The following is a 57,671-nucleotide window of genomic DNA, read 5'->3' on the forward strand; positions in this document are numbered from 1 at the left end:
ATAATGCTCAGGTTGGTGAAACCTACGCCATGATTAAAGCGTTGAATAAGCTCACAGGGTTAGGTATGCCTAAAACGATAGAAATAGCCTAATAATCACCCATACTGGCCGTTTCTATCTGAGATCCAATTAGGAAACAAAGCCCAGAAAAGTAGTAAGAATCACACAGAATTAACCGAGTGATTACGCTCACACACTTAAAGACTTAACATTACAAATTCAACTCCCTACAGATTGTTTACAGTTTTGAAGCTCGAAAACGACGACAAACAATACATTTTGCTTAATCCTTGATCGCGCGATCGTTTGCGTTAAAAAATGTGATGAAAGTCTCACTTAACTGTTTATACTTCTCTTCCGGTTTTAAGCCGGTGCTTAGCCAATACAAGCCGTCACATGGATATGTGAATGACCCCACGGACCGGACCAGCTACGTTCCACTGCTTGTATAAGGTGATTTTTTACATGAACAACTCGTTGTTACATTCGCTAACCCTGTTAGCTCCTTCATCGCGTAGCGTTTTGCTTGCGGTTCTTTGTCCTGTTCCTTTGATGTCATTTGCTTGGCTCATGTTCACTCTTTAAGGATTACTAGGACACATTATGAATATTCTATTTGGTTTTGTCGGTGTTCTTGCACTGATTGCTTGCGCGTACCTGTTATCTGAAAGTCGTTCTTCAATTAACTGGAAAACGGTCTCTCGTGCACTATTACTTCAAATCGGTTTTGCAGCCTTAGTATTGTATTTCCCTTGGGGACAACTGGCGTTAACAAGCCTAAGCAATGGCGTTTCGAGTTTGCTTGGTTTTGCAGACGTTGGTATCGCTTTCCTATTTGGTGATCTGGCTACTGAAGGTTTCATTTTCGCGATTCGCGTACTTCCAATCATTATCTTCTTCAGTGCTTTGATCTCTGCGCTCTATTATTTAGGCGTTATGCAGAAAGTGATTCAAATCTTGGGCGGAGCGGTGCAAAAACTGCTGGGTACAAGTAAAGCTGAATCTCTGGTTGCTACAGGTAATATCTTCCTTTCTCAGGGTGAGTCTCCTCTTCTTATTCGTCCCTTTTTAAAGTCTATGACTCGTTCGGAACTGTTTGCTGTAATGGCAGGTGGTATGGCGTCGGTAGCGGGTAGTGTACTTGGTGGTTATGCTGGCCTTGGTGTTGAGCTTAAATACCTTATCGCTGCAAGCTTTATGGCGGCTCCGGGCAGTCTGTTAATGGCGAAGATCATTGTTCCTGAGCGCAGCACACCAAGTGATTACGACCATATCGAACTAGATAAAGCTGACCAAAGCAACGTGATTGATGCATTGGCAAGCGGCGCGATGAACGGTATGAAGGTTGCGGTAGCGGTTGGTACTATGTTGGTTGCATTCGTGAGTGTGATTGCGATGGTCAACACTGGCCTAGAAAGCCTAGGTGAAACGTTCGGTTTTGCGGGTATTACGCTACAAGCTATCTTTGGTTACCTGTTCTCGCCTCTTGCATGGCTGATCGGTATCCCAAGTGACGAAGTATTGATGGCGGGTTCTTACATCGGTCAGAAGATCGTTATGAACGAGTTTGTTGCTTTCATCGACTTCGTTGAGAACAAAGCTCTGTTATCTGAACACAGCCAAGTGATCGTGACTTTTGCTCTATGTGGCTTTGCTAACATTGGTTCTATCGCGATTCAGTTAGGTTCAATCGGTGTTATGGCACCAGAGCGCCGTGCTGAAGTTGCAAACTTAGGTTTGAAAGCTGTAGCTGCTGGTACGCTAACAAACCTAATGAGTGCATGCTTAGCGGGTATTTTCATCCTGCTTTAAGCTATATTCAGTTAAAGCGGACACTTTACTTACGGAGTTAACGTAAGGAGGGTGTCCGCTTTTTTGTGCCTGTTAATCAGGCGAAATCAGGTTTTGGCCGTCGACTGTGATTTGTCTATCGTGAGTAAAAGCTCACTCGGAAGAGTAATAGAGCCAGTTCCTTTTATCCGATATACTTGAATATCATCAGGTTGCGATTAATAACATTCGGCTTCGATTAAGAACATTCGATTTCGATTGAGAACATTCGGTTCCGACTAAGCATATCCGCTTTCGATTAGGAACAATGGCAACCAAGCTAAATTAATCAAGGGTCTCTCCATGAACATTCGCGTTCTCATCGGTCTTATTGTTACCTTCATTGGCTTGTTTGCGATGGTTTACCTAATTGCTGGCGGCGCTCAGTTTCCTATCTACCAGTGGCCAAAAGAGGCTTATCTCGGTTTGGTGTTCAGCGTGGTGTGGGGGGCTGGTGTCGCAGCGTCTGTAGCGTATTTCTTCTCGGCATTGGTGTTTGTTACTGTCGCCGTGGTTTGCTATGCGATCGGTTATAAAATCGGTGGGCTCTTTTCTTCAAGTTCTAAAGCTTAATCTTATCAAGGTGTGCTGATGTTCATTGAAGTAGGGCTGATTTGAATGCACTGGCTCGATCGTTGGAAGGTGTATCGCTATCATCGGAAACAAACTAACCGCTCGAATGGCGACAAGGCTAAAGCTTTAGGTTGGACTAGCGAAGAGAGTCAATTGTGTCGCTTTGAAGTAATCGCTCGTGCGGCGGACTTCGAAAAGAAGAGTGTTTTAGATTTGGGTTGCGGCTATGGCGAGCTGTTTGAACTGCTCGACAGCATCTATCGTATTCAATCTTATACCGGCGTTGACCAACACGCAGGCTTTCTTAAGAAGGCGAAGCAAAACTACACAGAAGATCGTTGTCAGTTTTTGGCGGGTGATATGAGCAAAATGAACCTTGAGGCGCACGACATTGTCATCGCTAGTGGTTCACTGAACTACATCTCTCGTGATTCTGATTATCTGACAAACATGATTACTCGCATGTATGAACTGGCGAATCAGACGGTGATTTTTAATCTTCTCAACTCAAGCCAGTATCCTTCGCGTAATACCTTGATGAGTTATCACCCTCAAGGTGTCTATGGTTTCTGTAAAACGCTCTGCGATGATGTCTCTTTAACGGAGGGCTACGCAGAAGGGGATTTTACGATAGTGATGAACAAAGCCGTGTCAGGAGCTTGATGTCGTCTTTGTTTTTATCTTTACGCAGGTTTTGATATTAACAACTTTTGATACGAGTACTGACGTAGTAAACAGCAAAAAGCCGCAGCCTTGAAAGGTATGAGGCTTTTTGGGTTCTATGATGAACCTAGGCTAGGTATGTTGCTAGTTCTTCGGTGGTTGGTTTTTAATGAGTCCGTAAGGGATGTTAGTAAACACCTTAGGGTTGCCTTCATAAGTCGGCGCTTCATTCACTTGCTGCCAATCGAGTAGCATGATTGCTAATACGTTGCGGTGTTCACCGTACTCAAGGTCAAAATCGCCAGTAATTGAAGGGATCATGCCTTGTTTCTCATCGATTGAAGCTTGAATCGCGAGTCGAGTTTTCTCTAGAACTGGGTCATCTTCTAAACCTGCCAATAAGAAGGTTAATCCAACCTCAGCAATTACATCTTCTTTCGCACGCAGCAGAATCGTATCGATGTTTTCTCTAAAGTAATCGTAGATCCATTGATGGTCTTGTTCGCTTACTTGATGTTGGTAATATTCTGAGTCGCCGAAGATGACGTGTGTCATACCATAGATCTTATTGCCGAATTGCTGGCTTGAGAGTTTTTTGTCTTTATCGTCTGGATACGCTTTTTTGAAGGTATCGACAAACTCATCAACGATATCCTGCTCACCCAGTTGGCGCAACCAGTAAACCTGATTCGCTAATTGAGCGGCCCACGCTTTCACCATGTCTTCATTGGTCACGTATCGTGAGAAGTCATAGCGACGAATGATTTCGCGTAGCTTGGCATCGTTCTTGTGTTCTAAACCGTATTCGTTAGCACGAGCCATAGAGCCTAGAAGGTCAACACCAAGGTAAAGGTATTCAGGCATGTGCTTGGTGATGTTGTAGCGTCGAATACTGCGCTCATCGTTATCACCAATATAAGATGCAACTCGCTTCTCTGAGTAGAGTACGATTTGTTCCATGGTTTGAACGTCATTCGACAGGGTGCTGAGCTTGCTTGCCACTCGAGCCATGTCGCTCCACACCGCCGCTGAATACTTATCGTCTAATGTTTGACGATACATGCGCAGCCCGTAGTGACCTTCTTTGAATGCAGGCAGGGTGTAAAGCTGGCTTTCGTAGGTGGTGCGAATTAGGTCTGCAGATTGCTTGAAAGATTGTTCTTGAGAATTGAGCGAATCTGCTTGGGATTGAACGTTCACTGCGGTTGGCGCTTGAACGTTTTCTTGTGCGTGAACGGCAACCGAGGCTGATAGCAATGTACACAGTGTGATAGTTTTTAACTTCATGTCGTGAGGTACCAAGCTGATTATTAGTCTATGTAAAATAACATTGATGAATCCTTCAATGTAAGCGTTGAGTCAATACAATGTAAGCTTTATAAGGTTCACTAACCCTTTTTGATTAAACCATTCGTTTAGTAAAGAAGTTTGAAGTGATGGATCACTCAATATTTGATAGATAGTCGACGTCAGTATGGATTTTTAATGACTTAGCGGCATACTGGGGCAATAAGCCAGAAATGAGCCGTTATAAGGCAGTATATAGAACAATAGTGTTAGAGGTTCGTAAATGCCAAGTGGTTCTAGCAAGCAGTGGTCTGCCAGAGTAGTATCTTTTCTTTTTTTCCTTGCGATAGTAAGCGCAATTGAGTTCTTTCATGCCAAGCAATTAACTTTTCTTAAAAACGAATCGTATTCAGAGGCAAAAAAGCAACTATCCATTATTCGTTCTCGGATTGAAGCCGCGATCGTGTCAGATATGTATATCCTCAATAATTTCTCGACCTTAGTGACCATCAACCCCGATGGTGAGGTGAAAAATTGGGATAAGATTGCTGAGAATATCATTCAAGATGGCTTCCATATTCGACTTATCGGACTCGCCAAAGACGACATTCTAAACTTTGTTTACCCGATGGAAGGTAATGAGCAGATTCTCGGTATTAATTATCGTGATCACCCAAATCAATGGGAGTCTGTTGAGATAGCCCGTAATCTTGGCAACACCTTTATTGCCGGTCCTTTTGAGCTGTTTCAAGGTGGACAAGCCCTCATTGCACGCACTCCGATCTTCCGAGACCCGCCTTTCAATCAAGATTACTGGGGTGTCTCCAGTGCTGTTATCGGTTTAGATGAGCTGTTTGAAGATGTTGGAATCGGCAAGATAGAGAACAAGTATGAATTAGCAATTCGTGGTGCAAACAGTTCAGGGAAAGATGGCGCTGTCTTTTATGGCACTCAGGATGTGTTCGATAATGCGTTCGCCACTGAACAGGTGAGTTTCCCATACGGGGGTTGGTACCTTGCTCTCTCCGGTAACGAACATGTATTGATGGATGAGCCTTGGTATCGAATCCAAGCGGTAAGGCTGGTAGGCTACTCCATTATATTAGTGTTGGCGTTTGCCTTCTTTACTATTTATCGTCTGTACCGGATTGCAGATAGCCGCTCTATGCATGATGAGCTAACGATGTTACCGAATCGTCGATACTTCATGTATAGCCTCAAACAGGCCTTCAAAACCACTCAAAAACAGAGAGCGAGAACCTTTGCCGTTGTAAATATCGACCTCGATGGGTTTAAAGCAATCAACGACACTTATGGTCACGCGGCAGGCGATCAGGTATTGATTGAGTGTGCTAACCGCATAAGAAGTGAGCTGCGTGTTTCAGATATCGTTGCAAGGATAGGCGGTGATGAGTTCTTGGTCTTGTTGCCGCGCATCATCGATGATCAACACGTATCTTCAATCGTGACTAAACTACGAAAGGCGATATGCTCGGCGCCAGTTGTGTACGAAGCGCACTCTATTTATCTCAGAATCAGTGTGGGTTGGGTTATTCACAATAGTAACTACAATGATGTCGATGCGCTCTTGAAAGCCGCTGATGAAAAAATGTACGAACAGAAGCGACAAGTTATCTAGGTTGAATTTTAGCTGCGATTAGAATTTAGTTGCTGAATGGGGGGAAAAGCCTCAGAATACCGCGCTTTGCTCCGTATCAATGTATTTGATGAGCAAAAGCTGAAGCAACGCACTTTTTAACGTGTTGCTCATACTAAATGTTATTCAACTGAGAAAATAATCTATGAGTTTTACCTCCCTTGGCCTTTCTGAACCGATCCTTAAAGCTATTGAAGCACAAGGTTACGATAAGCCATCACCAATACAAGAGAAAGCCGTGCCAGCTGTCCTAACGGGCAAAGATGTTATGGCCGCTGCTCAAACAGGTACAGGTAAAACTGCAGGCTTCACGCTACCTATTCTTGAAATGTTATCGAAAGGTACTCGCGTACGTCAGAACCAAGTTCGTGCGCTCGTGCTAACGCCAACTCGTGAGCTTGCTGCGCAAGTGAATGGCAGCGTAGTGAAGTACGGTATTAACTTACCGCTGACTTCGACGGTAGTGTTTGGTGGTGTGAAGATTAACCCTCAGATGCAAAAACTGCGTAAAGGTAGTGACGTGTTGGTGGCAACACCTGGTCGTCTACTTGACCTATACAACCAAAATGCAGTGCGTTTTGACCAACTAGAAATCCTAGTGCTAGATGAAGCGGACCGCATGCTAGACATGGGTTTCATCCGCGATATTCGTAAGATCTTAGCTTTCTTGCCTAAGAAGCGTCAGAACCTACTGTTCTCAGCGACGTTCTCTGATGATATCCGCAGTTTAGCGAAAGGCTTAGTGAACAATCCTGTTGAGATTTCAGTAAGCCCTGCAAACTCGACGGCAAAAACGGTTGAGCAAAGCATCTACCCAGTAGACAAAAAGAAAAAGAGCGCAATGCTAGCGAAGCTAATCAAAGATAACGATTGGCGACAAGTGTTGGTGTTCAGCAAGACGAAACACGGTGCGAACAAGCTTGCTCGCTTCCTTGAAGAGCAAGACATCACTGCTGCACCTATTCATGGTAACAAGAGCCAAGGTGCACGTACTAAAGCCTTAGAGAACTTCAAAACAGGTAAGGTACGAGTACTTGTTGCAACTGATATTGCTGCTCGTGGTATCGATATCCCGCAACTGCCTCAAGTAGTTAACTTTGATCTTCCTCATGTATCAGAAGACTATGTACACCGTATCGGTCGTACTGGCCGTGCTGGTGAAGTAGGTAAAGCGATTTCATTGGTTTGTGCGGATGAAGTGGGTGAATTGTTCGGTATTGAACGCCTGATTCAACAAGTGCTAGAGCGTCGTGAACTGGAAGGTTTCTCTCCAGTAAACAAGTTGCCTGAGTCTCGCTTGGATTCACGTCCAATCAAGCCTAAGAAGCCGAAGAAAGCAAAACAGCCACGTGAGCATGCCGATGGTCAACGTTCTGGTGATAACGCTCGCGGGCACAAGCCAGCAGGTAAGAACAAGCGTCATGTAGCTGGCAATGGCTCAGCGCCAAAACGTAAGCCAACGTCTGGAAAGAAGCCGGCTGAAAACAACTCAGCCGCGACAGCTGAAGATAAATCAGTAAGAAACAACGGCAGCAACTTTAAACGCGGTAGTGCGGGCAATAAACCTGCTGCAAATAACGCAGGTGCTCAGAACACTCTGAGCAAACCAAGCGGTGCGGGTAAATCTAACGGTACTGGTAAGCCAAACAACGCGGGTAAACCTGCAGGCAAACCTAAGAAGTCTGGTTACGGCGGCAGCTACGGCCCAAGCAAGTCGTCAAATAAGCCGACAAGCAACAAACCTTCGACAAACAAACCGTCTCGAAGCCGTTCTAAGCCAGCTCCTCAGAAGTAATCTTTTCTGAGATATTGAAAGAGCAACGAACATGAGTCGCTTTATAAAAAGGCGTCTCGTGGGTTAAGTTCTTTCTGTCATAGAAATCGAATAAGCGCGAATATTGAATCTCAATGTTCGCGTTTTTTTATGGGCGTTGTTTAGGGTGTTGTTTATGTTGAGTAACCGTATAGCTTGAGTAAGCTAGGGGAGGTTTATTGCTGTTTAAAGTGATTGAATCTAAGGGAAATATGACATTTTTGGGAAGGGTAATGAATCTTTAATTATTCATTAATAATAACATAATCACTAGCGTTTTTGTTGAATTTTGCAATTTGCAATTCCAGTTTGCAAAACAAACAAGGATATCCGGCCAATACGTGTCCAGATGCGTAGTAAATACGTGTTTTAAAAGTTGGCACGCATGCTGCATTAGTAATGGTGACCCTTCTTAAGCCGAGGGTCACCTAGCCAACTGACGTTGTTAGTGAACCTTTCTTGTTCACACAAAATATATGACCAATCACCCTTATTGTGATTGGTTTTTTTTTGCCTGAATTTTAGGTTCTATTTTTTGTTATTACTTTTTTACTCACCACACTTCGAGTAACAGCTTGGTTGGCGTGGGCATTCTCCACCTCTGGAGCAGATAAGCCTCGCCTCTGTCTCAATCCCACGTTCAATCCAATTTATATTTAGAATCTTGGCTATTGTCGTGAGATCTTTTTTGATGTTACGCGGAATTGCCACAGAGCCACCATTGTTAACGCATGACGCTTTAAGCTGCTCTGCTATGTCTCTTGAATTACCGCCTTGAGCATCAATTGCAGGGTTGAGATCTATACCAGCACACAACACACGATTGTTACCCGCAGGATCCGTCATATTGATGGATTCACAGCAGTAGATTCTTGGCTCATCACCCACGTTCAAAATGGAGATTTGAGCCGAGCTTCCCGCTCGAGGTTCTGATAATCGACGGAACACAGCCCAATGTTGACATGGGTCAGCGACCGTTCTCATATTTCCCCAAGGTAGCGGAATCCCGTTCCCGCGATATACCGCCTTGAGTTTCCCCGGCCCATAAGCATCAAAGTAGTGCCAGTGAGGGTAGGGCGATACTACAGTCATTCGACGCATCGCAACAGAGGGGGAAACCCCTGCTCTTTTGTGAACGTCGATTTCGTAACCAGTGCGGTCAAGTAGCTGCCTAAACGGTACTTTCGGGCACAGAAGTGCGCCAGCAAAGAAGCTGGATTCAAAGTCTCGCCATGCTTGAAGAATATCTTGGGAGTTGAGCTGTGAAGAGCCTGATACCTGGTTGTCGTCCCACGTGTTGTTGTTACCGACCGACAACACACTCTTTAGGCCTTCTTTGCTGTGCAGAATGCAATGACCGATATAAACCGAAAGGTCGTATTTCAGACGAGTTGGATACTCTTTAAGAATCTCGTTTAAGAAGATAGTACCGGGAGGCTCAAAGAAGGAGGTCACTAACTGCTTAGCGTTAATTCCGAGCTCATCGACTACGTCTTGCGGCGTGCGCGTCACCCAGCGGATGTTGATTCCTAGGCTTCTAGCGATGTCTATCAGGTCTTCTACGCTGAGGTTAAGACGTTTTAAGCCTACCTCTTCCGCAGCGCGCTCAAGGTCAGGGAAGTGGTTCTGGTTGCTCTCTTGGTGTGCTCGAATCAAGAGGTGCGCAAACTGGCGGCCTGAAATGCCCGTTTGTGACAGCATCTCAGGAATCGCAATTTGCAGGATGTCGTTTGAGAATAGGAAGCTCGGCTCGAGCGCCATGCCACTTATCCCACCACGATTCCCCTTATCAGGAGCAATGGCTTGTTGTTCAGATTCGTCGTCGAGGAACCACGTCGGATTCTTCTGAAAGACCTGTGCAATCACTTCCAGCATATCGATGCTCGGAACCCGCTTTCCACGTTCAATCATTGAAAGGTAAGAAACGGAAGGAGCACATTCTGGGTCGATTCTAATACAACGCGCAGACAGGTCTTCCATCGTTAAATGGTTACGTTTTCTTAGGTTACGTATTTTCGTACCTAGGAAATGTGACTGACGAACTAAACTTTTTGACAAGGCCATATTTGTAAAATTCACATTGTAAAATTTTTGTTGTGAAATTGTATGTAAAAAAGCGCTAATCTACAAACTAAGCAATTCACAAAATGACAAATAAATTAAACGTTAGTTTGGAATAATTGCTCTAGGACACATTTTTGCTGTAGAAATCGGTGGTTATCACCGGACTGGTCAAGAGGGAAAGACTATGAATATGCTTACATTCGATAAAACAGAAATCCAAAAACAATCAAAGCCATTTATCGCTGAAGCTGTCTTTGCCGTGGAGACAATCAATGCTAATCAGCAAACTGAAAAGCAAGTGAAAGCAAAGCAGCTGCTTGATCGACTATTCCCACTAGAGAATGGCTCACATCAAGACGTAACTAGCTACGTAGTCGATTACCGCCATATTATGGCTTACTTTAAAGACGGTCAGCACAGCGGTCTGAAGCACCCTAAGCAGTTTGTAGCGTACATGGGTGAGAAGAACGACCCAGACTCTATCTTGTTTCGAGATGGCAGTGGCAGCCACCTAGAGGTGATGTTTGGTTGCCACAAAGGGACAGGTTGTATTGAGCTAGTAGAAATTGATGATATTCAGTTGGAGTCATGCACCACGTTTGGCCAATCACCAATGGAAGCAACAACCACAATGCGTGAAGAGACCATTGCAGCGATGCGCCACTGGATCAGTTTGATTCAAGGTGACGCAAAGGGTAAACCAAAGGCATGCAGTGAAGATAAAGAGTTCAGAGCAAAGAGTGGTGAAGACTACTGCTTGAATTATTGCTTCCAGATCTAACGGTGAATCCTAGTTAGCTAAAGTAATTTATACAACTAAAGAAAAAGCCCCGAAGATAATGTCTTTGGGGCTTTCTAGTCTCAATACGAGCCGACTAATATGTCGATAAGAGCATTGTTGGTGTGTTTTACAAAGGCATGACTCGGTTACGGCCAAGTGATTTCGCTTCATAAAGTAGCTTATCAGCACGTTCAATCAGCGATTGAGCTGATTCGCCGGGTTCAAGTTCAGCGACACCAAACGATGCAGTGATACTGCCGACTTGTTGACCACTGCGGCGATCTTTAATCGACAGCTTTTCTAGAGAGCGACGATTGGTATCAGCGAGTTGACGAGCAATACGCAAAGACTTGTTAGGCACAATCAGCGCGAACTCTTCACCACCAAATCGATAGGCAGAAATACCTTCACGGCAACTTAACTTCAGCTTGCGAGCGATCGCTTTAAGCACCATATCGCCAAACAAGTGGCCATAGGTGTCGTTGAAATTTTTAAAGTGGTCGATATCGAGAAGAATCAGACACAAAGATTGTTGTGCTTCACACAGGGTTTCTATGTCACGGTCGAAAGAGCGACGGTTATAGAGTGTGGTTGTACTATCGAAAAGCGCATCTTTCTGAACTTCTACTAACTGGGTTTTTAGCTTGGTGATCTCTGAGGTTGCAGAGTTTAGCTGAGAGTTTAAAAACTGAGTAGAGTGACGAATATGACGGGATTCAGACACCAGCTGTCGAACTAAGGACATGACTTCATCAATAGATAGGCTTTCATTATCAACACGAGCCAAGTCCTCGAAGCTTTTATCGATCATGTCAGAAAAAGCGGAGGTGTCGGTCAGGGTGTCATTCATTGAATTGGAAACTTCAGAAACTAACAGTTCCAAATTAGCGCGAAGGTCATTGATATTGGTTTCGGATTTGCTGGCAACATAATTGTTGTATAGCTGCTCACCAACGGCAGGAGGACAAATACCGTAGTGTTCTAAAACACCATCCATGTCTTGAGTCAGCTGGGGAATAGCGTTATCGACATAGGTGTACCAAAGTGCGTAATTTGCAGGTGTCGTTGACACCCTGTTCTTCATCATAAGAGGCACCGCTTTTTTTAGATTTGCGGTGGATTTCTGAAATTCGTCTTTGTTCATTATTTTTACTGCAGATACCAAAACAACTAAGCCACTTGCGAACAAGGTTAGCGGATTTCGAAGGTCTTTGCTTTAAAAATTATATGATTAGTGGATGAGGGTTGGATAAATAACTCATTTTTATTATGAATATCGATTGCGTATTCATAAGCGTAATCTAATGGATTGTTCTTTAACCATATTTGGGCTTATCAAACTTTCGGCGTAGCGTGAGTTAGTATCAAAAGATTACTGAGAATTAAGTGTTGTCTAGGGAAGTGCATACAAAAAGTGACGTAAATTGATCGTTGAGCTTTAATTGAGAAAGTCTAGGTTGAGGACGCTTGGCTGGTGATTTGCATTTGTTCAGAGTTTACGGGGGAAAGCCTGTATCGAGAGGGGAAATGTTTATAAGCAGGCATAAAAAAGCGCCGATAAAAATCAGCGCTTTAAAATTCTTTTTAGCTATAAGAGCTAATTATTGAGCAACAACGTTTGCTGCTTGTAGGCCTTTTTGACCATTTTCAACTTCGAAAGAAACCTTTTGGCCTTCTTTCAGAGTTTTGAAGCCTTCAGAAACGATTGCACGGAAGTGTACGAATACGTCAGCGCCGCCGTTGTCTTGAGAAATGAAACCGAAACCTTTCTCTTCGTTAAACCATTTTACAGTGCCAGTATTTGTGTTAGACATAATTTGTCCCTTATTCATAAATTTTCTAAGTTGTTGATTGCATTTAATGCAATGCGCTGATAATTGAATTATTTAATATTGCTAAGAAATAAGGAAAAACTACTTACAAAAACGGGTAACGATTTTACATGTCAATTTTTTACTATTCATCTAACTTAAATAACTCCGGCTAACAGAGCGAGAGCATGTTAACACAGTCTTTTGAGATGTACACGCATTGCTTAAGAAATTTGTGCTTTTTTTTGTCATACCGTGCGAATGTACAAGATTTACACTGATTTAGTGATAGTTTTGTCGCTTCGTCCAACACAACAAAAGGAAGCATCTCAGCTTCCTTTTGATCATTAGTATAGACGATATTAACGCTTAAAGTTGATATCTTCAGTTTGATCTAAATTTATTTTTGTTTTCGCTGGTTGAGTCTCTGCAATCACCTTACCGTGGCGTATTGAGTACTGCACTGGTACTTGGCGGCGTACTGCATCAAAGCCATTGTCAGCAGGAAGAATCAGCAAGCTACCTGGCTTACCTTCTTCGATACCGAAGTTGTCTTGAATGTTCAATGTGCGAGCAGAGTTCTTGCTGATCAAATCAAGTGAGTTGTTGATTTGGTCGTAGCCCATAACCTGTGTTACATGCAGTCCCATGTGCAGAACTTGAAGCATGTTCGCTGTGCCCAGTGGGTACCATGGGTCAAACACATCATCGTGGCCAAAACAAACGTTGATGTCTGCTGCTAGCATCTCTTTAACGCGCGTTACACCGCGGCGTTTCGGGTAATCGTCGAAACGGCCCTGTAAGTGAATGTTCACTAGCGGGTTTGCCACGAAGTTGATACCTGACATCTTCAATAGACGGAACAGGCGAGATGTGTAAGCACTGTTGTACGAACCCATTGCAGTGGTGTGGCTAGCAGTTACTTTCTCGCCCATTTCAAACTTATGAGCAAGGGCTGCTAATGTTTCCACAAAGCGAGACTGTTCGTCGTCGATTTCATCACAGTGAACGTCGATCAGACAGTCGTACTTGCGTGCAAGCTCGAACACATAATGCAAAGATTCAACCCCGTATTCACGAGTGAATTCGAAGTGAGGGATAGCACCGATAACGTCAGCGCCGATCTTCACTGCTTCTTCAAGCAACTCTTTGCCGTTAGGGTATGAAAGAATACCTTCTTGAGGGAATGCAACGATCTGGATGTCGACCCACTCTTTCATCTCTTCACGAACTTCAACCATCGCTCTTAACGCAACGAGTGTTGGGTCAGACACATCAACGTGTGTACGAACGTGTTGAACACCGTTAGCTATCTGCCATTTCAGTGTTTGCTTGGCACGAGACTTTACGTCTTCGATTGATAGCAGTTCTTTGCGCTCAGCCCAACGCTCAATACCTTCAAACAAAGTGCCAGAGATGTTCCAGTTAGGCTCACCAGCAGTTTGAGTAGTATCTAGGTGGATGTGCGGTTCACAGAAAGGAGTAACTGCAATGCCACCTTCAGCATCAAGGATGTCGCCTTGATGATTGATTTGCGCGCCATTATCGAGAATGCGAGAAAATTGACCATTTTCAATCAGAATCTGTTTCAAGCCTTCTTGGTCTTGAAGTTTCGCGTTCTTGATTAATAAGGTTGTCATAGTGTGTCCTTAAGCGGCCTGAGATTTCAGAGCTTTTTTGTTCAATAGAGGATTAAGCACGAGGTAACTGATTGCACCACCTAACACTGCGTTCAAAGGAACAACGCCAGGTAGGAAGTGACCAGCGGCTACGCCTGTTGCTACCGCGATAATGCCAGCCCAGTTAACGGTTTGGAACTCTGCATTTGCAAAATCTTTGTAACGTTTACGGTTCGCGAAGAAGTCGGCGATGATTACGCCACCAATTGGTGGAATCGCCAGCGAAAGGAAGGTTAACCAACCAACGAAGTTGTTGTATAACCAAAGTGCGAAAATCGTACCGATAATGCCGTTAATGATTGACATTGTAGTACTTGAGCGACCAGTGATGTTAGATAAACCCAAACCGGATGCATAAAGTGCATTTTCATTGGTTGTCCAGATATTCAAGCCAAGCACGATGATGGCTGGAAGCAGCAGACCTTGCGCGATCATCACATCTGAAATATCAGCCTGACCGGTTGCTGCTGCTCCTGCTGCGCCGAAGATAAACATCAGCGAGTTACCGATGAAGAACGCAACCATAGTAATTAATACTGCGCTTGCTGGCTTTTTACCAAAGCGAACGAAATCGGCCGTTAACGTACCCGCACTTACGAACGAACCTACAACCATTGCAAGAGCCATTGAAAAGTCCATTGGCGTCTCTGGTTTAATAAGTTGCAATTGCTCTAGTCCACCAACACTGTCTACCGCAGTCAGTACTGAGTAACCACCCAGAATCGCAATCGCAGGCACTGCAATCGCTGAAAGCACCATTAGCGCTTGAATGCCGAAGTACACTGTACCCGTCATCAATAAGCCAGATACGATAATCAAGGTGTTGGTATCAATGCCCGTTGCTTTTTGTACTGGAATAGCAAACATCGCAACACCCACACCAAACCAACCGACTTGTGTACCACCAAGTAAAGCAGAAGGAAGCCATGAGCCTTTAGTACCGAAAGAGAAACGAGCAAGGAGGTGGGTAGAGAGGCCAGTAGATGAGCCGATGTAGCCAAGAAAAGAAGTGTAAATACCGAGGATTAGGTTACCGATGAGAACGGCGAGGAAGAAATCGTTGAATGAAAGACCTGTCCCGAGTGAACCACCTGTCCACATACTTGCAGAGAAGAAAGTGAGTCCAAGCATTACCATGGTGAGTGAAGCGACTCCTTTCCTAGCCGATGTAGGAACCGGCCCTAGACTGTAGTTATTATCAGCAGCCATTTTTTACCTCCGCAAATGATCAAAATTAAAATTAACGGTCGCCGTATTGCAGGCAAACTTGCGCATTATGGTGATATAAATCACATAGTCAATGCTAATTTTGTCAATAATTGCCCATAAAAACCAGTTATTGCAGTAATTATCTTGTAAAACATAGGGTTATTTTCTGTCTTTATTTAAAAAAAACAAATAGAAAACGTTTTCTATAATGCGTTGGTTATCTGCTGTTCTTGGTTGGCTATGAATGCTTATTATTATACGTCTGAATGGGTGTCTGTATCGAAAAAGAGGGCGGTTGGCCAAACTGCAGGCAAAAAAATAGCCAATCGCAATAATCGCAATTGGCCTATATATTTTGTGAACAAGAATAGGTTCACTAACAACGTCAGTTGGCTAGGTGACCCTCGGCTTAAGAAGGGTCAATATATACATTGCAGTTAGTGTGCCAACTTTTAAAACCACGTAAAACGGCAGTTTTATAGCAATCTGGTGCGTATTTGAGCGTTTAATTTGCGTTTTTGAAATACCCAATTGCAAAATGCAATTGCGATTTGCAACTTTAGAGTGTTTATTCGTTTTTCGGGTTTGTGTTCTTTCTGGCGACGAATGGTGAAATAAACAAAAAGCCCGTGCGATCTAAGAGCGCACGGGCTTGGGTATTGTTTCACCAATAGGAAGTATTAGATGGAGTAGAAGAAGTACAGTTGAGACTTCATTCTAATGATGATCCCGCGTATTACGTCTAGGAACGCCATAAAGCTGATAGGCTTCTCACCGCTTACCCACGCTAATCCGACAGAGCCAACAGGAATATCGTAACCCTCTGCCTCATCAATTTTTAAACGAACAAAGTGGTGCTTGTTCTGAAGGTTTTTGCCTGTGGTAACACGAACCTGCTCATCGATACCCAGCAAACTTGCTTGCGCTTCACCAGTGGCTTCTACAATGCCTTCTACGGTTGCAGAGAACACTTTTCCTGGGTATACCGCTGTCGCAAATTCCGCAGGTTGACCGACCTTAATATTACGAATCGCTTGGTGGTTAACTCGCATCAGCACGTACTTCTCTTCGGTATACATCTGGATACGAGGCATCATTGAAACGCGCTGACCTTCACGAAGAATAAAGTTCGTTACAAAGCCGTCAGTCGGTGCCGTGACTTTGGTGCTGTTCAAGTCCCATTGTGCTTGTGTCAGTGTTGCCTTTGCTGAATCGACCTCAGTTTGCTTCTTGCTCACATTGGTTTCAGCTTTGTGGATGTTCAACTTCGCATTCTCGGCATCGACTTCTTTCTTGCTAAGCTGAGATTCCAATGTCGTAACGTTATACGTCGCTAAGTCTACCTTTGCTGTTTGTTGGTCGATGTCAGTTTCAGTGATCGTATGTTCTACCACTTTGTTTTGCTTCTGGTAACGATCAAGCGTCTTTGACTGCAGTACTAAGTCTGTTTTAGCCGAATCTATTTGTGCGACTGAAGCTTTGATGTCTTCAAGCGCCGATTGATAGCTGACTTTTGCAATGCTCACTTCTTGACGAGCTGTGTCTAAAGCGACCTCTGCAGATTCAGGTTGAACGCTGGCTTTGTCTCTTGCGATGACATATTTAGTGTCATCAATTTCGTAAATTAGCTGTCCTTCAGTCACATCCTGGTTTGGGTCGATGTGGACTTTGGAAGTTTTTCCCGACACATTAGTTGAATCGGGACGCAGCTGAATATGTGGAGACTGAACCACTGAGCCTCCCGATATTATCTTGAAGCTGGCTGATAGAGTGGATATTGAAAGGCTAGGTCCTCTCTCTAACTGGTTTTTCTCGGGGCACGATCTGGCGTCGTCTATACGCCGAGTTAACATCGGGTTGCACTGTTTGCAGTCCGGGGCTTTTCTATATGGCGCTCAAGTCGGTAATTTCATCAAATGGTGCTACGACAATCCTGCTTATACTGAGGTGGGTAAAGTTCATGACTCAATTCGAGTTGCCATCTTTATGATGAAGATATTAAGGCGTTACTTGGGAGACGACTTTACTCCCGCAGCCGTCTCTATCGCAGGTTATCGCGAGAACACTCAACTCTATCAAGAGTATTTTGGGTGCAATATTCAGTGGGGCCAGCCACGAACTGAAATCTGGATACCAAGCCAGTCGAGGTTATCGAGCAATCAAGCCCCTTCTAGCGGCAAGATGAGCTTGGCAATGAACTTTCATGACTTAGATAATTACCTCAACATGCCTGATGCCGCGGATGAGCATAAGGTGACCTATGAGATGATCAATTACAGTCGCCATTTCGGCCTGCCAACACTGCATAAAGTGTCGAGTTTGCTTGGGTTATCTGAACAGCAATTTCAACGTCGATTGCATAACTTAGGCATCAACTTTTCTACCATTATGGGCTATGCGTTAAGTAATGTGGCGGTGGAGTTGTTGATGTATTCAGTGCCAATAGATAAAGTCGCGACGAGGCTCGGCTATACCAATGTCGCGAGCTTTAATCGGATGTTTAAGAAACATCGAGGTTTGACACCCAAGCAATATGTTGAGCGCCTAAAAACTGGCCTTTAACTATTCAGAGCTAACTTATGGTTCGTTTATGGATCAGGCTGGACAAGTAAACCATCCCCCAAGTACTCAAAATGAAAGGGGCGGTGAGTGGTAACAGTGACAGTTCATGAAAACCAAGTGTGATGAGACAGCTTAACAGCATGCCTAATAGGATTAACGGCCAACGGATTCGCGGATAGGGCACAAGTGCTAAAGTGGCAAGAATGGCGTTGTACCCGTAAAGACCTTGGGCTACCAGTTCGTTAGAAGCGCCAATCAACCCGCTAAATACGGTGCTAATTATTACTGCGAGCATAACCCAAATGGCATGCTTGATATTGTTGAGTGCGATGGCGACTAAGATAACGAGCCCCGACAACGCATTTTCGATGAAGCTGACTTGGCTTATCCCTTTTAACAACGGGATCACCACTGTCGGCAGGTTGAACCACGAGTTAGCCTCAATACTGATGAGTGGCATCAGTGCGGAATCAGGTGCAGAAAACGCTGACAGCTCAAAGGTTGATTGGATAATATAAATCAGCCAAGTGGTGAGGATAAAGGCGCTAGTGTAACCGCGATATTTCTCAAAACTGAATACGATGTGGGCAATCGGCACCGTGAGTAATGCACCTAACGCAGTCACTAAAGCCAATAATGGTGTCACACCAAAAAAGTTACCGATAAATAAACCAATCAAAGCGCCATTTAGCGCGTACATTCCACTATCAATGTCGTCAACTGACTTGTTGGTGTTGGTGTTGGTGTTGGTGTTGGTGTTGGTGTTGGTGTACATATAGCCATAGAAAGCTAATGCATAGCTGCAACTGGCGCCAAGTAAGGTAAGAAAAGCCAGCGCCAGTGACTCAATAGAAATGGCAAGCAACAGCAAAGTCGACGTCATGATAGACGGTGTGAAATAGACTTGCCCAATGCCATTGAGCAAGCCTTGAAACGGCAGAATATCCTTGTTCGTTTTCATCGTCTGATTACATTATTGAGTCATGTTAAATTTTTGTAATTCAGATTGTATACAATTTTATCAAGTTCACCATCTTCGAGTGTTAATTCTGATACCAGCGTTCACCATAAGCTTGTTGGTAATCTGGTGTTTCAATGATGCCTTCTTGTTCTGGAACGGTTTCTAACGGCCCAACAACAGTTCTATAGGGTAATACGCCAGCCCAAACTGGAATGTCCATATCGGCTTTATCATCATTCACTCCATGTTTACCAATCTTCACGGAAGCTTCTGTTAAAGGTATCGCCAACAACTCGGTCGCAGTGAGTTCTTTTTCATTACTGAGCCTCACTTCATCGGTTCTGCCCGGTGCGATTTGCTCAATAAAGATATTCAACAAGCGACCCTTTTCTTGATTGTCATCGATGACTGAAAATGACCCCAATACCACAGCAGAACGATAATGCGCACTATGATGAAATGCCGAACGAGCCAGCACCCAACCATCGAACAAGGTGAACGTTAAACAGGTTGGTTCTCCCTTTTTTAGTCCTTTTAGTAGGCGACTGTTTTTAGCTCCATGAATGTAGACTATATCACCCACTCGCCACGCGAGCATCGGGATGACCATTGGTCCTTGTTCGCCCTGCAATGCAATGTGTGCGATTAAGCTCTCATCAATAATTTGGTGCAGTTTCTCTTGTTCAAATACGGCTTTGTGAGCCCCTTTTTTAATCGTGGTTCTTTTCGTGTTAGATAACATAATCGCTCCTTAATCATTGCCTTTTAATTAATGTAGCGATTAACTGGTCTATTAAATAGAGCCACTTTTAAACACTATTTGGATCCAGTTATGCAGCCTATCGATGTCGGTGATCTACAGTTAGACGAACAACACGGCACGCGTCAAACCGCCTTGTTCCACGCGATAAGAGAGAAGATCGTTCAAGATTTATGGAGCAAGGGCAGTAAGTTACCTTCAACACGTAAGTTGGCTGTCGAGTTATCGGTGAGTCGAAATACGGTGATTTATGCGTACGAACAACTGGTTACTGAAGGCTATATCGAGAGTAAGCAAGGCTCAGGGTTTTATGTCTCGGTTGAACAACCAGAACACTTTCTAAGTTTGTCTAAGCCAAACAGTGTTCAGGATCCGAAGGTCAAACAAACAGTCAGTAAACCGAGTACAAACATAGCGACACCTAACGACAATAACCGCAGCTTTGCCCCAGGAGTTCCTGACTTAGATGCGTTCCCTTTTGCGAAATGGCAGAGGTTGCTGCAACGTCACTCTACACGTCAGAACATTGCGGGCAATCAAGAGGTTCAGGGAAGCTCAGCCTTGAGGGAAGCGTTGAGTGGGTATCTTGCAAGCAGTCGTTCCGTTCATTGTAATGCCGACAGAATCATCATCACCGCAGGTGCGCAGCAAGCCATCTCAATCGGATTAATGGCAACGTTAGCGATGGGCGACAAAATCCTCGTGGAGGAACCCGGTTATCGACAAGTACATAAAATTATCGATCTGTTGAGACTAGAGTTAGAAGGTGTAAGTGTGCGTGAAAAGGTGGGGTTGGATATTGAGAAAGTGTTGGCCAGTAATGCTAAGGCTCTGTATGTCACACCGAGTAACCAATACCCAATGGGCACGACTTTAAATACTGAGCAGCGCCTTAAACTGATCGATTGGGCCAATCAACATCAGTCATGGATCATTGAAGATGACTATGACAGTGAGTTCCAGTTTGCTCATCGCCCTTATACCTGCATGCAAGGGTTGGCGGGAAAGTTGGGGTTCGATGATCGCATCATCTATGTCGGCTCTCTGAGTAAGGTTATGTTCAATGGCCTTCGATTAGGGTACTTAGTGGTACCAGAAAGTCTGGTGGCGAAGTGTCTTGAGATCAAAGACGCGCTTACTGGAGACACGGCGTCCCACACACAGGAAGCTTTGGCGGATTTTGTTCGAGAAGGCGACTTGCTGCGTCATATTAGAAAGATGCGTCGGTCATACAAACTCAAGTATGAAGCCATGATAGAAGCGATTGAAAGCGAGTTTAACGGTGATCTTGAAGTGATCAGTCAGGCAGCAGGGCTACATGTGACCGTGAAGTGGTATCAAGGTATATCTGAGACTGAATGGAGTCATAGAGCTGAGCTTGAAAATATCATCATTCGTCCGTTTGATTTTTATGAATATGGATCAAGTGATGCTCGTGATTGGAGTGGGGTGGTGTTGGGGTTTGGAAATATCCGATTGGCTGACATAAAGCCGAAGATCAAACAGATCGCTCGGCTTTTTTATCAGTAATATTGGTAGGGCTTGTTTACCATTTTCTGATTCATCACGAATCGAGTTACAACTTGTCGATAGAGACGGTGGGTTTACCTTTACCTAGCCACTTCCGCCAAGGGAGTGACAATGTCACAAAAACAGTCACAGCATAGAGCATCGACCAACTTAAACAGATAAACACCAAGGTACAGATGACCAATGAAAGCATGGCAGTGTATCTAGATGCGCCTGTTAGTAATCGGCAAGCGGCTAACATTGCGAGCAGATAAACCAGAACAAAAATACCGTTGGCGAGCTTGAGAAAGAACTCAAGGTCTAAATTAGACAGCTCACCAATCACACACGAAATAAGCACGACAAAGCCAATTGCTAACGTTGGGTAGAGCGGTACGCCGCGGCTGTTCAGTTGAGCCATTCGACTTGCAGGGCTGTGTTGGCGGGCCTGAGCCCAGATCATCCGAGACAGGCTTTGTGTGTAAAGGTTTAGGCTGGCAAAGCAAGCAAAGAACCCCAGCACGCTGATGACGGTTTTGAAGCCATTACCAAACAGTTGTTCTGTTACCCAAGGGATGGATGCGGCATCGAATTCAGATGAACCGAAAGCACCCAGCTTAAGAATCACTACTGAACAAGCCCAGTACACTAGCCCCGCAACAAAACAGCCTGCAATGATGGCGATTGGGAAGTCACGTTGTGGATTTTTGAATTCCTCTCCCATGTGAGCAAAAGCTTCTATTCCGACAAAGCACCAAAACATGACAGCTAAAGCAGCGCCGATAGACCACATTGAATTGGATGAGATGGCAGGAAGAGCAACATCGGTTGCCGTGATGTCGGCTTTCCAAACAAAAGCGCTGACTAAGGCAAAAATCGACAATGCGATCACGGTTTGCAGTCGGCCAGAAGATTTACTGCCCATCAAATTGACGGCAATAAGCAGGGCGACGGTAAAGGATTGAGCACCAAGTGGTGTATCGAGAGGTGCGGGTAACAATTGTTGAGCAAAACCACCAGCCAGTGCAATGGCCGCTGGAATACCGACAGGAATAACACTCACAAACAACCACGCCACGCTTGTTTCTAATCGCTCGCTAAACGCCTGGCGCACAAAATAGGCAGTACCACCTGCATTCGGGTAGCGTTTTCCTAATGATGCGAAGGTCAGTGCAATCGGGCAAATAGCGATAAACAGGATTAACCAAGCGAGAAGAGACAACTGTCCTGCAATGCCTGCTGCGATCGCAGGGATCATAAATAATCCAGTGCCTAGCAAGGTCGTCGAGAGTTGTCCGATTCCTGAAATAAGCGTGATTTCTTGTTTGAGTTGTGTCATTCGCTCTCCTAGCTATTTGATTCTGGTCACGGTCTTCCAGTAACTTTCTTCTGGTGTGTGAGAAGTTATGATTGAGAGCATACATTGTTGACATCAATAATACAGCTAGCGAAACGTCGTAAGACACCGTCATTTTAACGGTATTAATCCGATTCAGTGTGAAAGTGTCGGCTGTCAGAATGGCTGTTATAAGTAGGAAAGTTGTGTCAAATTAGGCGTTATAAATAGAACAATAAATGAAAAGAATCAGAAGCATGGATAAATTTGATCGCCAGATTTTGGATATTCTCAAAACCAATGCACGATGCTCAGTGAGCGATATCGCCCGAGATGTCAGCCTCTCGCGCTCAGCGGTGAACGCCAGAATCAAGAAACTGGAAAGCGACAAAGTGATTACGGGCTACTGCGCTCAAGTGGCAGAACCCAACCAAACGAAGAATGTGTGCGCTTATATCTTGTTGAAGTTCGACATGTCGAGTAGTGACCATAGTTGTGAGTCTTACGCGAAACAAATCCAGAGTATTGATGAGGTGCAATGGTGCCACTCTATTAGCGGTGAGACAGATATGATGTTGTACGTGGAAGTGGAAAGCATGGAGAGCTTGAACCGAGTTCGCGATCAGCTGCAAAGTTACCCGGATCTTCGCCACTTAATGACTCATACGGTTTTGACCGAGTTTTTCAACAAACAGAATGCGACGGTGCATTCATGTTAGGCAATATCAACTTAAACCTACTGCGTTCACTGCATGTACTTCTTGAAGAGTGTCATGTGAGCCGTGCCGCCCAACGTTTGCATATCACACAATCCGCGGTGAGCCGTCAGCTCAGCCAGTTACGTGATTTGTGTGGCGACCCTTTGCTGGTCCGTGACGGCAACAAACTGGTGCCGACCAACCGTGCATTGCTACTCAAAGGTAAACTCGACGACCTGCTTGGCGAGTTTGACCACCTGTTAGATGATAAACCCTTCGAGCCGCAAGACTGGCAGGGTGAATTGGTGTTGTCTTCGAGTGATTATGTCGCTCAGTATATTCTTCCTGTGATTGTGGCAGAGGTGTCTGCTGAAGCGCCGAACATTAATTTGGCTTATCGATTGTGGCAGCCAAACTACCTTGAAGCACTGAACGAGTCTGGGATTCATTTGGCTTCCAGTATGTTTCCCACAAAGCCAGAACATGTCTCAAGTATCAAACTTGGTGAAGATAAGTCGGTGTGTTTGATGCGAAAGTCGCACCCGTTGGCTCAACAAGCGGTTTTGAGTGCAGAAGATATTGTTCACTACTCTCACATCAAAGTGACGGGTGGTGGAGATAAAGACAGTTACGCGGACATAGCATTGAAGAAGCAAGGGCTGAAGCGAAGAGTGGCTTTACAGGTTCCGTTCTTTTCATCTGCTGGTACTGTGTTATTGCAAGACGACTATCTGATGATCGTGCCAGAACATATCGCCTATAACCTAGGTCGACACCTCGATACTACCTACTTTTCGTTGCCATTTGATACGGAAATGCATACCTATTGGTTAATGTGGCATCCTAAATATGACAACGACTCTGCCCACAAATGGGCGCGAGAAAAAGCATTCCAAGCCATGCAAAAGTCGAGTTACAATATCAGTATGACTTGAAATCATAGGTGTGATGATAATCTTTGATTTCAAATAATACCTCCTGCGAATTATGGTAAGTGCCAAGTATTGAGTATTAAGCGTAGAGCGTTCAGCTGGAACGCTTTATTTTATTAGGAATGGAATGATGACAGTAACAATTTGGTTTTCTTTATTAGCGATTTGCTTGTTGGGTGCAATGTCTCCGGGCCCAAGCTTGGCGATGATCGCTAAACACAGTTTGGCTGGTGGCCGTATGAACGGGCTTATCGCAGCTTGGTCACACGCTGCTGGTATCGGTATTTATGCGTTCGCAACCATTGTTGGTTTAGCCGTTGTGCTTGAGCAATCCCCAATGTTATTTAAAGGTATTAGCTTAGCGGGGGCTGCTTATCTGCTTTATCTTGGCGTTAATGCGTTACGTTCGAAAGGTGGTGTTGCCGCGAAATTAGAAGCGGGTGAAAAGATGAGTTACATGCAGTCTGCTCGTGAGGCTTTCTTGATCTCTATCTTGAGCCCAAAGATCGCATTGTTCTTCATCGCTCTGTTTAGCCAATTTGTAGCGCTAGGTAATGAACTGACCAATCAAGTGATTATTGTCTCAACGCCGCTGATTGTCGACGGCCTTTGGTACACCTTTATCACATTGGTGTTGTCTAGCCCATTGATTGTTGAGCGTATTCGCTCGAAAGCTCAGTTGATTGATCGACTATCTGGCGTGGTGCTGATCCTGCTTGCTGTTCGCGTGGTGTGGACGATATAGCAGTAAACGATAAGAATAAGTAACTAGGGTCTGTTAACTTTTAGTGGTTAAATTTTGTTCGAGATAGAATCGTTTTAGGCGCGGCAAGGAGTATGTAGCCTAGTCATTCTAAGTTAATACTTCTTAACAAAGCATAAAACGATTCTAGCCGAACCCTTCGGGCAGCCTTTGTGGTTCATTTCTACTGCGTTATCGGCTTCTCATGTAGGCTAGCTACACTTCAAAGCCTCTGCCTTGTAGAAATTTCCCACAAAGTGCTGCAAAAATCAGCTCTAAAGGTCAACAGACCCTAGACGTTCACCAGAAACGACACTCATTAAAAAAGGCTCACTAGACGTTATCTAGTGAGCCTTTTTGATTTCTCTGGATTAGCTTTTGGAAGACTTGAGCTTATTAGCCTTCAGAGTTCAGTACGGCATCTAGCTTCGCCATCGAGTCTGAGAAGTAGGGGTTGTAGGTCAAACGCGCATGGTTCTTCCCTTCTTCACGATAGCCCCAAGCTGAGTACCAAACCTCACTGGTTGCATTGCATTGTTCTTCAAACCCTTCTGCCTGACCATTGGAGCAAATCTTCTCGCTACCATTGATTCCGTAATAAGGGTTGTTTGGTGAGAACAGTAAGCCCATGTGAGAGCCGTTCGAGATGCGTTGCTCTGGGATCTTCATGCTGTACTGAACAGCGCGAGGATCCTCGAGAGTCGTCTCTCCTTGCCAAACCAACACATTGTTTGGATTCGGCATAGATTCAGTAAAGGCTTGCTGAACGTAGTTGGTGTCAATCACGCTGTCGCCTTCACTCATCATAATAAAAACTGGTTTATCGAAGTGTTTATCTTGTAAGTCACCACGTACGACTTCTGATGTCTCGTAGTAAACCGATGCACCATTCATTGGCAACGAGTTGTAACGCAACACATTGTCTTCAGGATCTTGATCCGCCCAAGTGACAAAGTAGCTTGCTAGTCCCGCGTATTGAACGGCAGACGAGCTCGGTTGAAACGCAGGTGAGAACAGCAGTAACCCAGAGATCTTTGGATCGTTCATCGCCTGTGAAGTCACGAGGTTCGCGCCGGTTGAATAGCCGCCTAGCCAAACAGAATCATACTCTTGCTCAAGTAACTTCGTATGATGAGCCACCACACCTTGCCAATCTTCTAGGCTCGGCTGCATTAAATCACCCACGCGACTGCCGTGACCCGGAAGTAATACGGTTCTCACTAAGTAACCTTGCTCTGCCAAATGGGTAGCGATGTCTTTAAATGAGTAAGGTGAGTCGCCTAATCCATGAACCAATAATACCGCCTTGCCGTTTGGCGAGGTTGGTTGATACTCGGTTGGTGAATTGAGTTGGATCTCAAGTTGCTTGTCTTCCGTCATGAACACGCGGTTTTTCAATAACCAATCTTGTGTGTCATTGACGTAGGCATCAAAGCTGTCTTGCTGATAGCTAGGCAAGTCTGGAGATGTTTCGTAAGCGGGTATCGGTGTCTCGTTGGAACAACCAACGAGACTTAAAGTCGTTAAGGCCAGCAGTGCTAGGAGGGGCTTTCTTTGCATTATGTAATCTTGTCTCTGTTGTGCTTTCACTATGTCTGAAACTAAAGTTTAGGTTACTTTTTGCTTGAAAGGTCTTCGTATTCACCTTCAATAACACCGGCATCATTGGTTGATGACTGACGAGTGTTCATATGAGCTGCGAAACCTTGTTTCTTCATTTGATTCTGAATGCGCTTGCCAGTAATTAAAGCTGCAATAGCTAAAGGAATAGCAAGGATCAAGCTTGTGAATAACGCCAAAAGGCCAGTAAACAATGCAACAATCGTAACTAATATATTTTTCATATTCATTCCTCTTTTTCTATGTTGTTACTTTATCGCTTCTATTCTGAACGAAACATGAACGCCGTTAATAAATCTCTGAGAGTCACTATGACACGGATGTGTGCTGTTAGGGAGTTTATATGTAGTCATAATCACGCACTAAAAACATGGAATAAAACTAAGTTTAATAAAATCAATATGTTAAAAGTTGGCACGCTTGATGCTCTATAGGGGTTGGAATAAGTCACTGTAAGCAAAGTACTTACAGTTAATAAAAATTACTGGAGCCCTTATATGTTCTGTATTCAATGTGAACAAACAATTCAAACCCCAACCGTAAAAGGCTGTTCTTTCGCACAAGGTATGTGTGGTAAAACTTCGGAAGTATCCGACCTTCAAGACGTGTTGGTGCATTCTCTTCAAGGTGTTTCTTTTTGGGCCAATTTGGGCCGTGCGTGTGATGTTATTGATACTGAAATCGACGAGTGGGCGCCAAAAGCGTTTTTCGCAACACTAACCAACGTTAACTTCGACCCTGCTCGTATCATCGAATTCGCACAACAGTCCCATGAATTCAAGCAGCGTTTAGAGCAACAGGTTCGCGCGGCAGCGACATTGATTGGTTTTGAGATCCCAGCGCTTTCTGCTGCTGCTCAATTCGACCTTCCAACGGACTCTTCAGAGCTATTGGCGCTTGCCCCTCAAGCGGCGGTAAACCGTGGTCACGACTCTCAACACGAAGATGTGATTGGTCTTCGCCTTCTTTGCCTATACGGTCTAAAAGGTGCAGCAGCTTACATGGAGCACGCACGTGTTCTTGGTCAAACTGATAATGCTATTTTCGCTGAATACCATGAAATCATGGCGTTCCTAGGTACAGATCCATCAGACCTAAAACAACTGTTAGATACGTCTATGCAGATCGGCTTAATGAACTACAAGGTCATGGAAATGTTGGATAAAGGCGAGACAGATACCTTCGGTCACCCTCAACCAACAACCGTGAATGTGAAGACGAAGCGAGGTCACTGTATCCTTGTTTCTGGTCACGACCTGCATGATCTAGAAAAGATCCTTCAACAAACGGAAGGCAAGGGCATTAACGTTTACACCAACGGTGAGATGCTACCTGCACACGGCTACCCTGAACTAAACAAGTACCCACACCTTGCGGGTAACTACGGCAGCGCTTGGCAGAACCAGCAAAAAGAATTTGCGAACTTCCCAGGTGCGATCGTAATGACATCTAACTGTCTGCTTAACCCAGATGTGGGCTCGTACGCTGACCGCCTATTTACGCGTAGCATCGTAGGCTGGCCGGGTGTTGCTCACCTTGAAGGTGACGATTTCAGTGCAGTGATCGATTGTGCTCTTGCGCAAGAAGGCTTTAAGCATGACGAGATCGAGCAAATGATCACTGTCGGTTTTGGTCGTAACGCCTTGATGGAAGCAGCGCCTGCGGTTGTTGAACAAGTGAAAGAAGGCAACATCAAACACTTCTTCCTAGTGGGTGGTTGTGACGGCGACAAATCTGAACGTAGCTACTACACAGATTTCACAGCTCAAGCGCCAGAAGATTCAGTAATCCTGACATTGGCATGTGGTAAATTCCGTTTCAACAAAAACCAATTCGGCGACATTAACGGTATTCCACGTCTGCTCGATGTTGGCCAATGTAACGATGCATACTCAGCGATTCAGCTTGCTCTTGCGCTGTCTCAAGAGTTTGATTGTGGCATCAACGAACTACCACTAACACTTGTTCTTTCTTGGTTCGAGCAAAAAGCGATCGTTATCCTGCTTACTCTGTTCGCACTGGGTGTGAAAGGTATCTACACAGGCCCAACAGCGCCTGCATTCCTAACTGAAAACCTACTAAAGATTATTCAAGACGAGTTCGATATGCGTTCTATCTCAACGCCAGAGCAAGATCTTAAAACAATCTTAGCGGCTTAATCTAAGCCCACTCCCAAGCCCCGTTGTTGCTGTTCTCTAGGAACGTGCAGCGGCGGGGCTTTTTAGATTTAATTCTTTAGTATCAGTGAGGTGTGTGAACTATGTATGCATGGTCGGATAGCGATTCAATCAATTTAGTGTGTTTAAAGAAATGGCACGAGACGCCAGATACGGTCAGCTTTGAGCTTGGCAGTATTCCACAAGATTTACATTTCAATTTTAAGCCCGGTCAGTTCATCACCTTGGGTTTAGATATGCCGACGAAAACGGATTACCGTGCTTATTCCGTGGCTTCTTGCCCCGAAGATAACCGCCTGAAGTTGACGGTCAAGCGTGTGGAAGGTGGCTTGGTTTCGAACTTTATTGTTGATGAGCTTGATGAAGGTGACGAGGTTTCTGTGTTGAAGCCGGCAGGCTCGTTTAACTGTATTGATTGCATGCCAACGGCAACAAAGAAAGTAACGCTAGTGAGTGCGGGCTGTGGCATTACACCCGTAATGGCGATGGTAAAATATTGGCTGTCTCAAGACAGTGACAGTGACAGTGACAGTGACATTGAGATTGATTTCGTCCACATGGCACGCAACAAGCTTGAGACTATCTACTTTCAAGAACTTCATCAGCTCGATGAATCACATGCGAATTTCAACTTAAAACTGCTGTTAAAAGACAACGAAGGAACAACCGCCCCTCAAGGTCGTTTAGATAAAAACTGGTTGGTGAAACTGAGCCCAGATATCTTAGATAGAACGGTTTACCTGTGTGGGCCTGTCGGCTTCATGCAAGATATTGAGAGTTATCTGAAAGAGCTTGAGTTCAACATGGATAACTTCTATCAAGAAAGCTTTACTCCTGCTACTCAGGATGCTCAATCAGAAGCGTCAAACGCCGAAATTGCTGACGATACGAATAGTGCTGTTAAGGTATTTGTGCCTGCGTTCGGCGCTGAAGTTGAAGCGGAAACTGGCACACCATTGGCGGATTCATTAGAAAAAGCAGGCGTTCCAATTATTATCGCTTGTCGTAGTGGGATTTGTGGTTCGTGTAAATGCAAAGTGACCAAAGGATCTGTGGAATCAAGCAGCCAAGAAACATTGACGCCAGAGCAGATTGAACAGGGCTACGTGCTTGCATGTTCAAGCTCGATTCAGTCAGATGTTGAGGTTGAGTTATAACAGACGTAAAGCTGTGCAAGAGTGATGAAGACAAGATCTTATTATAGCGATAAAAGTTAGGGCGCTAGATGTAAAAAGGCCACCTAGATCAGTTAGAGAGAGCAGATCTAAGTGGCAACCCTCTTGTTTATACGGGGGAGTAAAACAAAAGGGGTTGCGAAGTCCATACAGACTTCGCAGATATAGTTATTATGTTGTGGAGCTTGTTGCGATGGACGTATCTACAAGAGCGAAGTTAATTAAACTTCTGGGTATGTCTTGTAGCGTACACCCATCATCTGTTCCATACAGTGAACAACTTGGCAGCTGTAGCCAAACTCGTTATCGTACCAAATGTACAGCACGGCACGGTTGTCTTGTGCGATAGTCGCCACACCGTCAACCACACCTGGGTGACGAGAGCCAACCAAGTCGGTAGATACAATCTCAGTCGAGTCTGTGTAATCAATTTGTGCAGACAAAGCAGAAGACAGCGCCATTTCACGCAGGTACTCGTTCAACTCTTCTTTGTTTGTGCCTTTCTCAAGGTTTAGGTTCGCAACTGCCATTGAAACGTTTGGCGTAGGAACGCGAATCGCATTACCTGTTAGCTTACCTTCCATTTCCGGCATCGCTTTTGATACTGCTTTAGCAGCGCCAGTCGATGTCAGTACCATGTTCAATGATGCAGCACGACCACGACGATCACCCGAGTGGAAGTTATCGATTAGGTTTTGATCATTGGTAAATGAGTGCACCGTTTCGATGTGACCAGACAGCACGCCAAACTTGTCGTGAACCGCTTTCAATACTGGCGTGATTGCGTTAGTAGTACAGCTTGCTGCAGAGATGATGGTGTCTTCTGGCTGAATAACATTTTCATTCACACCAAATACCACGTTCTTGATGTCGCCTTTACCAGGTGCAGTCAGTAGCACTTTCTTCGCACCGTTACACGCAACGTGTTGGCTCAGGCCTTCCGCGTCACGCCATACGCCTGTGTTATCAACCACAAGTGCATTTTCAACACCGTAAGCCGTGTAATCCACTTCTTCTGGTTTGTTTGCGTAGATAACTTGGATGAAGTTACCGTTAACGATGATCGCTTTGCGTTCTTGGTCTACAACAATGCTGCCGTTGAATTGGCCGTGTACAGAGTCACGACGAAGCAGGCTTGCACGTTTTTCTAGGTCGCCATCTTTGCCGCCGCGTACAACGATTGCACGTAAACGCAGTGGGTACCCCGGGCCACTTTTCTCGATCAACAGACGAGTTAGCAGTCGGCCAATACGACCAAAACCGTACAATACAACGTCACGAGGTTCTGTCATTGCATCGCCTTCAAGCGATTCGATAAGTGCAGTTTGTAGGAAATCATCCAACCCATGTGTGTCTTCGCGATCTTGCCAGAATGAATGCGCAAGGCGACCAACATCAATACGACATGGAGATAAGTCCATAGAGAGAAGGTGTTGAATGATAGGTTGAGTCTGTTCTGCTGTAAGAGGAGAACCAGTGTAACGTTTTGCGATGCGGTGAGCTTTGATGATGTCGATAGTTGTCGCGTTAACTAAGGTCTTACCAAAGAGGATAACTTCTACGCCTTTTTGACGGTATAACTGACCTAAAGTTGGAGCGATGGATTCAGCAATGGTTTGACTAGTTTGCCAATCTAGGAGGTGCTTTTCGGGACTCATCTTTACTCGGGACCTTTCACGTTAAGTTTCTGCATTCATGGCGGTTGTAGGGAAGCCAATCAGCATAGGGGATTTGAGGCATCAGTCTGTGGTCTCTATTGCCACTTAAATGTGCTGATATACCTTGTGTGTAACTTGTAATTTTTATGTGGCAGGATTGTAAGGTGCGACGGGTTATTCTGCTAGGAAAAATAAATGCAGACAAAATATCTGTAAATTGGCTTTATATTAGCCATAAATCAAGATTTGAACGTAGATAAAGACTATTGACTTTAACAATCTGTAGCACTTATTTTTCGTCAAAAAATACTCAATTCAAAGGGTAATATGTAATACAGGTCATATTGAACATTAAAGGTGTGATCGCTAACTCAAGTTACACGTAAACAGTAAACGATAAATAAGGGAATTAACGAGTATTGATGTTCGACCTTTGAATAAGCCTAGCTTGAGTGTGAAAAGTGCATCACGCAAACGATTGGATGTCACAATTTTAACCTAACTATCCACTTTGTTAGCACGCAGAGTCATTATTCACAGTCTAGTTGAGCCGCAGAATGTGGATGTGTACTTGTTATGCCGGTGATAATAACTGGAGAAAACGTCTTTTGTTTACCTTTTGCTCACTGAAACCTCGCTTGTTTAAACCAGTCTTAATAAAGCACGCCTTTCCGCTTTAAAGCACTTTTCTGGATACCAGTTGGCTTTAATTTTTCGTTCTGGGCTCAGAGTATCGTTTGTTCATATCCAATTTGATCAATAACCCTCTGTTAATGTCCTATTCTTAATTTGGGTTAGGTAAATTACTTTCGGGAAGGGAGTCGTTATAAAAATGATAAACATGTCAATTAGATGGCGTCTTATTTTTCTTTCCACGGTTTCTGTACTCATTATGTTCGGGTTTACAGTGAATGAAGTGCTTAAGAACGATGAGAAGATGAATCACCTTGAAACAACGCGTATTAAGGTCGAAGCGCTTCAATCTTTTAATACGGTTTCAAGTGATGCTTATCGATGGTTGGTGCTGTCTAATGACTCCCCTGAGAAAGGTCAGTTGCTTTTAACACTGCAATCAGAACTGGATAGACTGACTCAGTATGGAATGCGACTTCAACGGTTCGACAGCAATTGGAGTATTGACCCTCAGTTAGCTGAATTGAAAAAGTTGTTGATGATCCTAGCTAGTACACCTGAAACGACAGACAGCAGAAAATTGACAGAGCGCGCTTTCGACTTGTTAAAAGACGTGCTGATGGAGCTGTCTGAATATCGTATGGCCTTAGTCGATGAAAATATCGGTCAAGCTGAAGCGATGTTTATCAATCTTACGCATTATGTGTTTTGGACTCAGAGAGAAGCGTGGTTAAGCTTCAGTTTGAATCGCTCCCCAGAGTTTAAAAACCAATACTTGCTTAGCTATGTCGCTGCTCTAGAGAGGCAGCAACAGCTATTAGATACATTTTTCCGTTCGGATACGCGTTCTCCAAACATTAGACAGTTGCTAAACGCGGTCGCCAAAGATGATTTTCAAGACAAATTTATATCTCGAATCCTCAAAGGGGACTTTTCATCACCCGAAATATATCAACACTTGAAAAGCTTAGAGGTTAAAAAACGGGCTATTTCAAACGCGATTGGCGCTTACACCAATCAAATACAGTTTGAACTGACCAAGAATATCGCGTTGCAGAAAAGGCAAACCTTGGTCATGACGTTGCTTATACTCATCGCTTCTGGTGTTTTGATGTGGCTTGGGGTTGCGACATCTCTGCGCTTAAACAGAAACCTGTCGATTATCTTGAAAGGTTTGTCGGAATGCGCTGATAGCTACGGCCAGCCAAAGGTGATTCGTATCCAAGGGAACGATGAGCTTGCCGAGTTCACTGAAACCCTAAATCGAGTGATGGAACGCAACTATCTGCACAACAAAGAGTTGATAACAGCAAAAGAAGACGCGATTTCGGCTAACAAAGCCAAAAGCGCATTCTTAGCAAATATGTCACATGAAATACGCACGCCACTTAACGGGATCATTGGCATGGCTGAGATCTTATCTCAAAGCCAACTGAGCCCAAATCAACAAGAAGTACTGGGGGATATCGAATCGTCCTCTCACTCTTTACTGGTGCTGCTGAATGACATACTCGACCTGTCTAAAATCGAGTCGGGTAACTTGATGTTGTCACCACACAATGCTGATTTGCGAGAAGCGGTTTATGACTCTGTGAGTGTGATTCAGTCGAAAGCGATAAGTAAGGATATTGAGCTCGACATCAATATCGATTATCAAACGCCGTCACAACTGTTTTTCGATGAGTACCGCGTGAGACAGGTGCTGACCAATCTGCTTTCTAATGCCATCAAATTTACGTCTAAGGGCACAATTACAACTGACATTGCTTATACACCTATGTCTATGGGCAGGGGCAAGCTTGAATGCAGCGTGTCTGATACCGGGATTGGGATTGAGCCCGAGAAGTTAGAGTCCATATTTGAACCTTTCACTCAAGAAGATGGCAGCATTACCCGTCAATTTGGCGGTACGGGGTTAGGGCTTGCGATTTGTCGACAGCTTGTTGATTTGATGGGTGGTTACATTACCGCGCGTTCAGTGAAAGGAGAGGGCTCTACATTCACTTTTTGTTTGTATGTCGATGTTGTAGAAGCGCCTGTTCAAACTTTCGATAACCTGAGCCGAGCGACCATCATCTCGAACTCTTTCAATTACCTCGATCAGCTCGTTAAAGAGTGTGAGCGTTTGAATGTTCGAGCCAATGTGGTGTCATCCATTGCTGCCCTTAGTGAAAGTGTAAAAGAAAGTGACTTCATACTTTATTGTCATACCTTGCACCACTCTATGGAAAAAGATCTTGCGACGTTGAAGGTGATATATCCTCTTGCTCGCGTCATCGTTTGTCAGCATCACCTATTTAAAACCAACCTAATCAGAGAAACGGTCCACTCGACTCATACCTTGCCATTCTTGGGCCGACGTTTCTTAACCAGCTTACAATCTCTCGATGTGGGCGAAGAGCAAACGCCTCAAGTGGAAGCAAAAGATGAAGAAGTTCGCTCTCTGAATCGACGCATTTTGATCGTTGAAGACAATCTGATGAATCAAAAAATAGCGAGCTTCTTCCTTGAGCAAGCGGGTTATGAATATTTGATTGCCAGTAATGGCCAAGAAGCGGTGGATGTCATCACCCAGGGTGCTCAGTTTGATGCAGTCTTAATGGACTGCATGATGCCTGTTATGGATGGCATAACGGCGACTCGTGCGATACGTCAGTGGGAAGCCGATCAACAAGTCACACCATTACCCATCATAGCTTTAACCGCCAGTGTTCTAGAAGAAGACATCAAAGATTGTTTTGAAGCCGGTATGAACGCCTACTTACCTAAACCCTATAAATCTCACCAGCTGTACGATCTTTTCAGTAGCCTTGATATTGTCTAGGGCTCCCGTATCAAGGCTAGCGCGGCGCTACTTAACGAACTTCCAATCCAAGGTTGTATTGTGCAAGGCAACGACCGACATAGCTGATGTTCAGCAAGGCTGCGACTAAGATGGTGCTGATGTGGGCGACGATTTGAATTGGCAGTGAGAAGTGATCGGCCATTGGATAAGCAACAATAATACTGAGAAGCATAAGCAAGGTTGTGATAGCTAGACTGAAGTTTGAAACAGAAAGCAGAGTTTGAAAGCGTTGAGTCATCGTCTTCATATTGAATTCCTAATTGCTATTAATAATTATGATACTTGTTATTAATATCAATTAGCGTTCCGGTTTTAATTTACATTTAAAATCATAATCTTATGTAATTTCGCTTGTTTTTAGAGTCTAAGTGACACGTGCGAATTGCAGGTCTTTATGACTTGATCGTGTTTCTTTACCATTGTCTAAACCCACAAGTATCGATGTGGAATCGAACACCTGAATATAAACCAAGCCCAACATTATTTTTTTGCCCGAATTCCGAATGAATATTTTTAAGTTTCACGTGTAGATCTTCGCGAGTAATGTCATTTGCAGGCACTAGGTCTAAGGCACAAAACTCTAAGTGCTTACTTCGCAGTGCACCACCAGCTTGTTGATTGTAGATATCGGTTCGCTCTCCAGATACTGGTATAACAACACCGATTTCAGGCTCAATATATTGTTGTATGTATTTCAAGGTATTGATCATGTTAGGCACGTTTTTCTTATTGGGAAGGGTAAACAAAGTGGTGTTACTCATTGCCCAGTCTGTTCCTTGAAGTAGCACTAAATGCAATGGCATACTTTTGGTCACACCAGCATCTTTGAGCTGTTGCCCAACTTCCTTTACTTTATCTTCTGCATGATTAAGAAGCATCCAACCTCGAAATGCCGATCGAGTCGGAACCTTGTAACCATGAACATCTACTACGAGGTCGTCGTAAGTGATTTCTGTCTCTTCAGTGTAAAGTCTCTCAAATTCTTCGGGGTAGGGCTGAGTTGATGATAGCGCTAAGGTAATCAGAATACTTGCGTACATAGGGTCACTCCATTGCTTGCGTTTACTTAGTAACTTACCTTCACTTGATAACTTGCTGTCACCAAATCATTTACGTTCAATTAAGTATAGACGATAGAATTTACGTACAAAAAAACCCACTACAAAGAGTGGGTTGCTAACATTATTGCAAGTCAATTTACTCGGTTAGATTACTTCTTACCTTGGGTTTGCTTGTCTTCTTCTGTTAGTTCACGAATACGACGGCTGATATCGCGACGCGCTTTAGAAATCTCTGCGCTCTTAATGATGTGGTCATCAACACGGTCTTCGTAGTCTGCTTTCATGTTTTTGATAATGCCTAAGATTTCGTCATGAGTCATTTCTGGCTTGATGTAATCAAGTAGGTTATCAAGGAGGTCGACACGCTTGCGGTTGTCGCGAACTTTCTTTTCGTTGTCTAAAAGTTCACGCTTAAGTTTGTTCTTACGTCGTGCTTGGTTAACAATTTCAAATACGCTGCTCATAGATTCCTTTTCCTATTCGTCAAATACGTTGTCTGCTTCTGATTAAAGCACATCAATTGATGATGTAACAGTCTTTAGATCAAAGCAAAAGTAAGGTTGTTTAATTATTCGTCACTCTCGCTGATGTGTGATTGTTTTTATCTTACCGTTCAAGTTAGTATCCCATGTAGATACTGCATTGATACGAAATGTGAAATGAATCAACAACAATTGGAAAACGAAGAATTGGACGACAATGTCACTGAATCTTCAGCAGAACAAAACAAGCTTCGTGATGCGTATGTACAAGAGCGTACTTATTTGGAAGTCGTGGAAATAGAGCTAAACCGTTCTAAGATCATAATGATTGATGAACAGGGCAGAAAGAAACGAGTACCAATTTTGTCTGAACACTAGTTACTGCATTGTTAGGTGTTGAGATGGAATTATCAAAATAATAAAAAGGAAAAACGATGAACACAGTACTTTCCCCAATTGAAGCGAGAATTATCGGTTGTTTGATCGAGAAAGAAATCACTACTCCCGATCATTACCCACTGACACTGAACAGTTTAACCACGGCATGCAATCAAAAGAGTAACCGTGAACCTGTTCTCTCTCTTTCTGAGTCAGATGTTTTAGATGCAGTTGATGGTTTAATCGGACGTCGCATGGTGAGTGATGAGAGCAGCTTCAATAGCCGTGTTAATAAGTATCAGCATCGTTTCTGCAACACTGAGTTCGGCGATCTGCAATTTACAGAGCAAGAGCGTGCAATCATCTGCTGTATGTTACTGCGCGGTGCGCAAACACCCGGTGAACTTCGTACTCGAACGGGTCGCCTTGCAAACTTTAGTGATGTGAAAGAAGTAGAAGCAACATTAGACAAACTCGCTGCAAGAGAAGCAGGTGCCTTGGTTGTGAAGCTGCCACGCGAAGCGGGTAAACGTGAATCACGCTACCAGCATTTGTTGAGCGGTGAAGTGGACGTTGAAGCGTTTGCGATGGCATCAGTAAGCGCGGCTGCCCCCTCTGCAACGAGTGAAAAGTTTGAAGAGCTTGAGTCTGAAGTTGCAAGCCTACGAGCAGAAGTGGCAGAGCTTAAGGCTCTGGTTGAATCACTGCTTTAAATGTCAGATGCTGATAAAAATGCGGATTGGGTCGTGTACTTGATCCGCAATCGTCACAATGCCCTTTATTGTGGCGTGACGAACAATCTAGAACGTCGATTTGAACAACATCAAACCGGTAAAGGCGCCAAAGCTTTAAAAGGTAAAGGCCCACTTAAGCTGGTTTGGAGCTTTGGTGTTGGCTCAAAAAGTGAGGCGTTGAAAACCGAATACGCGATCAAGCAGTTGCCCAAATCCCGCAAAGAAAAACTGGTATCACTCAAACTGATTATTGAGTGGCAAAAAGACAAAATTCAATATATCGAAGTCTCATAATTCATAGCTAAAATGTTTGTTATTGATTAAATCTTAATAGTGTAAGGAGCTATATCGGCTCTAGCTAAGCTTATGAATTTAAATGGTAATTACTCTTACCGTGAATGGGCTGAAATCATAATTTAACTCGATGTTCTTAATCTCCATTCCAAATTAACATATTGCTCATTTAGAATGTCGTTCTAATTAGTGTTAGACGCTATCATTTATCATCGTTGTCCTACATAATATCCATTAGCCATACAAAGAGATGGTGTCATGCTAGGTTAAAAAATGAGCCAAAGTAGCTCATATAAAACGAGAAAAATATGAAACGTTTACTGATGTTGTTTGGACTTGCCGTATTTTCTGCGTCCGCTCTCTCCCATGGTACTCATGTCCTCAATGGGTACTGGGAATACCAAGATTATCTTTCCACTTTTCCAGAACAAAGAGCATTGACCGATAAAATGGTCGAGGCTGTACAAAATCACCCTGTGCCACTGAGAAGGATCCAAGATGAGCCGATCACGATTTCCGTGGTGTATCCGGGTCAACAGATCTCGGATTACTGGGTTCGCAATATTCAAGCTTTTGAGAAGCGTCTCGATAGGCTGAAGATCCGCTATCAAATAAATCAAGTGTTTACCCGTATTAATGCCGATCTCGCGCAGCAGAGTATTTCGTTGCAAGAAGCGATTGAAAACAAGACGGATTATTTGATTTTCACGCTAGATACCACGCGCCACCGCAAGTTTATCGAGCACGTGTTGACCTCTACAGACACCAAACTGATTCTTCAAAATATCACGACGCCAGTGCGAGCTTGGGCAGATAGACAGCCATTTATGTATGTGGGTTTTGACCATGCGACAGGCAGTTTAAAACTGGCGGACTATTTTAAACAAGTAAGTCCGCCAGACAGTAAGTATTCTGTTTTGTATTACTCACAAGGCTATATCAGTGATGCGCGTGGAGATACTTTTATCCATGAAGTGAATACGGATACCAACTTTACCCTTAAGTCTTCGTTTTACACAAAATCAAACAAAGACAGTGGCTACCAAGCGGCTAAAATCAGCATAGAGAACGATAAGGATCTAGACTTTATCTATGCATGTTCAACGGATGTCGCTCTCGGTGCAATGGAAGCGATTCGTGAATCGGGCCAAGACATCTTAGTGAATGGTTGGGGAGGCGGCTCTGCTGAACTTGAAGCCATTGCAAGGGGCGACCTAGATGTTACTGTCATGCGTATGAACGACGATACAGGCATTGCAATGGCAGAGGCGATCAAGTGGGATCTAGCCGGTTTGGAAGTGCCTACCGTTTACTCTGGTGAATTTGAAATTGTCACCAAGGAAGATTCCCCAGAACGTATTTCAGAACTTAAACAGCGAGCATTTAGGTACTCAGGTCACTAATGAAGAAAAGTTACGCCAGTACACCTAGAAACACTTTAGCTAGACTCATTACGCGTATCGTTATTTTGGTGATAGGCGTGATGGCACTTGGCGTGCTTATTCATAATTATGAAACCAGCAGTAATATCGTACAGCAAGAGACGAATCGAACGGTACAGCAAACCTCAAGCCTGATCCAAAACATGTTTGATTATCGTTTGTCGGTGCTGCAAATCCATCAAGACAGTAGCTCACACAGTGAAACTCTCAGAGAGCACTTTGATACGGGTAATGACGAGACTCTGAGCTACTTTTTCTTTGGTGTTGACCAACGTGAACCGGATCATGCACCAGATTTACGCTTTGTCTCAACCCACGATGGTTTGGCTTGGGAAGACGGCAACAGTCAATTTTATGGTTTGGATGAGTCCAACTTAAAGCATATTTCTGATGAGGTTTCGTTCAGCAGTAATTGGCATTTTATTAAACTGAGGACAGATATAGGTAAGCGTCACTTGTTGGCTCGCCGTACCCCTATTGTTGATAACGCTACTGGGGAAGTCCTTGGTCAACTCTATATCGCCATTGTGCTTGACAACAACTTCTCTTTGGCTGAGTCAATCCAACAGGGCAGTAATAGCGAAAATATCGTGATTGAAGCGCACGGTACACCGGTGACATCGACATTCAGTGGTGATGAAAGCTACACCATTACTGACATCCTCAATTACCAAATGTACGAACAGTTGCCGCGTCATTTCGTTACCATCGCAACCATTAAGATTAATGCTGTTGAAACTCCTTTAATCATTCGAGCTGTTCAAAAAAATAATAATTTCATTGCGTTAGAAGAGAATTATCAGCGTGCGATCATCGTGGTGATTGTGGTGATCATATTGATGTCTTTTTTTGCTCGAACTTGGATTCAAAAGAGAGTCTCAGCCGAGCTTGATAAGCTAATGGACTTTACTCGTTCGGCAAGTGCTAGCGAAGAGTACAACAAGTTCGATGGCTCTAACATTTTCGAATTTCATCATATTGGTTGTACTCTTGAAGACACCTTTGAGCGCTTATCTGAACAGAATCAAAAATTCCAAGATCTCTTTAACTTTGCTCATTCGCCTATCTTAGTTTGGTCTGAAAAAGGCGATTTGATTCAGATGAACCCCGCCGCTCGCATGGCGTTGTTCGATGCTGATGACAATTATGGTCCAATTGCCCAAGAGTTTGAGCAGCGAATGCTGCCTAATATTCAAATGGTGGTTCAGGGTTCTAAACTGACGGGTATTAACGTACCCATTGGTGAAAAGGTGTTTCGTTGGAACATGTCTGCTATTCGCGTGGAACACGGCATCACAGGAGTGGTGGTACAAGGGCAAGATATTACTAAGCTAATCGAGGCGGAAAGACAGGCTGATCGAGCAAGAGAAGAAGCTGAGCATCTTGCGAATGTGCGAGCAGACTTCTTAGCTAAGATGAGTCATGAGATTCGCACGCCGCTCAACGGTATTCTCGGTGTGTCTCAGCTGCTCAAGCGCTCTATGCACAATGAAGATAATCGCGAGCAGGTGGATGTACTGTGTAATAGTGCGGAACATTTACTGGCGGTACTTAACGATATCTTGGACTTCTCAAAGATTGAGCAAGGGCAGTTTAATATTCAAAAGAAAGACTTCCGTTTAGGGGAGTTAGTTAATACCTTAGACAGCATCTATCGACCGCTGTGTGAAGATAAATCCGTCGAATTTACCATTGTGAATCACTTGGTTGATGACATTGAAATCAATACCGACCAAGTACGCCTCAATCAGATCATGTTTAATCTGTTGAGTAATGCTTTTAAATTCACTCATCAAGGCGGTATCTCCGTCAGCTTTGAGATCGAGAGTATCTTTAACTCCGATAACGCCAGCTTGATCGTTCGAGTGAAAGATTCTGGCATTGGTATTGATGAAAGCAAAATTGATGCTGTTTTTGAACCCTTTGTTCAAGCCGAAGAGACCACCACTCGTGAATATGGTGGCACTGGTTTAGGACTTACAATTGTAAAAAATCTGGTCGATATGCTGGAAGGGGACATTCAAGTCCGCAGCGTGATAGGTCAAGGCTCAGAGCTCACGATAGAAATTCCTGTAGTCGTACACGCCAAGCCGCTATTAGTCGATGCTAAGCAACAAGCTGAGGTTGAGCCAGAGGCGTTGTTTAGTCGACCTTTGAATGTGTTGCTGGTGGAAGACAATCACACCAACGCCTTTATTGCTCAGGCTTTCTGTAAGAAATATGGCATGGTCGTCACCTGGGTAAAAGATGGCTTAGAAGCGATTGAGATGGCTAAGACGATTACCTATGACTTGATCTTGATGGATAACCAACTCCCTAATCTCGGTGGTGTTGAAACCACTCAGCAGCTAAGAGGTGAGATTGGTGTGTCAGCCCCTATTTATGCGTGTACCGCTGATGCTCAAGAGTCAACTAGAGACAGCTTTATGGCCGCAGGGGCGAATTACGTGATTGTAAAGCCGATTAAAGAAGAGTCGCTCCACCAAGCGTTTGTTCATTTCAAAAACTCATACTGGAATGACACAGAGCACTAGGCTTTAACTTAGTGCTCTTTAATGGAGTCTGTTGAAGAGAAGTAACTAATTTTCTGCCTTTATATCGAGCCAGCGACAAAGGCTTGTTCCAATAGCAGCGTTTTCAACTCATCACTCATATCTAGGTGTTCAGGGAATTGGATACCTAGCAGCCAGCCTTGTCTTTGCCTTTTCTTACTTACCACCTTGTAGACAAGATCGTCATCTAAGTACTCATTTAAGTCAGAATTAACTTTTATCTTCCAGCCGACATCAATATCTGATTGCTGGGTAAGATAGATACCGCACCCTGACGCTGAAAAGTCGACTAGTGTGGCATCCAGCGACAAGGTATCAAAAGTGACTTCACAGCTGAGACGTACTTTATACCTTTCGTGTTCACGAATAGGCTTGGTTGCAAAGTTTGAGGGTGGGCGAAGGAAGATTAGATGTGCTGGAGAGGTGATATGAGCCAGTACATTGGTTTTGAACGCGACAATGTGCCCAAGTTCGGTGTCGGTAATCGCACGAACAATAATATCAACGTTTGTGAGCTTTCTCAGCGTCAGTGCTTCTGTCGCTTTTTGCGTAAGCTCTAGGATGAGGTACTGATCTTCTTTGTGTCCGATATAAAGTGTACTGATCTGGATTGAGTCGTCTGGGCCAAATTCCAATACACCTGCTGTTTTTGTACCTGGCTTTAGGTATCTGAACAGTTCTAAGTTTTTATCTTTATGCATATTCGTTACTGAACAATGTTAATCGTTTGATAAAATAATATAACGCCCTGATAAAACTATGTCATTAGTTTCATTGAAGTAATTAGCAGCGTACAACAAAAAAGTGAATCGCTATCTCAAGTAAACAACGGCTTACTCTTGTCGTAAAACAAGATACACTGCTGACAGATATATACTTGATGGAGAAATAGTAAATGGAACTGGAAACCTTATTGAATACTCTGGCTGAAACCCCAGAGGCCGTGCAATTTGAAGATACAATGCAAGTGATCGAAGCTCACTATGATTTTTCTGAGCGCGAATTTCGCAATGGTGAGGTAGTGAACGCTGCAGGGCAGAATAATGGTTCGTGTAAGATTTTTGCTTTTGGTTTAGAGCAAGGCCTATCAGCAGAGCAAACACTTGCTTGTTTTGGTCAATTTTATCGTAACGACGTGCTAGGTTTTCCTGAGAACAGCGACCATCAAAATATTCGTAACTTTATGGTTCATGGCTGGAATGGTATCCAGTTTTCTCAGCCTGCGCTGGTTGCAAAAGTGAAGTAGACACTAACCAGGTAACGATTAGGTCGAAATTTAATCTCAGTATTTTGAAGCGAGAAAACAACCTCTCGCTTTTTTTGTCTATGTTGAACTGGCTAGTAACTTGCTATCCAGTAACTTACTAAATGGGCTCTAAACTACTGAACGGGCAGGGCAGACAAGCACTTACGACACATACAAACTCCAGCCTTTGGAATATCGCTAGTATCTCGTTTTTCTAACTCAAAACACCAACACGTCTCTTTGCCCGCACTGATATCGCATTGAGCTGGCTCATTACACTGTGGACATTGGTGAGTCGAACTCGCGCCACTAAGATTATCCATAACCGACGTTTGCTCTTCTTCAGATAAGCCTTTCCAACCTATAATTTCATCCATTGTTCGAAAGCAGCCACTACACATTCCGCCATTATTTTTACAAGCCGCTCGGCAAGGTGTTTTCATTTCTCTAACCTGTGATTCATTTGGGCTGAAATGTAGCATATTTGTTTCTTCTTGAAGAGCCGTTAAGCTAAGAAATTACTCAGTTAAATTTAGAAATGACCTCGTAATTTTTAGGCTTTTCATGTAGCATCTCGCCCCTTTTGTTGAGTGGGGGGATATTATGTTTATTGGATTTGATTATGGAACAGCGAACTGTTCTGTCGCGGCGATGGTTAATGGAGAGCCAAGCCTGTTACCGCTAGAAGGTAACAACCACTATATTCCCTCAACCGTGTTTGCGCCTACTCGTGAGAGTGTTTCTGAACATCTATTCCGCCACTTGAATATCAAGCCGAGTGATGCGATCGGTGAGCAAGTACTACGACGTGCGATTGCGCTGAACAGAGAAGAGAGTATCGACTTAGTGCCAGAAGACATGGCATTTGGTCAGGCTGCGTTGGACTTATATTTAGAAGACCCTCGCGATGTTTATTATGTTAAGTCCCCTAAATCTTTCCTTGGCGCGAGTGGACTGCATGATGTGCAGGTGAGCTTTTTCGAAGATTTAGTGTGCGCCATGATGGCAAATATCAAGAATCAAGCCGAACTCACGACTCAAGAGCAGATCAAGCAAGCTGTTATCGGCCGACCAATTAACTTCCACGGTCGAGGTGGTGAAGAGGCGAACAGACAAGCTGAAGACATACTGTCTCGCGCAGCTAAGCGTGCCGGTTTCCTTGATATCGCTTTTCAATTTGAGCCCGTAGCCGCAGGCCTTGATTACGAAAGCACATTAACTGAAAACCAAACAGTATTGGTTGTCGATATTGGCGGTGGTACCACCGATTGCTCATTATTAGAAATGGGACCAACGTGGTCTGGTAAAGCGGATCGTACCCAGAGCTTGTTGGCACACAGTGGGCAAAGGGTAGGGGGGAATGACCTCGATATCTATCTTGCATTCAAACAACTGATGTCACCTTTTGGTATGGGCAGCAAAGGCATTTCGGGTATTGATATGCCACTGACTCAATTCTGGAACCCAATTGCGATTAATAATGTTGAAGCTCAAAAGAACTTCTATTCAAGAGAAAACCTAGCGGCATTAAAATTACTTCGTAAAGAAGCGTCAGAGCCTCAAAAGCTAGAACGTTTGATGAAGGTTTATCACGACACTTTGGGTTACGGTATTGTGCGTAGAGCGGAAGAGGTCAAGATTGCGCTGGCAGAATCCCCTCAATATCGTGCTGCGATTAATGTTGCCTCTGAACTGGTCGAGGTAGATATCTCAGTCGAACAGATGGTTGAAGCGATTGAAACACCAAAGTCTAAGATGATTGAGTTGGTTAAAGAAGCGATTCAACAAGGCCAGAAAAAGCCAGACGTAATCTACATGACGGGTGGTTCCGCTCGTTCACCGATACTTCGTGAAGCCGTACAACAAGCTGTGCCGAATGTACCGATTGTGAGTGGTAATTACTTCGGTTCAGTAACTGCAGGTTTAGCTCGTTGGGCTGAGGTTTGCTTCAAATAAGAGTTCAATGATGAGTTATGAAGGGCAACCAGTCGCTGATTGGTTGCCCTTTTTTTGTTTTTCTCTAATGAACTTTCTATTGAACGATTTTTCCTAGCTCATATTGGGATTTGTTTCACAAAGCTAAATATTTCAGCTGAGCTCTACGTGTTACAAAATGTTTCAAAGGCAAAGGCGAGCCTCTCGATGGTCTGATGAGTTACCTTGGGTTTAGATTTTTAATGCTTTTTTAGTGATTATAAAATCAAAAATAATCAAAGTATTTATCTCAAAGAATGAAAGGAGATCCCAGCAATTGTCGTGTTAATCAACTGTTTTAAAAGGTATTTTTGTTTTTTATAGTGCGATTTTTTTTATTTTATATATTTTAATGCAACTTTCTTGTCATTCGTATATTAGGGTTTGCCTACTTGTTAAATGCAGGTAACAACTTCTCCGTAAGCACGAGGTTGTTAGTGAATAACTCACCCAGTTACATAATGGACATGACAAATGAATAAGAAACTTTTAGCGCTAGCAATTTCTGGTGCAGTATTTGGTACACAGGCAGTTGCAGTAGAACTTTACAACGAAGACGGCACAACATTCTCAGTTGGCGGTCACGTTTCAGTTGCAGTTGGTGATGTAAACAGCGACGATCGTCAAAACAGCGATGACATCGGTGTTGAAACTGTTTCTCCACGTATCAACTTCGGTGCAACTCACGAACTTGGTAACGGCTTTACTGCTGATGCTAAAGGTGAATGGGCGCTAAACATGCTTGACGGTGGTGATCAGTCATTCACAACTCGTCTTGGTTACGTTGGTGTTTCTCACGACGATTATGGCCGTGCAGCAGTAGGTACTCAATGGGCACCTTACTACAACGTTGCTGGTGTTGCTGATATGCCAATCGCATTCGCGAATGACTTCATCTACGAAGATCACGGTAATCTAGGTACTGGTCGTGCTGAAGAGATGGTGAGCTACGCTAACGCTGTGGATTTCGGTAACGCTGGCTCTCTAGCAATTGGCGTTGCATGGCAAGGTCGTAAGGTTTCTGACGAAGAATACAACGAAGTTGCTTCAGAGAATAAGTACGGTAACCGCGGTCAAATCGCTCTGAACTACGATATCGCTAACTTCTCTGTGAACTACGCTTACAATACTGGTCACGTTACTTTCGGTACTGGTGCTAATGTTGGTACTGATTCAAAGACTGCTGATTCTAATGTACTAAGTGCAACTTACGGTTCATACGGTTCTGAAGGTCTTTACGTTGCAGCTGTATACGCAGCGAACAACTACATGAATAATGGTAAGTTTGGCGTTATTTCAGAGTCTACAGGTTACGAATTTTTAGCATCTTACGCACTAGCTAACAGCCTTAACCTAAGCGTTAACTACGAAGCTGTAGAAGATGACAAGATGAGCGAAACAGTATTTGCTACAACTGCTCTACAAGCTGAATACAACTTCACATCTCAGTTCGTAGGCTTCGCTGGTTACCAATTCGACCTACAAGGTTCTGGTGAGTACAAAGAGAAAGCTGACGACCAATGGCTACTTGGTGCTCGTTACTACCTATAAGTCGCAGACTGATTTAGCATAGTGTTTACTCCTTAGGTTTACCTTTTAGGATACTGTCCTAGACACCATGCTAAGCCCTCTCAAACCTTTTGGTTAGAGAGGGCTTTTTTCGTTTTGGGCTTTTGTCTTGAATGGTGATTTCGCACTATTGCGACCTTCGTATAAACGCTTTCAAATCATCGAATTGAGCTAAAGATCAGAATTTAGATCTTAGTAACCATCTTGTCGAAGACTCTCATTTTATGATGCGGTAAACTCTGCGTTCCAAGAATAGTTCAGGGACAAACTATGAGCAGCGTTGTAGATCAGGAACAATTGATGAATTCGAAACGAACCGCAACACCGACCAAGGTGCTGTGTGTTGGGCGTAACTATGTCGATCACATCGAAGAACTCAATAACGCAATCCCAGACTCTATGGTGGTTTTCAATAAACCAAGTACCAGCGTTACGTCATCCCTGTCTTCTTTTCATCAAGAAGCGCTGCACTACGAAGCAGAAATCTGTTTTATTGTTGAAAATGGCCAGTACTCCGCTGTGGGTTTAGGACTAGATCTCACCAAACGTGAATTACAAAGTAGCTTAAAAGCGAAAGGCCTACCTTGGGAGCGCGCCAAGGCGTTTGATGGTTCCGCTGTCTTGAGTCGCTTTGTTCCAATTGATAACTTAGACCTTGCAGACTTAAACCTAGAGTTGTTTATTAACTGTGTTCGTGTTCAGAAAGGACATGTTGAGCAGATGCTTTACTCTCCAAAAACTATCCTAGAAGAGCTGTCTTCTTATACCACCTTACTAGACGGCGATGTTGTGATGACAGGTACGCCAAAAGGTGTTGGGGCCGTACATCGAGGCGATATCTTCCTTGGTCGCCTAAAGTGTGGCGATACGACATTGATTGAGATCGAATGGGTAGCAAGTTAATTAGTCTTTTCTATTTAGTTAATAAATTGGCTTTGTCGCTTAATGTTGGTTTTTAATTCGATTAAATAAACGTCGAGCAACTGATTGCATCTGGAAGGGTGTTGGTAATTGATATAAAATCCGCCTCCGTTTTTATCAATGCTGACCCTCATGATCGACTTAACCATTTTACCTGTCTACCTGACTGCCGTTGTTGCACTTCTTCTTTTACCTGGCCCTGATATGTTACTGATTGCGAGTTCAAGCATGAGCTATGGCCGTAAGGTCGGCGTGTTTGCAAGCCTAGGTAATGCGACTTCTGGAATCATTCTGACAGTATTAGCGGCCATGGGTGTATCAGCGTTGATCGCAATGAGCCCAATAGCGCTTAAAGCTCTCCATTTGTTAGGCGGCGCGTACTTGTTGAAGATGGGTTGGGATTGCCTGCGAACAGAGCAGGGTAATGCGCCGGAGTTAAACGATAATTTTGCTGCAAAAGCCTATTATCAACGAGCGCTGATCAGCAACCTGCTTAACCCTAAAGCCTTGGTATTTTTCGTGATGTTTTTACCTCAGTTTGTATCAACGAATATTGAAGCGACTTCGGGCGAGCAAATGTTAGTGCTTGGTTTGCTACTGAATGTCTTAGGTTTAACGTTCAATTTCTTACTAGTAGCGTTGGTCGGTACGATTGGTAAGTCTCTAGTCGAAAATGCTAAGTTTCGCACTTATCAGCAGAAAGTGATGGGCGGTGTATTCATCGTATTGGCGGCTTGGATGTTGTCTTCTTTCTTTACTTCGTAAAGTTCCAAATCGAACATATTATCGCGCGGTGAGCTGACGATAGAAAAATGGACGCTTAGAGCGTCCATTTTTTGGTTTAACCGTTATATGTTGAACATACTAATCGCTAAGAATTCAGCTCTTGCTGGTGTTGTTCGATGAGTTTGTCCATGTACTTCTCACCGCGCAGGCGAGTGTCTTCGTAGGTTTCTGTCCCTTCAAATTTTGTCACCGTCTCATAGTAGACCTTAACTTTTGGCTCAGTGCCGGAAGGTCTTACGATAATGCGTGAGCCGTCTTCGAGGTGATAGATGAGTACGTCACTTGCGGGCAGGTTAATCGCCTCAGTATTACCACCAATAACAAAGCGTAAAGACGACTGCAGATCTTCAATCACTGATATAGCGACGCCATTGATTGCTTTAGGTTGTGCAGACCTAAGCTTCGAACCTAACGATGGTGAATCTGGGTCAAGCGCGATACTGCGTTGTGCGTTGGTGTGGACACCATGTTCCAACGATATCTGAGCAAGAAGATCCCAAACTGTTCGGCCTTGAGATTTCAGCTCCTCAACCAGTTGAGCGAAAACAACGATGGCAGACAGCCCATCTTTGTCTCGTACTTGAGTACCAATTGTGTAGCCTAATGCTTCTTCATAGGCGAACAAGAAGTCGTTCTGATCATTTTCCAATTGCATGCCAATATTCGCTAACCATTTAAAACCTGTCAGCGTTTGGAAATAAGTCGCCCCGTGGGATTGAGCTACTTTTTCAAGCAATGTTGAAGATACGATACTGTTACCAACTAATTGGTTTTTGGTATGCGGCTTTGAGAGTAGATAATGAGCGAATAGCACGCCGACTTGGTCACCTGTTAGCATTTTGTATGAGCCATCATCTGTTCTCACTGCAACCGCAAATCGGTCTGCATCTGGATCGTTGGCACAAGCAATGTCGGCATCGACACTTTTTGCTAAGTTAACCACCAGATCCATCGCGCCTTTTTCTTCCGGATTCGGGAAGTTGACGGTCGGGAAGTTACCATCGGGCTCTCTTTGCTCGGCGACGCTGAACACCTTATGGAAACCAGAATCGTGAAGTAGATCCTCGGCCATTTGTGCGCCGACACCATGCATTGCGGTATAGGTGATGGTGGTGTTCGCCGATTCGATCTCGTCACTCACGTATGGGCTCTGATTGATCGCAGCGCGGTACGTTTGATAATAGCCTTCAGTTAACCACACCAACTTACCTTGCGTCTCAGCGTCACTTAGGCTCATTAAAGGGAGCGGCTTGGTCGATGCGATATCGATTTCAGCGGCAATACCCGCATCGTGAGGAGGAATGATTTGAGCGCCATTCTCCCAGTACACTTTGAAACCATTGTATTCCGGTGGGTTGTGGCTGGCCGTCACCACAACGGCAGCTGCGGCGTTGAAGTGCTCAATACCAAAGGCAACGATAGGGGTCGCCGCGACGTTCGAGGTTAGATAAACCTTAATGCCTAAAGCCGTGAGTACGGAAGCGGTATCAATCGCGAACTGCTTTGAATCTAAACGGCCGTCATAACCGACGACCACACCGCGAATGGTCGCATTAGCGACATGTTCGATTAAGTAGTGGCCGAGCCCGGTTGCTGTTTCCTGTATAACTAAACGGTTCATTCGATTTGGGCCGCATCCAACTTTGCCTCTAAGTCCTGCCGTTCCGAACTCTAATCGTTTGGTAAAGCGGTCTTCAAGTTCGTCGTGCATTCCCTCATCGATGAGGTGTTGAAGTTCTTCACGAGTTCTTGGGTCTGGGTCTCTCGCTAACCAATTCATTGCATCTTGCATAATCACTAAACCTATTAATGTCTGTATGACTTACTGTTGATTTAATTTAAGTGATATTGATTATCATTTCCATGAAAGCAATCGTAAAACTCGATATAAAATAAATTCCAACGGCAAGAGGGCGTGTAGATTAAGCTACTTCAAATAATTGACTGTTTAGTAAGTAAACTTACCTTGAACAATTGGATATCACTAACTAGCCTTTTACATAAATATAACAAAATTTAACAAATTCGCCGTTTTTGAATCTTTCATGGAAACCTCCAACGCTTTTGAACCGTAATAGTTCTTAGGTTATATGAGGTCAGTAGCCCGTTCACAGGCTAGTTCCATGTGAGCTGTAGATTGAGATTCAGCCTTTTCATGTGTAGCCGGAATAACAATGAATGTTGTCCAGCTCGCAACGACATTTAGGTCGCAAGTATCCAATTAGGAAGGATAAGGAGAGATCTTTTGAAAAGATTACTGGTTAGGCTAGCGTGGCTTTTGAAGAGTTTTGTTGTGCTTTTAGTATCGCCTTTAGTGCACGCAAGCAGTGATTACAACATGACTCAAGGCGTCACTGAGATCAGTGGTAAGGTGTATGAACTTCATATGCTGATCTTCTACATCTGTTGTGCGATTGCCTTTGTTGTTTTTGGTGTGATGTTTTATTCGATTTTGAGGCACAGGAAATCGAAGGGGGCCGTTGCTGCCCATTTTCACGAAAGCACGAAAGTCGAAATTCTTTGGACCATCATCCCTATTATCATTCTCATCGCTATGGCGATACCCGCCACCAAAACCTTGATAGCGATGGAAGATACCTCCCAATCAGACCTGACCGTTAAAATCACTGGATCACAATGGAAATGGCATTACAGCTATTTTGGTGAAGACGTCGAATTTTTCAGCCTTCTAGCGACCAGTGACAAAGAGATTGAAGGCATCGAAGTGAAAGGCGCGCATTACTTGCTAGAAGTTGATAAGCCGCTTGTACTGCCTGTTGACCGTAAAGTTCGTTTTTTGATGACTTCCGATGATGTGATTCATTCATGGTGGGTGCCAGCATTCGCCGTTAAGAAAGATACCATTCCAGGTTTTATCAATGAGGCTTGGACAAAGATAGATGAGCCCGGTGTTTACCGCGGACAATGTGCAGAGCTGTGTGGCCGCGCTCATGGTTTCATGCCGATAGTGGTGCATGCCATGGAAGAAGACGAGTTTGACGCATGGCTAGCGGAACAGAAAGAGTTGGCGATAGCCGAACAACAAGCCGCAAAAGATGCATTAGGTGCGTCACTTTCCTTGGCGGAGTTGAATACCATCGGTGAAGAGGTTTACAAAACTCGATGTGCGGTTTGTCACCAAGCAAACGGTGAGGGCATTCCTGGAGCATTCCCTGCCATCAAAGGAAGTCCTATTGCCCTTGGTGATGTGGATGTTCATATCGACACAATTGTTTATGGTCGTGGCGGTACGGCGATGCAAGCATTCGATAATCAGTTAACCGAGAAAGAGATCGCAGCGGTAGTAACTTATCAACGAAACGCTTGGGGTAATGATACCGGCGATATTGTTCAGGCCTCAGATATCAACGCTTATAAGGCGAAGCAAGAAGGCAGTTCTGAAAGCTCAACGGATGATGCACAAAATGATGCTAAGGATCAGTTATGAGTTCACCAATCAATAAGCCGGTGAAATCGGCTCCAGCAGAAGATCAAGTACTGAGCCATTCTGCGGAAGGCACCTTGGGCAATAATGATTTGCCTGTTAATGATCACGATTCACATGCGGCACCTAAAGGTTGGGCTCGTTGGCTGTATTCAACCAATCATAAAGACATTGGTACACTTTATTTGTGGTTCAGCTTTGCAATGTTCTTAACGGGCGGCGCAATGGCGATGGTGATCCGTGCGGAGCTGTTCCAACCGGGTTTGCAACTCGTTGAGCCAGATTTCTTCAATCAGATGACTACAGTCCATGGTTTAATCATGGTATTCGGTGCCGTAATGCCTGCATTTACGGGTTTGGCTAACTGGATGATTCCGATGATGATCGGTGCACCAGATATGGCGCTGCCGAGAATGAACAACCTCAGTTTCTGGATCTTGCCTTTTGCGTTTCTAATCTTAATCGGATCTTTGTTTACAGAGGGTGGCGGCCCGAGCTTTGGTTGGACCTTCTACGCGCCACTCTCGACAACTTATGGCCCAGACAGTACCGCGCTATTCGTATTCTCAGTTCATATTATGGGGATCAGTTCGATCATGGGGGCGATTAACGTCATCGTAACCATAGTGAACATGCGCGCTCCGGGTATGACTTGGTTCAAGCTACCGATGTTCGTATGGACATGGTTAATTACCGCTTTCTTGCTGATAGCCGTGATGCCCGTTCTCGCGGGGGCTGTGACTATGGTACTGACTGACAAGTATTTTGGGACTAGCTTCTTTGATGCCGCTGGTGGTGGTGATCCCGTCATGTTCCAGCACATATTCTGGTTCTTTGGGCACCCCGAAGTGTACATCATGATCTTGCCATCTTTTGGTATTGTCTCAGCCATCATCCCTGCATTCAGTGGTAAGCGCCTGTTTGGTTATCACTCGATGGTTTATGCGACCTGTAGTATCGCACTGTTGTCATTCTTGGTTTGGGCACACCACATGTTCACCACGGGTATGCCAGTATTTGCCGAACTGTTCTTCATGTATTGCACCATGTTGATAGCGGTGCCGACCGGTGTGAAAGTCTTCAACTGGGTAGCGACCATGTGGCGGGGTGCTTTGACCTTTGAAACACCAATGCTGTTTGCGATTGCCTTCATTGTTTTGTTTACGATTGGCGGGTTATCTGGATTGATGCTCGCTATCGTGCCAGCTGATTTCCAATACCACGATACTTATTTTGTTGTGGCTCACTTCCATTATGTTCTGGTAACCGGTGCCGTGTTCTCGATTATGGCTGCTGCCTATTATTGGCTGCCTAAGTGGACCGGACATATGTACGACCACAAGCTCAGCCTGTGGCATTTCTGGACGTCGGTGATTTCAGTTAATGTACTGTTTTTCCCGATGCACTTTTTAGGGTTAGCGGGTATGCCGCGTCGTATTCCTGATTATGCGATTCAGTTTGCTGACGTTAACCAAGTCGTGTCGATTGGTGGTTTTGCGTTTGGGTTGTCTCAGCTAATTTTCTTATGGCTAGCGATTAAGTGCGTAAGAGGGGGAGAGCCTGCGCCAAGTAAGCCTTGGGATAGAGCTGAAGGTCTTGAATGGACAGTACCAAGCCCTGCGCCTCACCACACCTTTACCCATCCGCCGAAAGTGGATTAGAGGGCAGAACCATGAGTGATAAGCAAAGCGATCCCAATCAAGATAAAAAACAACCTAAGCGCCTGTCTAATAAGCGATCGACCAAAAAGCTGACGGGCTACTTGGTGTTGAGCGTGGTTGCGATGTTTTGCTTCGGTTTCGCTTTGGTGCCGCTCTACGATGTCATGTGTGAGGCCTTAGGCATCAATGGCAAAACTAATACTGTTTCAGCGGTGCAACCTCAGGGAATGCAGCCAGACTACTCTCGTACGGTTCGAGTCGAATTCATGTCCCACATCAAGCCAGATATGCCATGGCAGTTTTCGCCTGAAGTTCGAGTGTTAGAGGTTCATCCTGGTGAGGTGGTTCAAACTAACTACATTGCCAAAAACCTTTCTGGAGCCTCATTGGTTGGCCAAGCCGTACCGTCGGTTTCTCCAGGTATGGGGGCAACCTACTTCAATAAGATGGAATGCTTTTGCTTTAATCAGCAGCCATTGGACGGGCACAAGAGCGCAGAAATGGGTTTGATATTTTACATTGAGCCAGATATTCCAGAATCGATACATACGCTGACGCTCTCTTACACATTATTCAATATCACGAATGAGGTGGGTGCTGCGGCCAATAAATCTGAGCCTAACGTACTCGCAAGTAACTAGGAATTTACAGAACCAGTATCAACATAAGGAGTTGAGCGATGAGTTCTAAAAAGGAAGTTTATTTCGTTCCACATCAAAGCCACTGGCCATTGGTGGGTGCTGTAGCACTGTTTTTGGTCGCGGTTGGCGCTGGCTTGACGGTGCAAAACATGGGTACCGACGCCGCAGGTGGTGTGTTTGGCAAAGCGGTGTTGTTAGTCGGGTTTGCTGTGCTGCTTTACATGCTCGCAGGTTGGTTTAGCAATGTGATCACAGAATCATTGAGTGGTCTCTATTCTGAGCAGATTTCTCGTTCTTTTAGACAAGGAATGAGTTGGTTCATCTTTTCCGAAATCATGTTCTTTGGCGCTTTCTTTGGCGCGCTTTTCTATGCTCGAATGATTTCTGTGCCTTGGATTGGTGGTGCGGGCAATAATGAAATGACCCATGAAGTATTGTGGCCGATGTTCCAATCAATTTGGCCACTAACGACGACCCCTGATGGCGTAACGACACAAGCCATGCCTTGGCAAGGTATCCCGCTTAAGAACACCATTATTCTGCTGCTTTCCTCTGTGACGCTGCACATGGCACATATCAGTCTTGAACAAAATAAGCGTATGGCTTTGATCGTGTGGTTGGAGATAACCATTGTTCTGGCTGGCTTCTTCCTGTTCTTCCAAGTTGAAGAGTATCTTCACGCTTATCAAGAGATGGGGCTGACACTTCAGTCTGGCATCTACGGTAATACCTTCTTTTTGCTGACTGGGTTTCATGGCTTACATGTCTGTTTGGGGACGATCTTTTTGATTGTGTTGCTGGCAAGGGTTGCGAAAGACCACTTCACTCCGAAAGACCACTTTGCGTTCCAAGCGGGCAGTTGGTATTGGCACTTTGTTGATGTGGTTTGGTTAGGCCTGTTTGTATTTGTCTATGTGCTTTAACTGCTGAGCCTATCGGGGATTAATAGGGGCGAGGGTTAGGAGTTATCACTCCTGATCCCAAAGCAAGTAATAAAAGTAGCACGACAACGGCTGACCACATGACACGACGCCCCAAGAAGTAACTGAGTCTTTTTCCATTGTGTTTGCCCGAGGCGATTTGGATTAGGCCTTTCATCAAATTGAAAGCGATAAAAAACAGCAAAGCGACCAAGACGACTTTAAATAACAGAACAAAGGTAGATGACGCCATAGTGATAACTCCAAACCGATTGATTGATGATGAACACAAGTTCCGCAGTAAAGGTTTTTGGATAGCGGTTGTTTTAACTGTGGTTTCAGTCGGCGCTTTAATCAAGTTAGGTTTGTGGCAACTCGATCGTGGTAACGAGAAATTACGTTATGAACAGCAATTAGCTGAGAGAGCACATCTCTCGTCACAACCTTTAGGTGTCGTTATTTCTGAGTTGCGAGAGCTGGATTTATCTGGTCAAGAGTCATTAAATCCTCAAACCCTAAACGGGTTAAAGGCTGATGTTGAATTAGTCAATACGAGCGGCTTGATGCTCTTGTTAGACAACCAGATAAGCCAAGGAACGGTAGGGTATGTGATTTACATGTTGGGTGAGGTTCGCTTTGAAGATGGAAACCAGTCCTTAGTGGCTGAAAAACAGTTATTGATCGATCTTGGGTTTGTTCCGGCAAGTAATGACAGAAGAGAACTACCGCAATTAGGAAGTATCACTGTACCAACCAAAATGTCAGGGCGCTTGTATACACGCTCAATTAATCCTTTAAGTCATGAGTTGGGTTTAGAAAATACGACACCGAATAGAATCCAAAACCTAAACATAGCAGCGTTATCACAGTATACAGGAAAAGAAGTGCTGCCCTTTGTCTTCCAACCTCAGAGTTTAGATTCATGGCCCTATGAAATGTTATGGCGTCCAACGGCGATGAGGTCTGAGAAGCATTTTGGTTACTCATTTCAATGGTTTGTTATGGCTGCGGTACTTTTGTTTTTGATGTTGTTGATTGGCTATCGGTACCTAAAAGCAACACCTATCACGAGGAATAAGGATGGATAAATCTCAAGCGCAAGTGAACAGGGAAATTACCGAGGCAAACATGGCTGAGCTCAGAAGCCGTCGTACTAAAGGACGCTTGGTATTAATCGGACTCGTTTTAATTTTCGCTTTGCCAGCCATTATCGCCAAAACTGTGTTGGATCAGAATTGGTATACGTCAGGTGTCACTAACTCAGGCGAATTGGTAGAACCAAGAATTACACTAGCGGATTTTGGCGTAACGGTACCCATGGCAGGAGAGGGTTGGGTTGTGGGGTATATCGCACCGATGGAGTGCGAAAGCTTGTGTGAACAACAGCTTCATTATTTGAATCAAAGCTACTTAGCGTTAGGGAAAAACAAAGAGCGAGTGACCGCCGTTGTTTTCGTCTCAGAAGGTAACTCGTTGTCGGGTTCGCTCAACAAGCCTGATTTATCTTTGTTAGCTGGTGGTGATCAGTTAAGCACCGAGTTTTCGCCGGCTTCCATTGTCATTATTGACCCGCTAGGACAGTTGGTTATGGAGTACAAAAGCGTGTCGGAACCGTCGCAGTTAGTCGGGCAATCCAAAGGTATGATTCATGATTTAAGAAAGCTACTTAAGCTGTCACGAGTTGGGTAGTTGATGGCGCAAATGCTTGAGCTTAAGCAGCGAAAGGGAATAAGTATAGGGAGATAAGTGATGCAGAATAAAGCCCCTGATTTACTGATGCTTGTGATGAGATTAACTATCTTGTTAACCCTTACCGTGATTGTTCTCGGAGCTTATACACGCCTGTCTGATGCTGACTTTGGCTGTCCTGACTGGCCGGGTTGTTACGGTAAGATCACCGTTCCGTCTGATGCCCAAGCGGTGAGTCAAGCCAATCTGCAATTTCCAGAGCGAGCTCTTGAAGCAGACAAAGCGTGGATAGAGATGATCCATCGCTACTTTGCAGGAACATTAGGGTTGCTTATCTTTGTCGTTGTAGCTTGGTGTATTAAAAAGAACATCACACCAGTTGGTCTTCCATTACTTATCTCTGCCACTGTGATTTTTCAGGCTTTGCTTGGAATGTGGACGGTGACTCTTAAGTTGATGCCCGTTGTGGTTATGGCGCATTTGATGGGGGGCTTCACGTTGCTGTCACTGTTGTGTCTGCTCTACTGCCGTTTGTCTCAATTCCAAAGCCGTTTTGGCGAGGCTTCTTATTCTCCAACACTTAAATTTTGGGCGTTGTTTGGGTTACTCATTGTGGTTGGGCAGATACTGCTTGGTGGTTGGACATCGTCAAACTATGCCGCTTTGGTGTGTACCCAATTGCCTATTTGTGAAGGTAACTGGATGAGCTACCTCGATTTCAAAAATGCGTTCGATTTTGCTCAACACGGACACGATAACTATGAGTTTGGTGTGTTGGAGTATCCCGCGAGGCTTACCATACATGTCATGCACAGGTTCGGGGCTATTGTGGCGACATTAACGGTGCTGATGGTCGTGTACCAGTTATGGAAGTTTGGCCAAGTGCCTCACCAAAAGCTGA

General features: G+C 44.3%; 50 protein-coding genes and 1 pseudogene (1 of these 51 running past the window's edge). 31 read left to right on the forward strand and 20 right to left on the reverse strand.

Going from position 1 to position 57,671, the window contains the following annotated elements; translation table 11 throughout:
- The first annotated feature begins 603 nt into the window (after window positions 1-603).
- The 3 genes from AB4493_RS11440 (at window position 604) to AB4493_RS11450 (ending at window position 3,066) form a co-directional block, all read left to right on the forward strand.
- Entirely contained in the window at window positions 604-1,812 is a 1,209-nt protein-coding gene (locus AB4493_RS11440) for a NupC/NupG family nucleoside CNT transporter (protein ID WP_372154988.1), read from the forward strand.
- 321 nt (window positions 1,813-2,133) lie between these two features.
- A complete protein-coding gene (locus AB4493_RS11445; RefSeq protein ID WP_017064869.1) occupies window positions 2,134-2,403 on the forward strand; it encodes a hypothetical protein in 270 nt (89 codons plus the stop codon).
- A 45-nt stretch (window positions 2,404-2,448) separates the two neighbouring features.
- Complete coding sequence (locus tag AB4493_RS11450) at window positions 2,449-3,066, forward strand: class I SAM-dependent methyltransferase (protein WP_372154989.1); 618 nt, start codon at window positions 2,449-2,451, stop codon at window positions 3,064-3,066.
- Window positions 3,067-3,210: 144 nt separating this feature from the next.
- On the opposite strand, the gene AB4493_RS11455 is transcribed toward AB4493_RS11450, so the two are convergent.
- Window positions 3,211-4,353: a DUF3541 domain-containing protein gene (locus AB4493_RS11455; protein ID WP_372132907.1), complete on the reverse strand. Its 1,143-nt coding sequence runs from the start codon at window positions 4,351-4,353 to the stop codon at window positions 3,211-3,213.
- 283 nt (window positions 4,354-4,636) lie between these two features.
- Here AB4493_RS11455 and AB4493_RS11460 point away from each other — a divergent pair, with 283 nt between their 5' ends.
- Together AB4493_RS11460 and AB4493_RS11465 are read left to right on the forward strand one after the other, a co-directional pair.
- A complete protein-coding gene (locus tag AB4493_RS11460; protein ID WP_102398618.1) occupies window positions 4,637-5,992 on the forward strand; it encodes a diguanylate cyclase in 1,356 nt (451 codons plus the stop codon).
- Window positions 5,993-6,155: 163 nt separating this feature from the next.
- Window positions 6,156-7,805 (forward strand): DEAD/DEAH box helicase, encoded by a 1,650-nt coding sequence (locus AB4493_RS11465; protein WP_372154990.1) that lies wholly within the window; start codon window positions 6,156-6,158, stop codon window positions 7,803-7,805.
- A 567-nt stretch (window positions 7,806-8,372) separates the two neighbouring features.
- Here AB4493_RS11465 and AB4493_RS11470 read toward each other — a convergent pair.
- Window positions 8,373-9,902, reverse strand: coding sequence for a DUF3612 domain-containing protein (locus tag AB4493_RS11470; protein ID WP_081090203.1), 1,530 nt, complete (start codon window positions 9,900-9,902; stop codon window positions 8,373-8,375).
- 169 nt (window positions 9,903-10,071) lie between these two features.
- Between AB4493_RS11470 and AB4493_RS11475 the strand changes: the two genes are divergently transcribed.
- Window positions 10,072-10,668: a malate synthase gene (locus AB4493_RS11475; RefSeq protein ID WP_017060610.1), complete on the forward strand. Its 597-nt coding sequence runs from the start codon at window positions 10,072-10,074 to the stop codon at window positions 10,666-10,668.
- Between the two features lie 127 nt (window positions 10,669-10,795).
- On the opposite strand, the gene AB4493_RS11480 is transcribed toward AB4493_RS11475, so the two are convergent.
- From AB4493_RS11480 to AB4493_RS11500, 5 genes are all read right to left on the reverse strand, one after another.
- Complete coding sequence (locus AB4493_RS11480) at window positions 10,796-11,812, reverse strand: GGDEF domain-containing protein (RefSeq protein ID WP_017060611.1); 1,017 nt, start codon at window positions 11,810-11,812, stop codon at window positions 10,796-10,798.
- 457 nt (window positions 11,813-12,269) lie between these two features.
- Entirely contained in the window at window positions 12,270-12,482 is a 213-nt protein-coding gene (locus AB4493_RS11485) for a cold-shock protein (protein WP_004740083.1), read from the reverse strand.
- A gap of 359 nt (window positions 12,483-12,841) precedes the next feature.
- Window positions 12,842-14,119 (reverse strand): cytosine deaminase, encoded by a 1,278-nt coding sequence (locus tag AB4493_RS11490; protein WP_102332003.1) that lies wholly within the window; start codon window positions 14,117-14,119, stop codon window positions 12,842-12,844.
- Window positions 14,120-14,128: 9 nt separating this feature from the next.
- Window positions 14,129-15,367: a cytosine permease gene (gene codB / locus AB4493_RS11495; RefSeq protein ID WP_032545811.1), complete on the reverse strand. Its 1,239-nt coding sequence runs from the start codon at window positions 15,365-15,367 to the stop codon at window positions 14,129-14,131.
- Window positions 15,368-16,047: 680 nt separating this feature from the next.
- Window positions 16,048-17,100, reverse strand: coding sequence for an HlyD family secretion protein (locus AB4493_RS11500; protein ID WP_372154991.1), 1,053 nt, complete (start codon window positions 17,098-17,100; stop codon window positions 16,048-16,050).
- On the opposite strand from AB4493_RS11500, the pseudogene AB4493_RS11505 reads away from it, so the two are divergent.
- A pseudogene (locus AB4493_RS11505) lies at window positions 17,099-17,929 on the forward strand (helix-turn-helix domain-containing protein); the annotation flags it as partial. The gene AB4493_RS11500 and the pseudogene AB4493_RS11505 overlap by 2 nt on opposite strands.
- 10 nt (window positions 17,930-17,939) lie before the next feature.
- Here AB4493_RS11505 and AB4493_RS11510 read toward each other — a convergent pair.
- Both AB4493_RS11510 and AB4493_RS11515 read right to left on the reverse strand, forming a co-directional pair.
- A complete protein-coding gene (locus AB4493_RS11510; RefSeq protein WP_372058065.1) occupies window positions 17,940-18,890 on the reverse strand; it encodes an urea transporter in 951 nt (316 codons plus the stop codon).
- Window positions 18,891-18,972: 82 nt separating this feature from the next.
- On the reverse strand, window positions 18,973-19,632 hold the full coding sequence (locus AB4493_RS11515; RefSeq protein ID WP_372154992.1) for a pyridoxamine 5'-phosphate oxidase family protein: 660 nt from the start codon (window positions 19,630-19,632) through the stop codon (window positions 18,973-18,975).
- Window positions 19,633-19,722: 90 nt separating this feature from the next.
- Between AB4493_RS11515 and AB4493_RS11520 the strand changes: the two genes are divergently transcribed.
- Complete coding sequence (locus tag AB4493_RS11520) at window positions 19,723-21,180, forward strand: PLP-dependent aminotransferase family protein (RefSeq protein WP_372154993.1); 1,458 nt, start codon at window positions 19,723-19,725, stop codon at window positions 21,178-21,180.
- Between the two features lie 46 nt (window positions 21,181-21,226).
- On the opposite strand, the gene yjeH is transcribed toward AB4493_RS11520, so the two are convergent.
- Window positions 21,227-22,498, reverse strand: coding sequence for an L-methionine/branched-chain amino acid transporter (gene yjeH / locus AB4493_RS11525; protein ID WP_017066490.1), 1,272 nt, complete (start codon window positions 22,496-22,498; stop codon window positions 21,227-21,229).
- Window positions 22,499-22,752: 254 nt separating this feature from the next.
- On the opposite strand from yjeH, the gene AB4493_RS11530 reads away from it, so the two are divergent.
- The 3 genes from AB4493_RS11530 (at window position 22,753) to AB4493_RS11540 (ending at window position 24,870) form a co-directional block, all read left to right on the forward strand.
- Entirely contained in the window at window positions 22,753-23,214 is a 462-nt protein-coding gene (locus AB4493_RS11530) for an Lrp/AsnC family transcriptional regulator (protein ID WP_017061781.1), read from the forward strand.
- Entirely contained in the window at window positions 23,208-24,128 is a 921-nt protein-coding gene (locus AB4493_RS11535; protein WP_017061780.1) for a LysR family transcriptional regulator, read from the forward strand. Before AB4493_RS11530 ends, AB4493_RS11535 begins: the two co-directional genes overlap by 7 nt.
- A gap of 127 nt (window positions 24,129-24,255) precedes the next feature.
- The gene (locus AB4493_RS11540) at window positions 24,256-24,870 is read left to right on the forward strand and encodes a LysE family translocator (protein ID WP_017061779.1); all 615 of its coding nucleotides are present in this window, start codon (window positions 24,256-24,258) and stop codon (window positions 24,868-24,870) included.
- Between the two features lie 393 nt (window positions 24,871-25,263).
- Here AB4493_RS11540 and AB4493_RS11545 read toward each other — a convergent pair whose 3' ends face one another.
- Window positions 25,264-26,427: a carboxylesterase gene (locus AB4493_RS11545; protein ID WP_017061778.1), complete on the reverse strand. Its 1,164-nt coding sequence runs from the start codon at window positions 26,425-26,427 to the stop codon at window positions 25,264-25,266.
- Window positions 26,428-26,480: 53 nt separating this feature from the next.
- A complete protein-coding gene (locus tag AB4493_RS11550; protein WP_017061777.1) occupies window positions 26,481-26,711 on the reverse strand; it encodes a hypothetical protein in 231 nt (76 codons plus the stop codon).
- Window positions 26,712-26,984: 273 nt separating this feature from the next.
- On the opposite strand from AB4493_RS11550, the gene hcp reads away from it, so the two are divergent.
- Window positions 26,985-28,646 (forward strand): hydroxylamine reductase, encoded by a 1,662-nt coding sequence (gene hcp / locus AB4493_RS11555; protein ID WP_017068651.1) that lies wholly within the window; start codon window positions 26,985-26,987, stop codon window positions 28,644-28,646.
- Between the two features lie 101 nt (window positions 28,647-28,747).
- On the forward strand, window positions 28,748-29,821 hold the full coding sequence (locus tag AB4493_RS11560; protein ID WP_065585007.1) for a hybrid-cluster NAD(P)-dependent oxidoreductase: 1,074 nt from the start codon (window positions 28,748-28,750) through the stop codon (window positions 29,819-29,821).
- 239 nt (window positions 29,822-30,060) lie between these two features.
- Here AB4493_RS11560 and AB4493_RS11565 read toward each other — a convergent pair whose 3' ends face one another.
- Window positions 30,061-31,497 (reverse strand): glyceraldehyde-3-phosphate dehydrogenase, encoded by a 1,437-nt coding sequence (locus AB4493_RS11565; RefSeq protein ID WP_017068649.1) that lies wholly within the window; start codon window positions 31,495-31,497, stop codon window positions 30,061-30,063.
- Window positions 31,498-32,389: 892 nt separating this feature from the next.
- Here AB4493_RS11565 and AB4493_RS11570 point away from each other — a divergent pair.
- A complete protein-coding gene (locus AB4493_RS11570) occupies window positions 32,390-34,954 on the forward strand; it encodes an ATP-binding protein (protein WP_372155026.1) in 2,565 nt (854 codons plus the stop codon).
- Between the two features lie 31 nt (window positions 34,955-34,985).
- Here AB4493_RS11570 and AB4493_RS11575 read toward each other — a convergent pair whose 3' ends face one another.
- The 3 genes from AB4493_RS11575 to AB4493_RS11585 all read right to left on the reverse strand — a co-directional run bounded on the left by AB4493_RS11575 (window position 34,986) and on the right by AB4493_RS11585 (window position 36,500).
- Window positions 34,986-35,222, reverse strand: coding sequence for a hypothetical protein (locus AB4493_RS11575; RefSeq protein WP_017061772.1), 237 nt, complete (start codon window positions 35,220-35,222; stop codon window positions 34,986-34,988).
- A 166-nt stretch (window positions 35,223-35,388) separates the two neighbouring features.
- Window positions 35,389-36,015, reverse strand: coding sequence for a D-Ala-D-Ala carboxypeptidase family metallohydrolase (locus tag AB4493_RS11580; RefSeq protein ID WP_372154994.1), 627 nt, complete (start codon window positions 36,013-36,015; stop codon window positions 35,389-35,391).
- Between the two features lie 170 nt (window positions 36,016-36,185).
- Window positions 36,186-36,500, reverse strand: a complete 315-nt coding sequence (locus AB4493_RS11585) for a DUF496 family protein (RefSeq protein ID WP_004730049.1) — start codon at window positions 36,498-36,500, stop codon at window positions 36,186-36,188.
- 195 nt (window positions 36,501-36,695) lie between these two features.
- Here AB4493_RS11585 and AB4493_RS11590 point away from each other — a divergent pair, with 195 nt between their 5' ends.
- The 5 genes from AB4493_RS11590 to luxQ all read left to right on the forward strand — a co-directional run bounded on the left by AB4493_RS11590 (window position 36,696) and on the right by luxQ (window position 41,900).
- Window positions 36,696-36,896, forward strand: a complete 201-nt coding sequence (locus AB4493_RS11590; protein WP_017068647.1) for a hypothetical protein — start codon at window positions 36,696-36,698, stop codon at window positions 36,894-36,896.
- A 56-nt stretch (window positions 36,897-36,952) separates the two neighbouring features.
- The gene (locus AB4493_RS11595; protein WP_372154995.1) at window positions 36,953-37,609 is read left to right on the forward strand and encodes a YceH family protein; all 657 of its coding nucleotides are present in this window, start codon (window positions 36,953-36,955) and stop codon (window positions 37,607-37,609) included.
- A complete protein-coding gene (locus tag AB4493_RS11600; RefSeq protein ID WP_017061768.1) occupies window positions 37,610-37,924 on the forward strand; it encodes a GIY-YIG nuclease family protein in 315 nt (104 codons plus the stop codon).
- A gap of 308 nt (window positions 37,925-38,232) precedes the next feature.
- Window positions 38,233-39,327: an autoinducer 2-binding periplasmic protein LuxP gene (locus AB4493_RS11605; RefSeq protein WP_136973815.1), complete on the forward strand. Its 1,095-nt coding sequence runs from the start codon at window positions 38,233-38,235 to the stop codon at window positions 39,325-39,327.
- A complete protein-coding gene (gene luxQ, locus AB4493_RS11610) occupies window positions 39,327-41,900 on the forward strand; it encodes a quorum-sensing autoinducer 2 sensor kinase/phosphatase LuxQ (RefSeq protein WP_372154996.1) in 2,574 nt (857 codons plus the stop codon). The genes AB4493_RS11605 and luxQ overlap by 1 nt, the downstream gene beginning before the upstream one ends.
- Window positions 41,901-41,959: 59 nt before the next feature.
- On the opposite strand, the gene AB4493_RS11615 is transcribed toward luxQ, so the two are convergent.
- Window positions 41,960-42,619: a PilZ domain-containing protein gene (locus tag AB4493_RS11615; RefSeq protein WP_017066093.1), complete on the reverse strand. Its 660-nt coding sequence runs from the start codon at window positions 42,617-42,619 to the stop codon at window positions 41,960-41,962.
- Between the two features lie 194 nt (window positions 42,620-42,813).
- Between AB4493_RS11615 and AB4493_RS11620 the strand changes: the two genes are divergently transcribed.
- Entirely contained in the window at window positions 42,814-43,164 is a 351-nt protein-coding gene (locus AB4493_RS11620) for a HopJ type III effector protein (RefSeq protein ID WP_017061764.1), read from the forward strand.
- Between the two features lie 134 nt (window positions 43,165-43,298).
- Here AB4493_RS11620 and AB4493_RS11625 read toward each other — a convergent pair whose 3' ends face one another.
- The gene (locus tag AB4493_RS11625; protein ID WP_080582242.1) at window positions 43,299-43,607 is read right to left on the reverse strand and encodes a DUF1289 domain-containing protein; all 309 of its coding nucleotides are present in this window, start codon (window positions 43,605-43,607) and stop codon (window positions 43,299-43,301) included.
- Window positions 43,608-43,767: 160 nt separating this feature from the next.
- Here AB4493_RS11625 and yegD point away from each other — a divergent pair, with 160 nt between their 5' ends.
- The 4 genes from yegD (at window position 43,768) to AB4493_RS11645 (ending at window position 48,393) form a co-directional block, all read left to right on the forward strand.
- Window positions 43,768-45,120, forward strand: a complete 1,353-nt coding sequence (yegD, locus tag AB4493_RS11630) for a molecular chaperone (RefSeq protein WP_372154997.1) — start codon at window positions 43,768-43,770, stop codon at window positions 45,118-45,120.
- Between the two features lie 492 nt (window positions 45,121-45,612).
- The gene (locus tag AB4493_RS11635) at window positions 45,613-46,689 is read left to right on the forward strand and encodes a porin (protein ID WP_171733606.1); all 1,077 of its coding nucleotides are present in this window, start codon (window positions 45,613-45,615) and stop codon (window positions 46,687-46,689) included.
- 288 nt (window positions 46,690-46,977) lie between these two features.
- Entirely contained in the window at window positions 46,978-47,610 is a 633-nt protein-coding gene (locus AB4493_RS11640; RefSeq protein ID WP_372116600.1) for a fumarylacetoacetate hydrolase family protein, read from the forward strand.
- Between the two features lie 150 nt (window positions 47,611-47,760).
- Complete coding sequence (locus tag AB4493_RS11645) at window positions 47,761-48,393, forward strand: LysE family translocator (protein WP_136978026.1); 633 nt, start codon at window positions 47,761-47,763, stop codon at window positions 48,391-48,393.
- 106 nt (window positions 48,394-48,499) lie between these two features.
- Here AB4493_RS11645 and AB4493_RS11650 read toward each other — a convergent pair whose 3' ends face one another.
- Window positions 48,500-50,206, reverse strand: coding sequence for a phospho-sugar mutase (locus tag AB4493_RS11650; RefSeq protein WP_372154998.1), 1,707 nt, complete (start codon window positions 50,204-50,206; stop codon window positions 48,500-48,502).
- 453 nt (window positions 50,207-50,659) lie between these two features.
- On the opposite strand from AB4493_RS11650, the gene coxB reads away from it, so the two are divergent.
- Genes coxB through AB4493_RS11670 form a run of 4 tightly spaced genes read left to right on the forward strand, consistent with a single transcriptional unit; the run spans window position 50,660 to window position 55,084 of the window.
- Window positions 50,660-51,862, forward strand: coding sequence for a cytochrome c oxidase subunit II (coxB, locus tag AB4493_RS11655; RefSeq protein ID WP_372154999.1), 1,203 nt, complete (start codon window positions 50,660-50,662; stop codon window positions 51,860-51,862).
- Window positions 51,859-53,520, forward strand: a complete 1,662-nt coding sequence (gene ctaD, locus AB4493_RS11660; RefSeq protein WP_372155000.1) for a cytochrome c oxidase subunit I — start codon at window positions 51,859-51,861, stop codon at window positions 53,518-53,520. The genes coxB and ctaD overlap by 4 nt, the downstream gene beginning before the upstream one ends.
- Window positions 53,521-53,531: 11 nt before the next feature.
- Window positions 53,532-54,161, forward strand: coding sequence for a cytochrome c oxidase assembly protein (locus AB4493_RS11665; RefSeq protein ID WP_017064839.1), 630 nt, complete (start codon window positions 53,532-53,534; stop codon window positions 54,159-54,161).
- A 38-nt stretch (window positions 54,162-54,199) separates the two neighbouring features.
- Window positions 54,200-55,084, forward strand: coding sequence for a cytochrome c oxidase subunit 3 (locus AB4493_RS11670; protein ID WP_009845661.1), 885 nt, complete (start codon window positions 54,200-54,202; stop codon window positions 55,082-55,084).
- Between the two features lie 19 nt (window positions 55,085-55,103).
- Here the strand turns inward: AB4493_RS11670 and AB4493_RS11675 are convergent, their stop codons facing one another.
- Window positions 55,104-55,334, reverse strand: a complete 231-nt coding sequence (locus tag AB4493_RS11675; RefSeq protein ID WP_017066085.1) for a DUF2909 family protein — start codon at window positions 55,332-55,334, stop codon at window positions 55,104-55,106.
- On the opposite strand from AB4493_RS11675, the gene AB4493_RS11680 reads away from it, so the two are divergent.
- The 3 genes in view from AB4493_RS11680 to AB4493_RS11690 are tightly spaced (at most 60 nt apart) and all read left to right on the forward strand, a layout consistent with a single transcriptional unit that may run on beyond the window.
- Window positions 55,222-56,169, forward strand: a complete 948-nt coding sequence (locus tag AB4493_RS11680) for an SURF1 family protein (protein WP_032545810.1) — start codon at window positions 55,222-55,224, stop codon at window positions 56,167-56,169. The genes AB4493_RS11675 and AB4493_RS11680 overlap by 113 nt on opposite strands.
- Window positions 56,162-56,770: a hypothetical protein gene (locus AB4493_RS11685; protein WP_017061753.1), complete on the forward strand. Its 609-nt coding sequence runs from the start codon at window positions 56,162-56,164 to the stop codon at window positions 56,768-56,770. The genes AB4493_RS11680 and AB4493_RS11685 overlap by 8 nt, the downstream gene beginning before the upstream one ends.
- Before the next feature lie 60 nt (window positions 56,771-56,830).
- A protein-coding gene (locus AB4493_RS11690; RefSeq protein WP_372155001.1) for a heme A synthase crosses the window boundary here: on the forward strand, window positions 56,831-57,671 show its 5' portion. The gene runs 215 nt beyond the window's last position; 841 of the gene's 1,056 nt are visible here — the first part of the coding sequence; the start codon lies at window positions 56,831-56,833; its stop codon lies off the right edge, out of view.

Source organism: Vibrio sp. 10N.222.55.A1, from assembly GCF_041473835.1.
GTDB classification, from domain to species: domain Bacteria; phylum Pseudomonadota; class Gammaproteobacteria; order Enterobacterales; family Vibrionaceae; genus Vibrio; species Vibrio crassostreae_C.

Bases quoted from the DNA above. Each gene is read 5' to 3' on its own strand.
- AB4493_RS11440 (WP_372154988.1), top strand. From the start codon at position 604: ATGAATATTCTATTTGGTTTTGTCGGTGTTCTTGCACTGATTGCTTGC.
- AB4493_RS11445 (WP_017064869.1), top strand. From the start codon at position 2,134: ATGAACATTCGCGTTCTCATCGGTCTTATTGTTACCTTCATTGGCTTG.
- AB4493_RS11450 (WP_372154989.1), top strand. From the start codon at position 2,449: ATGCACTGGCTCGATCGTTGGAAGGTGTATCGCTATCATCGGAAACAA.
- AB4493_RS11455 (WP_372132907.1), bottom strand. From the start codon at position 4,353: ATGAAGTTAAAAACTATCACACTGTGTACATTGCTATCAGCCTCGGTT.
- AB4493_RS11460 (WP_102398618.1), top strand. From the start codon at position 4,637: ATGCCAAGTGGTTCTAGCAAGCAGTGGTCTGCCAGAGTAGTATCTTTT.
- AB4493_RS11465 (WP_372154990.1), top strand. From the start codon at position 6,156: ATGAGTTTTACCTCCCTTGGCCTTTCTGAACCGATCCTTAAAGCTATT.
- AB4493_RS11475 (WP_017060610.1), top strand. From the start codon at position 10,072: ATGAATATGCTTACATTCGATAAAACAGAAATCCAAAAACAATCAAAG.
- AB4493_RS11480 (WP_017060611.1), bottom strand. From the start codon at position 11,812: ATGAACAAAGACGAATTTCAGAAATCCACCGCAAATCTAAAAAAAGCG.
- AB4493_RS11485 (WP_004740083.1), bottom strand. From the start codon at position 12,482: ATGTCTAACACAAATACTGGCACTGTAAAATGGTTTAACGAAGAGAAA.
- AB4493_RS11490 (WP_102332003.1), bottom strand. From the start codon at position 14,119: ATGACAACCTTATTAATCAAGAACGCGAAACTTCAAGACCAAGAAGGC.
- codB (WP_032545811.1), bottom strand. From the start codon at position 15,367: ATGGCTGCTGATAATAACTACAGTCTAGGGCCGGTTCCTACATCGGCT.
- AB4493_RS11510 (WP_372058065.1), bottom strand. From the start codon at position 18,890: ATGAAAACGAACAAGGATATTCTGCCGTTTCAAGGCTTGCTCAATGGC.
- AB4493_RS11515 (WP_372154992.1), bottom strand. From the start codon at position 19,632: ATGTTATCTAACACGAAAAGAACCACGATTAAAAAAGGGGCTCACAAA.
- AB4493_RS11520 (WP_372154993.1), top strand. From the start codon at position 19,723: ATGCAGCCTATCGATGTCGGTGATCTACAGTTAGACGAACAACACGGC.
- yjeH (WP_017066490.1), bottom strand. From the start codon at position 22,498: ATGACACAACTCAAACAAGAAATCACGCTTATTTCAGGAATCGGACAA.
- AB4493_RS11530 (WP_017061781.1), top strand. From the start codon at position 22,753: ATGGATAAATTTGATCGCCAGATTTTGGATATTCTCAAAACCAATGCA.
- AB4493_RS11535 (WP_017061780.1), top strand. From the start codon at position 23,208: ATGTTAGGCAATATCAACTTAAACCTACTGCGTTCACTGCATGTACTT.
- AB4493_RS11540 (WP_017061779.1), top strand. From the start codon at position 24,256: ATGACAGTAACAATTTGGTTTTCTTTATTAGCGATTTGCTTGTTGGGT.
- AB4493_RS11545 (WP_017061778.1), bottom strand. From the start codon at position 26,427: ATGCAAAGAAAGCCCCTCCTAGCACTGCTGGCCTTAACGACTTTAAGT.
- AB4493_RS11550 (WP_017061777.1), bottom strand. From the start codon at position 26,711: ATGAAAAATATATTAGTTACGATTGTTGCATTGTTTACTGGCCTTTTG.
- hcp (WP_017068651.1), top strand. From the start codon at position 26,985: ATGTTCTGTATTCAATGTGAACAAACAATTCAAACCCCAACCGTAAAA.
- AB4493_RS11560 (WP_065585007.1), top strand. From the start codon at position 28,748: ATGTATGCATGGTCGGATAGCGATTCAATCAATTTAGTGTGTTTAAAG.
- AB4493_RS11565 (WP_017068649.1), bottom strand. From the start codon at position 31,497: ATGAGTCCCGAAAAGCACCTCCTAGATTGGCAAACTAGTCAAACCATT.
- AB4493_RS11570 (WP_372155026.1), top strand. From the start codon at position 32,390: ATGTTCGGGTTTACAGTGAATGAAGTGCTTAAGAACGATGAGAAGATG.
- AB4493_RS11575 (WP_017061772.1), bottom strand. From the start codon at position 35,222: ATGAAGACGATGACTCAACGCTTTCAAACTCTGCTTTCTGTTTCAAAC.
- AB4493_RS11580 (WP_372154994.1), bottom strand. From the start codon at position 36,015: ATGTACGCAAGTATTCTGATTACCTTAGCGCTATCATCAACTCAGCCC.
- AB4493_RS11585 (WP_004730049.1), bottom strand. From the start codon at position 36,500: ATGAGCAGCGTATTTGAAATTGTTAACCAAGCACGACGTAAGAACAAA.
- AB4493_RS11590 (WP_017068647.1), top strand. From the start codon at position 36,696: ATGAATCAACAACAATTGGAAAACGAAGAATTGGACGACAATGTCACT.
- AB4493_RS11595 (WP_372154995.1), top strand. From the start codon at position 36,953: ATGAACACAGTACTTTCCCCAATTGAAGCGAGAATTATCGGTTGTTTG.
- AB4493_RS11600 (WP_017061768.1), top strand. From the start codon at position 37,610: ATGTCAGATGCTGATAAAAATGCGGATTGGGTCGTGTACTTGATCCGC.
- AB4493_RS11605 (WP_136973815.1), top strand. From the start codon at position 38,233: ATGAAACGTTTACTGATGTTGTTTGGACTTGCCGTATTTTCTGCGTCC.
- luxQ (WP_372154996.1), top strand. From the start codon at position 39,327: ATGAAGAAAAGTTACGCCAGTACACCTAGAAACACTTTAGCTAGACTC.
- AB4493_RS11615 (WP_017066093.1), bottom strand. From the start codon at position 42,619: ATGCATAAAGATAAAAACTTAGAACTGTTCAGATACCTAAAGCCAGGT.
- AB4493_RS11620 (WP_017061764.1), top strand. From the start codon at position 42,814: ATGGAACTGGAAACCTTATTGAATACTCTGGCTGAAACCCCAGAGGCC.
- AB4493_RS11625 (WP_080582242.1), bottom strand. From the start codon at position 43,607: ATGAAAACACCTTGCCGAGCGGCTTGTAAAAATAATGGCGGAATGTGT.
- yegD (WP_372154997.1), top strand. From the start codon at position 43,768: ATGTTTATTGGATTTGATTATGGAACAGCGAACTGTTCTGTCGCGGCG.
- AB4493_RS11635 (WP_171733606.1), top strand. From the start codon at position 45,613: ATGAATAAGAAACTTTTAGCGCTAGCAATTTCTGGTGCAGTATTTGGT.
- AB4493_RS11640 (WP_372116600.1), top strand. From the start codon at position 46,978: ATGAGCAGCGTTGTAGATCAGGAACAATTGATGAATTCGAAACGAACC.
- AB4493_RS11645 (WP_136978026.1), top strand. From the start codon at position 47,761: ATGATCGACTTAACCATTTTACCTGTCTACCTGACTGCCGTTGTTGCA.
- AB4493_RS11650 (WP_372154998.1), bottom strand. From the start codon at position 50,206: ATGCAAGATGCAATGAATTGGTTAGCGAGAGACCCAGACCCAAGAACT.
- ctaD (WP_372155000.1), top strand. From the start codon at position 51,859: ATGAGTTCACCAATCAATAAGCCGGTGAAATCGGCTCCAGCAGAAGAT.
- AB4493_RS11665 (WP_017064839.1), top strand. From the start codon at position 53,532: ATGAGTGATAAGCAAAGCGATCCCAATCAAGATAAAAAACAACCTAAG.
- AB4493_RS11670 (WP_009845661.1), top strand. From the start codon at position 54,200: ATGAGTTCTAAAAAGGAAGTTTATTTCGTTCCACATCAAAGCCACTGG.
- AB4493_RS11675 (WP_017066085.1), bottom strand. From the start codon at position 55,334: ATGGCGTCATCTACCTTTGTTCTGTTATTTAAAGTCGTCTTGGTCGCT.
- AB4493_RS11685 (WP_017061753.1), top strand. From the start codon at position 56,162: ATGGATAAATCTCAAGCGCAAGTGAACAGGGAAATTACCGAGGCAAAC.